The organism is Streptomyces sp. NPDC002623 (assembly GCF_053592635.1).
On the sequence record NZ_JBSFWB010000011.1, the window covers coordinates 225,278 to 279,816 of the forward strand.

The window sequence follows — 54,539 nt, forward strand, 5'->3', positions numbered from 1 at the left end:
CGATCTTCTTCTTGCGCAGGGCCTTGTTCCGCTCGCGGCTCCTGTGCCGACGCATCAGCAGCCGCCCTTCGGGCGCGCTGTAGTCGTCCAGTTCCTCTTCCTCATCTAGAGGGAGACCCTGGAGATCGCCCGTGGCGATGCCCTGCCGGATGAGCTGAGCCACTTCGGTCATCTCGGCCGGCTTGGCGAGGAAGTCGTTCAGCACCGCAACATCAAGGGCTCCGCCGTTGGTGGGCTTGCCTTGGTAGTCCGGGTGCCGCGTGGCGATGTCGAACGTCTTGCGGGCCACCCCGTTGGGGTTGCGGAACTTCTCGTTGCGGTCGGTCTCGGCGTGGATCGGCATCAGCTGCAGGAGGTCGGATAGCTCGATGACGCGCTGGTCGTTCGCGTCGAGTCCCTTCCAGCCGTTGGCCATCACGAGATGACAGGCCAGGATGATCTCGTCACGTGCCCAGTCAGGGTTCTTGACGGTCTTGACCTTGAAACCGGCGCGCTTGAGCCAGGCCGCTGCGTGGTCCTTGCCGCCGCTGAACTCTGCTGGCAGCAGTGCCCGGCCGTGGTCCCACTTGTGTGCGACGCCGGCGATGGCTTTGGAGTCGTACCAGCCGCCCTCGTGCACGAGGACGTAGGAGAGGGACTCGTTGAAGCCGTACTTCGCGAGGAACTCCGTCCGGCCCAGTTGGTCGTACTCGGCGATGGCTTTGAGTACGGCGTCCCGTGTGATCGCACCTATGCGCATGACGGAAGGTTACGGTCAGGCGCTGACAGCGGGACCTTCATTACGGTGCTCACGCGCGCCCCATGGACGACATGTGGACGGTCTGAGGTGGCCCATCCCCGCCCACCCGAGTTTCCGCAGGTCAACGGGGGCACAGGTGTGTGATCTTGAGGGGACTGTAAATCTGCCGGCTCAGCCTTCCCAGGTTCGAATCCTGGCGCCGCCACGCTGAGAGCGAAGGGCCCGTCACCTGCTTACGCAGTAGGTGACGGGCCCTTCGCCGTTCTCTTCACCTCCGCCTCCACGTCGTTGCGGGCCTTGCCCTCGTCCTTGGCGTATTCGGTCACCGCGGACTGGACGTCGCGGGCGAGGTCGCGCCAGGCGCGCCAGGCCGTCTCGTAGGTGTCGGTCTGGAGCTCCGACCAGGGGGCGGCCGTGGGTGCGCCGTACGCGTCCCGCAGCTCTTCGACCCTCGCGTGTGCCTCGTCGGCCGCGCGTTGCTTCTGCACGAGTTCCTCGAAGGTATGTGCCACGTGTACGGATGCTAAGGAGGCGGGGGCGCTTCCGCGCGGCGAGCGGGGCGCGTCCCGCCAGGGGGTACCCGCGTGGCCCACTGGGGCACACTGGCCACATGTCCAGCGTGTCCAGCCGTCGTAGAACCTGCCCTGAGTGCCGTCGCGAGATCGCCGTCGTGGCCGGACGGTTCGCCCGGCACGACCCGCCGGGGGCGCGGGGGAGCGGGGATCTCGTCTCCTGCCCGGGCTCGCGCAGGACGGCGCAACTGGGCGCGGTCCAGCCGTCGTTGGACGGGTATGCAGTCCCGGAGTTCCCGGGCCAGCTGCCCCTGTTCTAGCGCGCCCTGACGAGGGGCCTTCCGGCGGCCTCCCTCAGTTCCCCGCCACCGCCTTCACCGCCACCGACACCGGTGCCGAGCCGCTGATCAGCTCCAGGGTGAGGCCGGACGTCGCCGGGGTCTCCAGCAGTTCCGCCAGCGCGGCGGCCACGTCGTCGCGAGGGACGGGACCGCGGCCCGTACGGGCCTCCAGGCGGACCAGACCGGTGCCGGCGTCGTTCGTGAGCGCCCCGGGGCGCAGGATGGTCCAGTCGAGTGAGTCCAGGCCCTGCACATACGCGTCGGCCTCGCCCTTGGCGCGCAGGTAGACGTCGAAGATCTCGTCGCCCCGGTGGGCGGGGTTCGCGCCCATGGACGACACGACGACGAAGCGCCGTACGCCCGCGCGGACCGCCGCGTCGGCGAAGAGCACCGCCGCGCCCTTGTCCACGGTGTCCTTGCGGGTCACCCCGCTGTTCGGTCCCGCGCCCGCCGCGAACACCGCCGCGTCCGCGCCCCGCAGCCGCTCCGCGACCTCGTCGACGGACGCCGACTCCAGGTCGAGGACGACCGGTTCGGCGCCGGCCGCCCGCAGGTCGTCGCCCTGCTCGGCCTTGCGGATGATCCCCGCGACCTCGTACCCGCGCGCGGCGAGCAGGCGCTCCAGCCGCAGCGCGATCTGACCATGACCACCAGCGATGACAATGCGCATGCCTCCGACCGTACGCCCGGACAGCCGCATCCGCCGCACGACTGCGGCCGGCGCTCGATGCCCACTCCAGGCACCGCGGCAACCCGACCCGCCCCCCGTCGCACCGGCCCCAACTCGCCCCCGATCGGCGCGCTACGGGAGCTCCCCCCGCTCCCCTCGCTCCCACCGATCGCCCCGCTCCCCCCGTTTCCCCCGCTTCCCCTGTCTCGGCAGGCCCAGCTCAGTCGCGGTCGCGGTCGTGGTCGCGGTCGCCGAGTTGCAGTACTCGCGGACCGCGCTCGTGCGGGCCACCACGCGTCCCTGGTGGATCACGATCCGGCTGTACGCCAGCGACAGGGCGCCCGCCAGCCGGTCGCCGCGGACGGCCAGGAGGTCGGCCGGGAAGCCCGCCTCCACGCGGACCTCGGGCAGACCCAGGGCGGCACGCGCGTGCGTGCTCACCGCGTCGTAGGCGTCCTCGGGGCGCAGGCCGTGGCGGGAGGCGAGGAGGTAGGCGGCCTCCAGGGGGTCGCCGCGGCCGACCGGGTTGGAGACGTCCCGCAGCGCCCCGCTGCCCGCTGCCACCCGCACTCCGGCCGCGCGCAGCAGCCGTACGGGTGTCGTGCCCCGGTGCTCGACGGCGCCGCAGTCGCCCTGGGGGAGGCAGACCACCGTCACGCCGGCTGCGGCCAGTTGGTCGGCGGTGCGGCCGGCCGTCTCGGCGGGCAGACGGTCGAGGCCGCCGCAGGGGCCGAGGGTGACGCCGGGACGCAGACCGCCGACCACCGCGGCGAGGCGGGCGAGCCGGGCGGGGTCGGCGGCGTCGGTGTGCAGGTCGACCGGGCAGCCGTGCTCGGAGGCGACCTCGAGCACGGCCTCCACGTAGCCGGTGGGGTCGGGGTCCAGGTCCGGGCAGCCGCCCACCGCCGAGGCGCCCATCTTCAGCGCGTCCCGCAACATCGCGAGGCCGTCCGCCCCGGCCGCTCCGGTCAGCACCCGGGGCATCGCGACGGCTGTCAGCTCGGCGAGCCCGCGCAGCGAACGCCGGGCCCGCAGGACTGCGGTCAGCGCGCCGAGCCCCTGGACGTCGCCCACGCGCACGTGCGCGCGCAGCGCCGTCGCGCCGTGGCCCAGTTGCAGCAGGACGGCCTCGGTGGCACGGCGCTGGACGTCCTCGGGGGCGTACGAGACGGGCCCGTCGGCGTCGGCCGTGAGCGCGGTGTCGGCGTGTGCGTGGGGCTCCGCGGGGGCCGGGAGCAGGAGGTAGCCGCCGAGGTCCACGCGCGCGCCGCCGCGGACCGGCACGGCCGCCAGGCTGCCGGCCGTGCCGACCGCCTCGATGCGCCCGTGGCCCAGCCGTACGTCCACGGTCCGGCCGTCCGTGAGCCGGGCCCCGCACAACAGGAGGGCGGCCGGGTCCGGCGAGCCTCCCGGGGTGCCGGACGAGGACGACCACGAGGGGGGCGGCTGCGGCTGGCTGTCGGGCATCGCGCTCCCGGGGCTCGGCGACGGTCCACTGCGAGATCGGGCGGGCCACGTGGGGGGACGCAAGATCACGCAGAGTGAGTCGAGCCTAGGGCGGCGGTTCGGCGCGGGCGGGGAGGAGCGCAATAGTCGTACCGGTGTGGTCAGCCGTGCTGGAGGGGCTCGGGAGACCGCCGGGACCTTGGGGAATCGGGCCTGCGGGCGGTTCCGGAGGGCCTTGCCAAACGGATTTGGGTGAACGGCTGCGGACCGTGTAATGTCTTCATCGCTCGCCCCAATAGCTCAGTCGGCAGAGCGTCTCCATGGTAAGGAGAAGGTCTACGGTTCGATTCCGTATTGGGGCTCTGGTGGGTGAGGTTCCCGTCGCAAGGCGGGGCCCGATCCCATCAAAGCGGTGTAGCTCAGTCGGTAGAGCAAGCGGCTCATAATCGCTGTGTCACCGGTTCAAGTCCGGTCACCGCTACTGACAGTAGCCGATTGTGGGGTCGGTCCTTCGATCGGCTACTCTTTTATGCGTTAATCGTCCCATCCGTTCGTCAAGGAGCACTCCTGTGGCTGCCACCGACGTCCGCCCGAAGATCACGCTGGCCTGCGTGGAGTGCAAGGAGCGGAACTACATCACCAAGAAGAACCGGCGTAACAACCCGGATCGAATGGAGATGAAGAAGCACTGCCCGCGTTGCAACGCGCACACCGCGCACCGCGAAACGCGATAAATCAGGCTCGTATGCGAGGCCGTCCCCGAGTGATCGGGGGCGGCCTCGTGTCGTTGAGCGACCCGTACCGGTCAGTAGAGCGACGCCGACGCAGAGCGACGCACAGCAATCAGGAGGTGCCGAGGCCCATGGCACTCGACCAGTCCTTCGTCGGGCGGAGCTACCCGCCCACCGATCCCTATGAGGTCGGCCGGGAGAAGATCCGCGAGTTCGCCGAGGCCGTGGGGGACGCCAACCCGGTGTACACCGACCCGGAGGCCGCCAAGGCGCTCGGGTACGCCGATGTGATCGCGCCGCCGACCTTCGTGTTCTCGATCACCTTCAAGGCGGCGGGAGAGGTCGTCCGGGACCCGCAGCTCGGGCTCGACTACAGCCGGGTGGTGCACGGCGACCAGAAGTTCGCCTACAAGCGCCCGGTGCGCGCGGGTGACCGGCTCTCGGTCGTCTCGACCATCGAGGCCGTCAAGTCCATGGCGGGCAACGACATCCTGGACATCCGCGGCGAGGTCCACGACGAGACCGGCGAGCATGTCGTGACCGCCTGGACCAAGCTCGTCGCCCGTGCCGCGGAGCCGGCGGCAGTCGACGGAGAGGCGTGAGGAACCGATGACGGCGAAGATCGCTTACGACGACGTCGAGGTCGGCACCGAGCTGCCGGCCCAGTCCTTCCCTGTGAACCGCGCCACGCTCGTGCAGTACGCGGGCGCCTCCGGGGACTTCAATCCCATCCACTGGAACGAGAAGTTCGCCAAGGAGGTGGGTCTGCCGGACGTCATCGCGCACGGCATGTTCACCATGGCCGAGGCGATCCGCGTCGTCACCGACTGGAGCGGCGACCCGGGCGCGCTCGTGGACTACGGCGTCCGCTTCACCAAGCCCGTCGTCGTCCCGAACGACGACCAGGGCGCCGTGATCGAGGTCACCGGCAAGGTCGGCGCCAAGCTCGACGACAACACCGTGCGGGTCGACCTGACGGTGACCAGCGGCGGGCTGAAGGTGCTCGGGATGTCCCGGGCGGTCGTACGACTGGCCTGACGGCCGAGCGCGTGCCGAGCACATAGCGAGTACGAACGCAGCAGGCAGCAGGCAGCAGGCAGCAGGCAGCACGCAGCACGCGGTAAGGGGCGCTCTCCATTGCGAGGCGCCCCTTACGCGTGTGCGATGCGCCTCCTGCGCACAGGGGCCGGCAGCCACCCCTTGACCTAGTTAGTGATTGAGTACTAACTTAGTCACGTGGTCAGGATGAGTGCAGAAGAGCGACGCGAGAGCGTCATCCGCGCGGCGACGAGCGAGTTCGCCCGGGGCGGTTATCACGGCACGTCCACCGAGGCGATCGCCAAGCGGGTGGGCGTTTCGCAGCCGTATCTCTTCCGGCTCTTCCCGGGCAAGAAAGCGATCTTCCTCGCCGCCTCCGCGCGCTGCATGGACGACACGGTCCGTACGTTCGAGGAGGCGGGCAAGGGGCTGAGCGGCGAAGAGGCCCTGCACGCCATGGCGGACGCGTACACCCAGATGATCGCGGAACAGCCCGAGCGGCTGATGATGCAGATGCAGACGTACGTCGCGGTGGCCGCGGCGGAGGCGGAGGGTGACCACGCCTTCGGCGAGGCCGTGCGGGCCGGATGGATGCGGCTGTGGGACACCGCCCATCTGCCGCTCGGTGCCGACGTGAACGAGACGACGACCTTCATGGCATACGGCATGCTCATCAACTGCCTGGTGGCCATGGGGTTCGCGCCCGAACACCGGGTCTGGGAAGGGTTGTACCCGTCGGCTCGGCGGAAGGGCCGACTGGAGAAGTAGGCGGTCGGGGAGCGTGGGGTTTCGGCGCACTTCCATGACCATGAAAGTTAGTCATCAATTACTAACCGAAGATCGACCAACCGCTGGGGGAGCGATGTCACAGCAGAAGACACGACCGACCGAACGCCGCGGGGGAGCCGTCTGGGCCCTCGTCATCACGAGCGTCGCCGGGTTCATGGCGGCCCTCGACAACCTCGTCGTCACCACCGCCCTGCCGTCCATCCGCGAGGACCTCGGCGGTGGGCTGGGCGACCTCGAATGGACCGTGAGCGCCTACACGCTCACCTTCGCCGTGCTGCTCATGTTCGGTGCGGCGCTCGGTGACCGGTTCGGCCGCCGCCGGATGTTCCTCGCCGGGCTCACCGTCTTCACCGCGGCCTCCGCCGCCGCGGCCATGGCGCCCGGGATCGACTCCCTCATCGCCGCCCGCGCGGTCCAGGGCGTCGGTGCGGCCGTCATGATGCCGCTGACGCTCACCCTGCTCACGGCGGCCGTGCCCGCGGCGAAGCGCGGGATGGCGTACGGGATCTGGGGGGCCGTCAACGGGCTCGCGGTCGCCTCCGGACCGCTCATCGGCGGCAGCCTCACCGAACACGTGTCCTGGCACTGGATCTTCTGGCTGAACGTTCCGCTGGGCCTCGCCCTGCTGCCGCTCGCCCGGCTGCGCCTCGCCGAGTCGTACGGCGCCGGCTCCCCGCTCGACATCCCCGGCACGCTGCTCGCCAGCGGCGGTCTCTTCGGGCTCGTCTACGGCCTGGTGCGCGGGCCGGCCGACGGCTGGACGAGCCCGCTCGTGCTCACCGGTCTGGTCGCGGGCGGCGTCCTGCTCGTCGCCTTCGTCCTGCACGGGATGCGGGCCAAGAACCCCATGCTGCCGATGCGGCTGTTCCGCTCCCGCGCCTTCGCCGGGATCAACGCCGCGAGCCTGCTGATGTTCCTGGGGATGTTCGGCTCGATATTCCTGCTCAGCCAGTACATGCAGGGCGTGCTCGGCTACTCGCCCACCGAGGCGGGCCTCAGGATGCTGCCGTGGACCGGTATGCCCATGCTCGTCGCGCCGATCGCCGGCATCCTCTCCGACCGGATCGGCGGACGTCCGGTCGTCGCCGCCGGGCTCTTCCTCCAGGCCGCCGGACTCGGCTGGATGGCCGCCGTGGCCACCGTCGACGCCTCCTACGCCGTCCAACTGCCCGGTCTGATCGTCAGCGGCATCGGCATGGCGCTGTACTTCGCCCCGGCCGCCAACCTGGTGATGTCCAGCGTCCGTCCGCAGGAACAGGGGATCGCCTCCGGCGCCAACAACGCGCTGCGGGAGGTCGGCGGCGCCCTCGGCGTCGCGGTGATGGCGTCGATCTTCTCGGCGCAGGGCGGCTACGAGTCCGGCCAGGCCTTCGTCGACGGACTGCGGCCCGCGCTGGTCACCGGCTCGGCCGTGGTGGCCCTCGCCGGGATCGCGGCCCTGCTGATACCGGCCGGGCGGCGAGCGGCCCAGGTCGTGACCGACGCCGGGACCGAGACCGAGCAGCCGGCGCCCGTCCTGGAGACCGCCGCCCGCTGAGACACCCGGCACGCACGCGTACGGCCCCGTCCACCTCGGCGGGGCCGTACGCGCGCGTGCGGTGAGAGCGGGCGCGGCTGTCGGTCCGGGCGGACAGGGCTGTCGGTGCCGTCTCGTAGGCTGGGCGCGTGCAGGAACTCCAGGACGCCCCGCTCGCCCCGCTGACCACCTTCCGGCTGGGCGGTCCCGCCACCAGGCTGGTGACCGCGACGACCGACGCCGAGGTGATCGCCGCCGTGCGCGAGGCCGACGCGGACGGCACGCCGCTGCTGATCGTCGGCGGCGGATCGAATCTCGTCATCGGCGACAAGGGCTTCGAGGGCACCGCACTGCGCATCGCCACCCGTGGCTGCGAACTCGTCGGGACCCGGCTGGAACTGGCGGCCGGCGAGGTGTGGACCGACGCCGTCGCCCGCACCGTGGAGGCCGGGCTCGCCGGCATCGAGTGCCTGGCCGGCATCCCCGGATCGGCGGGCGCCACCCCGATCCAGAACGTCGGGGCGTACGGCCAGGAGGTCTCCTCGACGATCACCGAGGTCATCGCCTACGACCGCCGGGCGGGCGAGACGGTCGCGCTCACCGCCGACGAGTGCGCCTTCTCCTACCGCCACAGCCGCTTCAAGGCCGACCCCGAGCGGTACGTCGTCCTGCGCGTCCGGTTCGAACTGGAGGACGCGGACGGGCTGTCGGCGCCCCTGAAGTACGCAGAGACGGCACGCGCGCTGGGCGTCGAGCCCGGGGACCGGGTGCCGCTCGCCGAGGCCCGCGAGACCGTGCTCAAGCTGCGCGCCGGAAAGGGCATGGTCCTGGACCCCGAGGACCACGACACCTGGTCGGCGGGCTCGTTCTTCACCAACCCGATCCTCACCGACGCCGACTTCGCGGTGTTCCACGCGCGCGTGCGGGAGCGGCTGGGCGACGGCGTGGAGCCGCCCGCCTACCCGGCCGGCGCGGGGCGCACGAAGACGTCGGCGGCCTGGCTGATCGACAAGGCGGGCTTCACCAAGGGGTACGGCAGCGGGCCCGCCCGTATCTCCACCAAGCACACCCTCGCCCTCACCAACCGCGGCGCGGCCACCACGGAGGAACTGCTGGCGCTGGCCCGCGAGGTCGTCGCCGGGGTACGCGAGGCCTTCGGCGTCACGCTGGTCAACGAGCCGGTGATGGTGGGCGTCGGCCTCTAGGCCTGTCCGGCCCGCCCGACTGGTCGGCCTGTCCGCTAGTAGGCCAACCCCACCCCCTGCTTCACCGTCCCCGTGTCCGCCACCATGGCGAGCATCGCGTGTGCCACGTCGGCGCGTCCGATGAAGCGGCCCTTGAGGGGGAAGCCGCCCACCACCGTCCGGTACGACCCGGTGACCGGCTTGTTCTGGAGCCGCGGCGGGCGGACGACCGTCCAGTCCGTGGCGCTGCGCGTCAGCTCCGCCTCCATCTCGCGCAGGTCGGCGTACACGTCCTTCAGGGCTGCCGAGACGATGCCGCGCACCGTGCGGTCCAGGAATCCGTCGTCCGCCGGCTCGGGGCCGACCGGGCCCGCGCTCACCACGAGCAGCCGGCGCACGTGCTCGGCCTCCAGGGCGGACAGCACCGTACGGGTGAGCCGGGTGGCGACCCCGGCGGCCTTGCGGTCGCGTGCGCCGAGCCCGGACAGGACGGCGTCCCGGCCTGCGACGGCGGGGCGCAGCGCCTCCGGATCGGTCAGGTCCGCGCGGACCACCTCCAGGCGGGCGCCGGTGACGGCGAGCCCGGCCGGGTCCCGTACGACGGCGGTGACCTCGTGGCCCGCCTCCAGGGCCTGGCGGACGATCTCCCGGCCGATGCCTCCGGTGGCGCCGAAAACGGTGATCTTCATGACGAGCTCCCACTCCCCGTTGGGTGGGTGAGTATTCACTCACCCCTGCTTCACCTATAGTGGGTAAGCGTTCACTCACCCGTCAAGAGGGGAACCCGAATGGATCGACCGGCCCGCGTGCGCATCCTCGACGCCGCGCACGAGCTGATGCTCACCGTCGGACTGGCCCGCGCCACCACCAAGCAGATCGCGAAGGCGGCCGGCTGCTCCGAGGCGGCGCTCTACAAGTACTTCGCGAGCAAGGAGGAGCTGTTCATCCGCGTCCTCGCGGAACGGCTGCCCCGGCTGGGCCCGCTGCTGAGCAGCCTGGCCGCGGAGCCGGGCCGGGGCACGCTGGAAGGAAACCTCACGGAGATCGCCCGCCAGGCGGCCCACTTCTACGAGCAGAGCTTCCCGATCGCGGCCTCCCTGTACGCCGAGACCCAGCTCAAGCGGCGGCACGACGAGGCCATGCGGGACCTCGGCGTGGGCCCCCATGTGCCGATCGAACAGCTCGCGGCGTATCTGCGGGCCGAGCAGGGCGTGGGCCGGGTGCGGGCGGACGCGGACCCGTTCGCCGCTGCCTCGCTGCTGATGGGGGCCTGTGCGCAGCGCGCGTTCGCCTACGACGCGGCGGAAGGGCGACCGGAGGTGGACGAGTTCGCCGGACGGCTGGCCCGTACCCTGCTGGCCGGCATCGCCGGCCGATAGCTCAGGCCGCCAGCCAGTCGTCCACGCCCGCCAGCAGCTTCGCCCGTACCTCCTCCGGGGCCGCCGAAGCGCGTACCGACTGGCGGGCCAGTTCCGCCAACTCCTCGTCGGTGAAGGCGTGGTGGCGGCGGGCGATGTCGTACTGGGCCGCGAGGCGGGCGCCGAACAGCAACGGGTCGTCGGCGCCCAGGGCCATCGGCACCCCCGCGTCGAACAGGGTGCGCAGCGGGACGTCCTCCGGCTTCTCGTACACCCCCAGAGCCACGTTCGACGCCGGGCACACCTCGCAGGTCACGCCCCGGTCGGCGAGCTGCTTCAGCAGCCGGGGGTCCTCGGCCGCCCGCACCCCGTGGCCCAGCCGGTCGGCGTGCAGATCGTCCAGGCAGTCGCGGACGGAGAACGGGCCGGTCAACTCGCCGCCGTGCGGGGCGGACAGCAGCCCGCCCTCCCGCGCGATCGCGAACGCACGGTCGAAGTCCCGCGCCATGCCCCGCCGTTCGTCGTTCGACAGCCCGAACCCGACCACCCCGCGGTCGGCGTACCGGACGGCCAGCCGGGCCAGCGTGCGGGCGTCCAGCGGGTGCTTCATCCGGTTCGCCGCGACCAGCACCCGCATCCCGAGCCCGGTGTCGCGCGAGGCCGTCTCGACGGCGTCCAGGATGATCTCCAGCGCCGGGATCAGCCCGCCCAGCCGGGGCGCGTACGACGTCGGGTCCACCTGGATCTCCAGCCAGCCCGAGCCGTCCTTCAGGTCCTCCTCGGCGGCCTCCCGCACCAGCCGCTGGATGTCCTCGGGCTCCCGCACGCACGAGCGTGCCGCGTCGTAGAGGCGCTGGAAGCGGAACCAGCCCCGCTCGTCCGTGGCCCGCAGCTTCGGCGGTTCGCCGCTCGTCAGCGCCTCGATCAGCGCTTCGGGCAGGCGCACGCCGTACTTGTCGGCCAGTTCCAGCACGGTGGTGGCCCGCATCGACCCGGTGAAGTGCAGGTGCAGATGGGCTTTCGGCAGTTCAGAGACATCACGTACACGCTCCATCCAAGGATCCTGCCGCACGCGCGCGTGGTCTCGGTAGCGCTTTCCCCGATAGTGGTCTTGCTCGCACAAAGCAGCGGGCCGCCTCCCGAAGGAGACGGCCCGCGACCAGCACGCGTGAGCAGGTTCAGTCCCTGGCCTCCGCCAGCAGCTTCTGGATGCGGCTCACGCCCTCGACGAGGTCCTCGTCGCCCAGCGCGTACGACAGACGCAGATAGCCCGGGGTGCCGAAGGCCTCGCCCGGCACCACCGCGACCTCGGCCTCCTCCAGGATGAGCGCGGCCAGCTCGACCGAGTCCTGCGGGCGCTTGCCGCGGATCTCCTTGCCGAGCAGCCCCTTCACCGACGGGTACGCGTAGAAGGCGCCCTCGGGCTCCGGGCAGAACACGCCGTCGATCTCGTTGAGCATCCGGACCATGGTCTTGCGGCGGCGGTCGAAGGCCTCGCGCATCTGCTCGACGGCCGACAGATCACCGGAGACGGCGGCCAGCGCGGCGACCTGCGCCACGTTGGAGACGTTCGAGGTGGCGTGCGACTGGAGGTTCGTCGCGGCCTTGACGACGTCCTTCGGGCCGATGATCCAGCCCACCCGCCAGCCGGTCATCGCATACGTCTTGGCGACGCCGTTGACGACGATGCACTTGTCGCGCAGCTCGGGCAGGATCGCCGGCAGCGAGGTGAACGTGGCGTCGCCGTAGACGAGGTGCTCGTAGATCTCGTCCGTCATCACCCAGAGGCCGTGCTCGACGGCCCAGCGGCCGATCGCCTCGGTGTCCTCGGCGCTGTAGACCGCGCCGGTCGGGTTGGAGGGGGAGACGAAGAGCACGACCTTCGTGTTCTCGGTGCGCGCGGCCTCCAGCTGCTCGACGGAGACCCGGTAGCCGGTCGTCTCGTCGGCGACGACCTCCACCGGGACACCGCCGGCCAGCCGGATCGACTCCGGGTACGTGGTCCAGTACGGCGCCGGGACGATGACCTCGTCGCCCGGGTCGAGGATCGCGGCGAAGGCGTTGTAGATCGCCTGCTTGCCACCGTTGGTGATCAGGATCTGCGAGGTCTCGACCTCGTAGCCCGAGTCGCGCAGCGTCTTCGCGGCGACCGCGGCCTTCAGCTCGGGCAGGCCGCCGGCCGGCGTGTAGCGGTGGTACTTGGGGTCCTGACAGGCCGCGACGGCGGCTTCGACTACGTAGTCCGGGGTCGGGAAGTCGGGCTCTCCGGCGCCGAAGCCGATCACCGGACGCCCGGCGGCCTTCAGGGCCTTGGCCTTGGCGTCCACGGCGAGAGTGGCGGACTCGGAGATCGCGCCGACGCGGGCGGAGACCCGGCGCTCGGTGGGAGGGGTTGCAGCGCTCATGGGACCCATGGTTTCAGACCGGAAACCACCACGGCACACGGGTTTCATCTACTGAACATGTATGGGCAGCGCGCTGAACATCCGTCCGGATTCGCCTCCCCGTCCCCCTTCCCGCCGGACGATCTTTCATGGACGAAGCCCCCACGGGCACTTTCCGTTCGACGAGGCGCTCAAGACCACGTACACTCACACGTCGTTGGCCTTCAACAGCCGCGCCGTCACAGGTGCACACCGAGCACCCGGGCGGATGCGGTAAGTTGGGGAAGACACAAAGGGTCGTAGCTCAATTGGTAGAGCACTGGTCTCCAAAACCAGCGGTTGGGGGTTCAAGTCCCTCCGGCCCTGCTACACACACCTCGCCAGGATGTGTGCGCAGCGCATGTACGTACAGCAATGCACTCGCCGTGCGGCTCAGACCGGGCGCGGCACGGCCACGACCCGGGAACAGGTGAGGACGAATGGCGGACGCCGTGGGCTCCATCGATACGCCTGATGCCCAGGACGAAGTGCCTGAGGCGACGAAGAAGACCCGCAAGGGCGGCAAGCGTGCCAAGAAGGGCCCGCTGAAGCGACTCGCGCTGTTCTACCGCCAGATCGTCGCGGAGCTCCGCAAGGTCGTATGGCCGACACGCGGCCAGCTGACGACGTACACGACCGTGGTGATCGTGTTCGTGGTCATCATGATCGGCCTGGTGACCGTGATTGACTATGGACTCAGCCACGCCGCCAAGTACGTCTTCGGCTGAACCAAGAGCGAAGGGCGCCGAGGTATCCGGCGCCCCTTTCGCATGTTCCACCCCTATGTATCCAGGAAGAAGCAGCCACCGTGTCTGACCAGAACCTGAACGAGGACGTCGAGTCCGTGGACGACGAGCTCGACATCGTCGAGGGCGCGGACGATGACCTGGACGAGTTCGAGGCTGCCGAGGCCGAAGCGGGCGAGCCCGCCGAGGAAGCCGCGCTCCACGTCGAGGATGAGGACGAGGAAGCCGCGGACGAGGAAGCCGACGAGGACGTCGTCGAAGAGGCCGAGGAAGAAGAGCCGGCCGAGCCCGTCGACCCCGTCGTCGCCCTGCGCGAGGAACTGCGCACCCTCCCCGGCGAGTGGTACGTGATCCACACGTACGCCGGCTACGAGAACCGCGTGAAGACCAACCTGGAGCAGCGCGCCGTCTCGTTGAACGTCGAGGACTACATCTTCCAGGCCGAGGTGCCGCAGGAAGAGGTCGTCCAGATCAAGAACGGCGACCGCAAGACCATCCGTCAGAACAAGCTCCCCGGCTATGTGCTGGTGCGCATGGACCTGACGAACGAGTCCTGGGGCGTCGTCCGCAACACCCCCGGCGTCACCGGCTTCGTGGGCAACGCCTACGACCCGTACCCGCTGACCCTGGACGAGATCGTCAAGATGCTCGCCCCGGAGGCCGAGGAGAAGGCCGCCCGTGAGGCCGCCGAGGCCGAGGGCAAGCCGGTTCCGGCCCGCAAGGTCGAGGTCCAGGTGCTGGACTTCGAGGTGGGCGACTCGGTCACCGTCACCGACGGCCCGTTCGCCACACTGCAGGCCACGATCAACGAGATCAACGCCGACTCGAAGAAGGTCAAGGGCCTTGTCGAGATCTTCGGCCGCGAGACCCCGGTCGAGCTGAGCTTCGACCAGATCCAGAAGAACTAGCTCCTTCTGGAACACACGCCTCCGACCAGGTCAGGCGGGCTGTCACAGCTCGCCTGACCTGCTCGGTTTTTGGCCGCGCAGAGATACCCGTTATTGTTGTGCGGTATGCCTCCATCCGGATCATCCGGATGCGACGGCTGAAAAACTCTCACTAGGACCCGGAGAGAGCAATGCCTCCCAAGAAGAAGAAGGTCACGGGGCTCATCAAGCTCCAGATCAACGCCGGTGCGGCGAACCCCGCACCGCCGGTCGGCCCCGCGCTCGGCCAGCACGGCGTCAACATCATGGAGTTCTGCAAGGCCTACAACGCCGCGACCGAGTCGCAGCGTGGCTGGGTGATCCCGGTGGAGATCACGGTCTACGAGGACCGCTCCTTCACCTTCATCACCAAGACCCCGCCGGCCGCGAAGATGATCCTCAAGGCCGCTGGTGTCGAGAAGGGCTCGGGCGAGCCGCACAAGACCAAGGTCGCCAAGATCACCCAGGCGCAGGTCCGCGAGATCGCCACGACCAAGCTGCCCGACCTGAACGCCAACGACCTGGACGCCGCGTCGAAGATCATCGCCGGCACCGCCCGCTCCATGGGCATCACGGTCGAGGGCTGAACCTCAGCCCCGTAGCACCTTCGCAGAACCGTGGCAGGGCCTGCTCGGCCCGTACCACGACTCCTCAAGACACACTGGAGCAGTAGTGAGCAAGCGCAGCAAGTCCCTCCGCGCTGCGGACGCCAAGATCGACCGGGAGAAGCTCTACGCCCCGCTCGAGGCCGTCCGTCTCGCCAAGGAGACCTCCACGAGCAAGTTCGACGGCACCGTCGAGGTCGCCTTCCGCCTGGGTGTCGACCCGCGCAAGGCCGACCAGATGGTCCGTGGCACCGTGAACCTGCCGCACGGCACCGGCAAGACCGCCCGGGTCCTGGTCTTCGCGACCGGTGACCGTGCTGCGGCCGCAGAGGCCGCGGGCGCCGACATCGTCGGCTCCGACGAACTGATCGACGAGGTCGCGAAGGGCCGTCTGGACTTCGACGCCGTCGTCGCCACCCCGGACCTCATGGGCAAGGTCGGCCGCCTCGGCCGCGTGCTCGGTCCGCGTGGTCTGATGCCGAACCCGAAGACCGGAACGGTCACCCCCGACGTGGCCAAGGCCGTCACGGAGATCAAGGGCGGCAAGATCGAGTTCCGCGTCGACAAGCACTCGAACCTGCACTTCATCATCGGCAAGTCGTCCTTCGACGACACCAAGCTGGTGGAGAACTACGGCGCGGCCCTGGACGAGATCCTTCGTCTGAAGCCGTCCGCCGCCAAGGGTCGCTACATCAAGAAGGCCGCGATCAGCACCACGATCGGCCCCGGCATCCCGGTCGACCCCAACCGCACCCGGAACCTTCTCGTCGAGGAGGACCCGGCCGCGGTCTGAACCTGACGGTTCGCATCGGTCGGTGACGAGCCCCGCAACCTTTCGAGGTGCGGGGCTCGTCCCTTTTTGTCATACGGCTCTTTTTTCGTACAGCTGTCTTCGGCCGGTTGTCAGTGCTGTGCGTTAGCGTGCAGTCACGGGAAAACATTGGGGGTGGGGCGAATGAAGCGTGCGATCGTGCGCCGCGTGGGCCTGTCGATCGGTGCGATGACGCTGGTGGCGGGGGTGACCGCGTGCAGTGGTTCCGGCGGCTCCGGCGGGTCCGGCAGTTCCGACAAGGGCGGGGACGGCAGCCCACGGCTCAGCCCCGTCGCCGCCCTGCTCACCGCCGAGAAGTCCACCGACGGCGCCGACTCCGCGAAGGTCGAGTCGACGACGACCATGGGCACCTTGATGTCGATGACCGCCGACGGCGCCCTCGGTTGGGGCGACGGCCTCACCGGCACCCTCACCATCACGTACACCGGCGGCACCATGGCCGAGACGATGCGGCAGATCGGCACCACGTCGATGGAGGCCCGCTATCTGCCCGACGCCTACTACGCGAAGATGGGCGACGCCTTCGCGGAGCAGGCCGGCGGCAAGCACTGGATCAAGTACGCGTACGACGACCTGGAGAGCCTCGGCGGCAGCTCCGGCGCGTATCTGAAGGACCAGATGCAGAACACCACCCCGAACCAGTCGGTGAAGCTCCTGCTGGCCTCCGGGGATGTGCGGGAGGTCGGCGAGGAGCGGGTGCGGGGCCGGCAGACCACGCACTACTCGGGCACGGTCGAGGTGAGCGACCTCGCCGAGAAGAACTCCAACCTCAGCCAGAGCCAGCTCGACGACCTGAAGAAGACGCTGGAGCAGGCGGGCGTCACCACCGAGACCGTCGACATCTGGGTCGACGACCAGGACCTGCTGGTCAAGAAGGTCGAGAAGGGCGAGACGACGGCGGGCGCCTATGAGCAGACCGCCTACTACAGCGACTACGGCACCGAGGTCTTCGCGGATGTGCCTCCGGCGAGCGACACCGCGGACTTCACGGAGCTGATGAAGCAGCAGGGGGCGGGCGGCTCATAATTCGCGGGACCTCTCCCGCTTCCCTGGGATACCTTCACGGTCTTGCTGTGCATAGACCATGTGTTCGCCATGGACCCACCGGGTCGGTGGCGCTCTGGCCGGTTCTCCGGCTGGTTCTCTGGGGGAAATTGGATGAGGTCTTCCGTGGGTGTCCTCGGGCTGTCCGCGTTGCTCGTCGCCGGGTGCGCGGCGGTGGACGGTACGGAGAGCGGGGGTGACTCGGCCGCCGCGGCCGCCGTCGCCCGGGCCGCCGAGAAGGCGGAGCAGCCCGTGTCCCTGCGCTACCGCAGTACCGGCCGGACTCCGGAGGAGGGGCGGATCGAGGGCGAGGCCGCGATCGGCGTCAAGCCGCAGGTCATGAGTCTGAAGTCCACCGTGCTCAGCGGCCCCGACAAGGGGACCGGCGAGTTCCGGTTCGTCGACGGGGTGCTGTACATAGGCAGCGACGAGGCGGGGGAGGACGGCAAGCACTGGATCAAGTTCGGCAAGCACGGCGCCAACGCCGGGATGGCCGACAAGGTCCGTGACAACCCCTCCCACGAGACCGGCTTCCTCGGCGCGGCCGACGACCTCAAGAAGGCCGGCGCCGAGACTGTCGACGGCGTCCGCACCACCCACTACACGGGCACGGCCACCGTCGACGACATCCGCGCCTCCTACAAGGACGACGCGACGAAGGTCCGGCAGCGGACCGAGAAGAGCCTCGCCCAGTACGAGAAGCTGGGCGTGGACGAGCTGACCATGGACCTGTGGATCGACGCCGAGGACCGTACCCGTCGGCTGCGCATGCAGGGCTTCGGGCGGCACGGCGAGCTCGACCTCACCCTCACGTTCTTCGACTTCGGCAAGCCCGTGACGGTGAAGGCGCCGCCCGCCTCGGACACCACGGACTTGGCCGAGGCGCTGAAGACCACGGGAAGCTGAGAGCCCCCAGGGGTTCCCCGCGGGTGCCCGGGCGGGCGTTCCCGTACGGGCGGATTTGCTTGGCGGTGGGCCGTTCACGTACTCTCCTCGAGAAGCCAAAGACCGCTGGTCGTTGCCGTGCCCTCACAGGAGAGTGCGGTGGCCGAAGGATCCGCTGCAATGCGGACGACCCGCGCAGGTGACTGTGGAATTGCTCCCGGATGGAATCCGCCCACGGAATTCATTCGGTCGAGCTACGCCCCGTGCACCTGTGCCGGGGCGTTTCGTTTGTCACAGCCCCTTCTGAGCGGTCCTCATCACCCGGAAGGAGGCCGACGCTCTATGGCAAGGCCCGACAAGGCTGCCGCGGTAGCCGAGCTCACGGACGCGTTCCGCAGCTCGAACGCCGCTGTGCTGACCGAGTACCGGGGTCTCACCGTGGCGCAGCTCAAGACGCTGCGTCGTTCGCTCGGTGAGAACGCCCAGTACGCCGTGGTGAAGAACACGCTGACCAAGATTGCGGCCAACGAGGCCGGGATCTCTACGCTCGACGACCTGTTCAACGGTCCGACGGCGGTCGCCTTCATCACCGGTGACCCGGTGGAGTCGGCGAAGGGTCTTCGTGACTTCGCCAAGGACAACCCGAACCTCGTCATCAAGGGCGGTGTCCTTGACGGCAAGGCGCTGTCCGCCGACGAGATCAAGAAGCTTGCGGACCTCGAGTCCCGCGAGGTTCTGCTCAGCAAGCTGGCGGGTGCCTTCAAGGGCAAGCAGTCTCAGGCTGCTTCGCTGTTCCAGGCGCTTCCGTCGAAGTTCGTCCGCACTGCGGAGGCGCTTCGCGTCAAGCTCGAAGAGCAGGGCGGTGCCGAGTAATTCGGCTCCCGAAATGACCGCCGCCTGAGGCAGCGGTCGTCGCGGGCCGAACGTACGCCCGCCAGACATGTACACACCCGGCACCAGCCGAATTAGTGAAGGGAAGCCATCGTGGCTCTCACCCAGGACGAACTGCTCGCCGAGTTCGAGACGATGACCCTCATCCAGCTTTCCGAGTTCGTGAAGGCGTTCGAGGAGAAGTTCGACGTCACCGCCGCCGCCGCGGTTGCCGCCGCCCCCGCCGGCCCGGCCGCCGTCGTGGACGCCGTCGAGGAGCAGGACGAGTTCGACGTCGTCCTCACCGGCGCCGGCGAGAAGAAGATCCAGGTCATCAAGGTCGTGCGTGAGCTGACCTCCCTGGGCCTCAAGGAGGCCAAGGACCTCGTGGACGGCGCCCCGAAGCCCGTTCTCGAGAAGGTCGCCAAGGAGGCCGCGGAGAAGGCTGCCGAGTCCCTCAAGGCCGCCGGCGCCTCGGTCGAGGTCAAGTAACACTGCGCGGTCGGCGACGACCGCACGCGTTGGCTGAAACAGTCCCTCCGGGGCTGTAACGCCCACGCACCGAAGAGCGATCATCCATCTGGGTGGTCGCTCTTCGTCGTTCCTGGGAGCGCGGCCACGGTTGCCTCGCACCCCCCTGACCGGGGGGTATGGTGATCTTCGTCGTGTCTCCGAGCGCCCTGGTAAGCGCAGGGGGGCCTTGACGAACCGCACGCAGCGCGCAATTCTCAGGACGCGTCGTCACAAGGATCCGAATCCGAGGCATGGATCGACGGCGAAGTGGGCAGTATGACCGTGCGTTGAGGGCTACCGGACCGAGGGCGTTGAGAACCACGAGGGTCTCGAAGAACCCGCACTGGACATCAGTGTGCCAAGTGGCTACACTGACCCTTTGCGCTGCCTGTTAGCTGTCCCCTGCCCGTCACCAGGGGCATGCCCTCCCTTTAGCCCGGACGACCAGACCATGTCTCACCTGGCCTTTTGCCAGATTGGGAATGTCTGTCTCTGTGCGCGAGAGAGGGGCCGGTACGCGCGTAGTGAGTCCGAGCCCTCGGAAGGACCCCCTCTTGGCCGCCTCGCGCAACGCCTCGACCGCGAATACGAACAACGGCGCCAGCACCGCCCCGCTGCGCATCTCTTTTGCAAAGATCAAGGAGCCCCTCGAGGTTCCCAACCTGCTCGCGTTGCAGACCGAGAGCTTTGACTGGCTGCTCGGGAACACCGCCTGGCAGAGTCGGGTCGAGGCGGCTCTGGAGTCCGGTCAGGACGTCCCCACGAAGTCCGGTCTGGAGGAGATCTTCGAGGAGATCTCCCCGATCGAGGACTTCTCCGGGTCGATGTCGCTGACCTTCCGCGACCACCGTTTCGAGCCGCCGAAGAACAGCATCGACGAGTGCAAGGACCGCGACTTCACGTACGCGGCCCCGCTCTTCGTGACGGCCGAGTTCACCAACAACGAGACCGGCGAGATCAAGTCCCAGACGGTCTTCATGGGCGACTTCCCGCTCATGACCAACAAGGGCACCTTCGTCATCAACGGCACCGAGCGTGTCGTGGTGTCGCAGCTGGTCCGTTCGCCGGGTGTCTACTTCGACTCCTCCATCGACAAGACGTCCGACAAGGACATCTTCTCCGCCAAGATCATCCCCTCCCGGGGTGCCTGGCTGGAGATGGAGATCGACAAGCGCGACATGGTCGGTGTGCGCATCGACCGCAAGCGCAAGCAGTCCGTCACCGTTCTCCTGAAGGCTCTCGGTTGGACGACCGAGCAGATCCTGGAGGAGTTCGGCGAGTACGAGTCCATGCGCGCCACCCTGGAGAAGGACCACACCCAGGGCCAGGACGACGCGCTGCTCGACATCTACCGCAAGCTGCGTCCGGGCGAGCCGCCGACGCGTGAGGCCGCGCAGACGCTGCTCGAGAACCTCTACTTCAACCCCAAGCGCTACGACCTCGCGAAGGTCGGCCGCTACAAGGTGAACAAGAAGCTCGGCGCGGACGAGCCGCTGGACGCCGGCGTGCTCACCACCGACGACATCATCGCCACCATCAAGTACCTGGTGAAGCTGCACGCCGGCGAGACCGAGACGGTGGCCGAGTCCGGTCGCTCGATCATGGTCGAGACCGACGACATCGACCACTTCGGCAACCGTCGTATCCGCAGCGTCGGCGAGCTGATCCAGAACCAGGTCCGTACGGGTCTCGCCCGTATGGAGCGGGTCGTGCGTGAGCGCATGACCACCCAGGACGTCGAGGCGATCACGCCGCAGACCCTGATCAACATCCGGCCGGTCGTCGCCTCCATCAAGGAGTTCTTCGGCACCAGCCAGCTGTCCCAGTTCATGGACCAGAACAACCCGCTGTCGGGTCTGACGCACAAGCGTCGTCTCAACGCGCTCGGCCCGGGTGGTCTGTCCCGTGAGCGGGCCGGCTTCGAGGTCCGTGACGTTCACCCGTCGCACTACGGCCGCATGTGCCCGATCGAGACGCCGGAAGGCCCGAACATCGGTCTGATCGGCTCGCTGGCCTCCTACGGCCGGATCAACCCGTTCGGCTTCATCGAGACGCCGTACCGCAAGGTCGTCGAGGGCACGGTCACCGACGAGGTCGACTACCTGACCGCCGACGAGGAGGACCGCTTCGTCATCGCGCAGGCCAACGCGCCGCTCTCCGAGGAGTTCCGCTTCGAGGAGTCCCGCGTCCTGGTCCGCCGTCGTGGCGGAGAGATCGACTACGTCCCCGGCGACGACGTCGACTACATGGACGTCTCGCCGCGCCAGATGGTGTCGGTCGCGACCGCCATGATCCCGTTCCTGGAGCACGACGACGCCAACCGTGCCCTCATGGGCGCGAACATGATGCGTCAGGCCGTGCCCCTCATCAAGTCCGAGTCCCCGCTCGTCGGCACCGGCATGGAGTACCGCTCCGCAGCCGACGCCGGTGACGTGGTCAAGGCCGAGAAGGCGGGTGTGGTCCAGGAGGTCTCCGCGGACTACATCACCACGACGAACGACGACGGCACGTACATCACGTACCGCCTGGCCAAGTTCGCCCGGTCCAACCAGGGCACCTCGGTCAACCAGAAGGTCATCGTCAACGAGGGCGACCGGATCGTCGAGGGCCAGGTCCTGGCCGACGGCCCGGCCACCGAGAACGGCGAGATGGCGCTGGGCAAGAACCTGCTCGTGGCGTTCATGCCGTGGGAGGGTCACAACTACGAGGACGCGATCATCCTGTCGCAGCGCCTCGTGCAGGACGACGTCCTCTCCTCGATCCACATCGAGGAGCACGAGGTCGACGCCCGTGACACCAAGCTCGGCCCCGAGGAGATCACCCGGGACATCCCGAACGTCTCCGAGGAGGTCCTCGCCGACCTCGACGAGCGCGGCATCATCCGCATCGGCGCCGAGGTCGTCGCCGGCGACATCCTGGTCGGCAAGGTCACGCCCAAGGGCGAGACCGAGCTGACCCCGGAGGAGCGCCTGCTGCGCGCGATCTTCGGTGAGAAGGCCCGTGAGGTGCGTGACACCTCGCTGAAGGTCCCGCACGGCGAGATCGGCAAGGTCATCGGCGTCCGCGTCTTCGACCGTGAAGAGGGCGACGAGCTGCCGCCGGGCGTGAACCAGCTGGTTCGCGTCTACGTGGCGCAGAAGCGCAAGATCACGGACGGTGACAAGCTCGCCGGCCGACACGGCAACAAGGGTGTCATCTCCAAGATCCTGCCCATCGAGGACATGCCGTTCCTCGAGGACGGGACCCCGGTCGACATCATCCTCAACCCGCTCGGCGTGCCGTCCCGAATGAACCCGGGACAGGTCCTGGAGATCCACCTCGGCTGGCTCGCCAGCCGCGGCTGGGACGTCTCCGGTCTCGCCGAGGACTGGGCGCAGCGACTGCAGGTCATCGGCGCCGACGCGGTCGCCCCCGGCACCAACGTCGCGACCCCGGTCTTCGACGGTGCGCGTGAGGACGAGCTGGCGGGCCTGCTGCAGCACACCATCCCGAACCGCGACGGCGAGCGCATGGTGCAGCCGACCGGTAAGGCGAGGATGTTCGACGGCCGCTCCGGCGAACCGTTCCCGGACCCGATCTCCGTCGGGTACATGTACATCCTGAAGCTGCACCACCTGGTCGACGACAAGCTGCACGCCCGTTCGACCGGTCCGTACTCGATGATCACCCAGCAGCCGCTGGGTGGTAAGGCGCAGTTCGGCGGTCAGCGCTTCGGTGAGATGGAGGTGTGGGCGCTGGAGGCTTATGGCGCCGCGTACGCCCTCCAGGAGCTCCTGACCATCAAGTCCGACGACGTGACCGGCCGCGTGAAGGTCTACGAGGCCATCGTCAAGGGCGAGAACATCCCCGAGCCCGGCATCCCCGAGTCCTTCAAGGTGCTCATCAAGGAGATGCAGTCTCTCTGCCTGAACGTGGAGGTGCTGTCCAGCGACGGTATGTCCATCGAGATGCGTGACACCGACGAGGACGTCTTCCGCGCAGCGGAGGAGCTCGGCATCGACCTGTCCCGGCGCGAGCCGAGCAGCGTCGAAGAGGTCTGACGGGAGTTCGGTCCGGAGGTTCAGCGATGAAGATCCCTGATCCTCCGGCCGGCCCCGGGACCCCCGTATCAGACCCCAAGACTTACAACCCTGAGAGGGATTGACGCATAGTGCTCGACGTCAACTTCTTCGACGAGCTCCGGATCGGCCTGGCCACGGCGGACGACATCCGTCAGTGGAGCCACGGCGAGGTCAAGAAGCCCGAGACGATCAACTACCGCACGCTCAAGCCCGAGAAGGACGGACTCTTCTGCGAGAAGATCTTCGGTCCGACCCGGGACTGGGAGTGCTACTGCGGCAAGTACAAGCGTGTCCGGTTCAAGGGCATCATCTGCGAGCGCTGCGGCGTCGAGGTCACTCGCGCCAAGGTGCGTCGTGAGCGGATGGGCCACATCGAGCTGGCCGCCCCCGTCACGCACATCTGGTACTTCAAGGGCGTTCCGTCGCGCCTCGGATACCTGCTCGACCTCGCCCCGAAGGACCTCGAGAAGGTCATCTACTTCGCGGCGTACATGATCACGTTCGTCGACGACGAGCGTCGTACGCGTGACCTGCCCTCGCTGGAGGCGCACGTCTCCGTCGAGCGTCAGCAGATCGAGAACCGGCGCGACGCCGACCTCGAGGCCCGCGCCAAGAAGCTCGAGACCGACCTGGCCGAGCTCGAGGCCGAGGGCGCCAAGGCCGATGTGCGCCGCAAGGTGCGCGAAGGCGCCGAGCGTGAGATGAAGCAGCTGCGCGACCGTGCGCAGCGCGAGATCGACCGTCTCGACGAGGTGTGGACGCGCTTCAAGAACCTCAAGGTCCAGGACCTCGAGGGCGACGAGCTCCTCTACCGCGAGCTGCGTGACCGCTTCGGCACGTACTTCGACGGCTCGATGGGCGCCGCGGCGCTGCAGAAGCGCCTGGAGTCCTTCGACCTCGACGAGGAGGCCGAGAAGCTCCGCGAGATCATCCGGACCGGCAAGGGCCAGAAGAAGACCCGTGCGCTCAAGCGCCTCAAGGTCGTCTCCGCGTTCCTGCAGACCAGCAACAGCCCCAAGGGCATGGTGCTGGACTGCGTGCCGGTCATCCCGCCGGACCTTCGCCCGATGGTGCAGCTGGACGGTGGCCGCTTCGCGACCTCCGACCTGAACGACCTGTACCGCCGTGTGATCAACCGGAACAACCGCCTGAAGCGCCTTCTCGACCTCGGTGCGCCCGAGATCATCGTGAACAACGAGAAGCGCATGCTCCAGGAGGCCGTGGACGCGCTGTTCGACAACGGCCGTCGTGGTCGTCCGGTCACCGGTCCCGGTAACCGCCCGCTGAAGTCCCTCAGCGACATGCTGAAGGGCAAGCAGGGTCGATTCCGTCAGAACCTGCTCGGCAAGCGTGTGGACTACTCCGCGCGTTCCGTGATCGTCGTCGGTCCGCAGCTGAAGCTGCACCAGTGCGGTCTGCCGAAGGCGATGGCGCTGGAGCTCTTCAAGCCGTTCGTGATGAAGCGGCTCGTGGACCTCAACCACGCGCAGAACATCAAGAGCGCCAAGCGCATGGTGGAGCGCGGCCGCACCGTCGTGTACGACGTCCTCGAAGAGGTCATCGCCGAGCACCCGGTGCTGCTGAACCGTGCCCCCACCCTGCACCGCCTGGGCATCCAGGCCTTCGAGCCGCAGCTGGTCGAGGGCAAGGCCATCCAGATCCACCCGCTCGTCTGCACCGCGTTCAACGCGGACTTCGACGGTGACCAGATGGCCGTCCACCTGCCGCTCTCCGCGGAGGCGCAGGCCGAGGCGCGCATCCTGATGCTGTCCTCGAACAACATCCTCAAGCCCGCCGACGGCCGTCCGGTGACGATGCCGACCCAGGACATGGTCCTCGGTCTGTTCTTCCTCACCACCGACGGTGAGCTGCGTGACGTCAAGGGCGAGGGCCGGTCCTTCGGCTCCACGGCCGAGGCGATCATGGCGTTCGACGCCGGTGAGCTCGCGCTGCAGTCGGCGATCGACATCCGCTTCCCGGTGGGCACCATCCCGCCGCGTGGCTGGACGCCGCCGGCACGCGAGGAGGGCGAGCCGGAGTGGCAGCAGGGTGACACCTTCCGCCTGCGGACGACCCTGGGCCGTGCGCTCTTCAACGAGCTGCTGCCCGAGGACTACCCGTTCGTCGACTACTCGGTGGGCAAGAAGCAGCTCTCCGAGATCGTCAACGACCTGGCCGAGCGCTACCCCAAGGTCATCGTGGCGGCGACGCTCGACAACCTGAAGGCGTCCGGCTTCTACTGGGCGACCCGTTCCGGCGTCACCGTGGCCATCTCCGACGTCGTCGTTCCCGAGGCGAAGAAGGAGATCGTCAAGGGCTACGAGGCGCAGGACGAGAAGGTCCAGAAGCAGTACGAGCGCGGTCTGATCACCAAGGAAGAGCGCACGCAGGAGCTCATCGCGATCTGGACCAAGGCGACCAACGAGGTCGCCGAGGCGATGAACGCGAACTTCCCCAAGACGAACCCCATCTTCATGATGGTTGACTCGGGTGCCCGAGGAAACATGATGCAGATGCGGCAGATCGCCGGTATGCGTGGTCTGGTGTCGAACGCGAAGAACGAGACCATCCCGCGTCCGATCAAGGCGTCCTTCCGTGAGGGCCTGTCCGTGCTGGAGTACTTCATCTCCACGCACGGTGCCCGTAAGGGTCTGGCGGACACCGCCCTGCGTACCGCCGACTCGGGTTACCTGACCCGTCGTCTGGTGGACGTCTCGCAGGACGTCATCATCCGCGAGGAGGACTGCGGCACCGAGCGCGGTCTGAAGCTGAAGATCGCGATCCGCGGCGAGGACGGCGCTCTCCGCAAGACGGACGACGTCGAGACCAGCGTCTACGCCCGCATGCTCGCCGAGGACGTCGTCATCGACGGCAAGGTGATCGCGCCGGCCAACGTGGACCTGGGCGATGTGCTCATCGACCAGCTGGTCCGACACGGTGTCGAGGAGGTCAAGACCCGCTCGATCCTGACCTGTGAGTCCCAGGTCGGCACCTGCGCCATGTGCTACGGCCGCTCGCTGGCCACCGGCAAGCTGGTCGACATCGGTGAGGCGGTCGGCATCATCGCCGCCCAGTCCATCGGTGAGCCCGGCACCCAGCTGACGATGCGTACCTTCCACACCGGTGGTGTGGCCGGTGACGACATCACCCAGGGTCTGCCGCGTGTCGTCGAGCTCTTCGAGGCCCGTACCCCGAAGGGTGTCGCCCCGATCTCCGAGGCCCAGGGCCGCGTGCGGATCGAGGAGACCGAGAAGACCAAGAAGATCGTCATCACGCCGGACGACGGCAGCGACGAGACGGCGTTCCCGATCTCGAAGCGCGCCCGTCTCCTGGTCAGCGAGGGCGAGCACGTCGAGGTGGGCCAGAAGCTCACCGTGGGTGCCACCAACCCGCACGACGTGCTGCGCATCCTGGGTCAGCGTGCCGTCCAGGTCCACCTGGTCGGCGAGGTCCAGAAGGTGTACAACTCGCAGGGTGTGTCGATCCACGACAAGCACATCGAGATCATCATCCGGCAGATGCTGCGCCGGGTGACGATCATCGAGTCCGGCGACGCCGAGCTGCTGCCCGGCGAGCTCGTCGAGCGCTCGAAGTTCGAGGTCGAGAACCGTCGTGTGGTGCAGGAGGGCGGTCACCCGGCCTCCGGTCGTCCGCAGCTCATGGGTATCACCAAGGCCTCGCTGGCCACGGAGTCCTGGCTGTCGGCGGCGTCCTTCCAGGAGACGACCAGGGTGCTGACGGACGCGGCGATCAACGCCAAGTCCGACTCCCTGATCGGCCTCAAGGAGAACGTCATCATCGGTAAGCTCATCCCGGCCGGTACGGGTCTCGCCCGCTACCGCAACATCCGGGTCGAGCCGACCGAAGAGGCCAAGGCCGCGATGTACTCGGCCGTCGGCTACGACGACATCGACTACTCGCCGTTCGGCACGGGCTCCGGCCAGGCCGTTCCGCTGGAGGACTACGACTACGGTCCGTACAACCAGTAGTAGTCGGTTCTGGTAGTTGGTTCCGAAGGGCGGTCACCCCGGTTCGTACGGGGTGACCGCCCTTCGGCGTTTCAGCGTGCCGTCAGTTCCCAGGCGGCGACGGCCACCGTCGCCAGGGCGGCCAGGGCGCCGATGCTGGCGAGCGGCCAGCGGGAGCGTTCCAGGGCGTCGAGGCGGTGCTCGTGGTCGGCGAGCTGCTTGTCGGTCTGGTCGCTGCGCTGGACCAGCAGGGCGAGCGAGCCGTCGACCCGGGCGAACCCGGCCTCGACGGTGCCGCGCAGCCGCTCCAGTTCCAGGGCGACGGCGGCCGGGTCGGAGAGGGGTTCGTTCATGCGTCGCCCCGCTCGTCGGTCGTCCGGGCCAGCGACAGCAGTTCGGTGTCCTCGTTCGGCCGGGCGTCCGTGCGCAGCCACGAGGGCAGCAGGGTCTGGACGGCGGGCAGGACCATGATCCTGGTCATGCCCGCGGCGGCGGTGAGCGCGCCGGCGACCCAGGGCAGGGTCTCGGGGATGCCGGCGGCGTCGACGACCGTCGGCAGCAGGACGCACAGGCCGACAGCGGTCTGGAGAACGGTGCGGAGGGTGCGCTTGGCGGCCTCTGACATCGGGTTCCTCGATTCTCAGGAGCTGTGGGGGACTTTGAGGGCCGCCCAGGACGTGGCGCCCGGCCAGCCGTCGGCGGCGGTGCCGGTGTAGCCGAGCTTGCGCTGCCATCGGGCGTAGGAGCGGCGGTCGGCGTCGGTCCACTGCGGGCCGGGGCCGGAGGCGTACTCGGAGCAGCCGACGGCGACCAGGCGCTTGCCCATCGCGGTGACGATCGCCGACTTCGGGTTCTTCCTGAACCAGGCGTCGCCGGGGAACGGCTGGTAAGTCGGCTTGGCCGTACCGGAGTTGCCGGAACCGGTCGAGCCCGTGGAGCCCGTGGAGCCCGTGGAGCCGCTGGGCTTGGCGCCGAGGCGGCTCGCGACCCTGATCCGGAAGTCCGACATCGAGAAGCCGCGCGGGTCGATCTTCTTGTTCGTCCACTCCTTGTGGCCGATCACCGAGCCGGCCGACCAGCCGTGCGCCCGGCACAGCGCGGCGGACGCCCGGACCATGGCCTCCAGCTGGACGGCGGGCCAGGGGTCCTTGCCGTCGCCGAGGTTGACGCACTCGAAGCCGTAGAAGTGGACGTTGCCGTCCGTGTCGTTCTCGTTCGGCGCGGGCAGCGCCTTCTCGGCGACGACGGCTTTGAGGACGTCGCCGTCGCCGCTGCCGGCGTGGTTGGCGCGGCCGTTGCCGACGAGGTGGACCGTGCCGTCCTTGGCGATCACGCCGTGGCAGAGGGGGCCGGGCAGGGTGGAGTGGCCGTTGTAGCAGAGGCTCACGCTGTTGCTGGTGCCAGAGGTGACGGTGTGGTGGATGATCACGCCGTTGACCGGGCCCCAGCTTCCCTTGTGGTTGCGGTTGTGGGTGCGCCAGCCGGAGTACTCGACGACGGTGACGCCCTCGGCCCGCAGTGCGGACACGAGGGCGTCGGCGGAGAGGGGGTTGGCCATGGTGGTGCCTCCCTGGGTGGTTCCGGGCATGAGAAAACCCCGGCCGGCGGGGGAGCGGCTCGGGGCGGGGTGGGGTGTCGGTGTCGGGTCGGTGCTGTCGGCGGGCAGGACCTCAGACGACGATGTCCGTGTCCGTGTCGGTGTCCGCGTCGGTCTCGGTGTCGGTCTCGGTGTCGGGCTCGGGGTCCGTGGCGGTGTCGTCCCCGTCGTCCGGTTGCCACTGGGCGCACAGGGCGGCGTACGCGGCCGTGTTGGTGCCGAAGTCGGCCAGGGCCGCGGCGACCGCGCGCTGGATCGCCGTCCGGTCGGGGACGACCGGGGCCGTGCCGACGGGCATCACGGTGATCCGGCCGTAGCCGCGCAGGACGGCGCCGCCCGCGCCGCTCCGGGTGAACTGGGCGGTGATGTTGACGGCCGAGTAGGTGCCGGTGATCGAGTCGGGCCCGATGGTCGAGCTGAGGCTGGTGTCGGAGACGTTGACGTGGATCGTGTGGCCGCCCTCGGTGAGGGTGGCCCGGCCCGCGTAGTCGATCGCGAGGCCCCAGGGCTGGGTGGGGTCGATGTCCATGGAGGTGCTGCCTTCCTCGGTCGCGCCGTGGGTCAGGTCTGGCGGCCGTGCATGAGGGTCGGGGTCGCGTAGACGGTGCCGGACGTGGTGACGATGGCCTGGATCTCCACCGTGACCGTGCCGGTGAACGCCGTGGAGAAGGTGGTGGCGACCACGTCGGTGTAGTCGAACTCGACGCCGGCGGTGACCGTGGGACCCCACTGGACGCTGTTGACGAGCACCCGGACCTGGCCGGCCCCGCCGGAACTGACGCTGGTGCTCACCCGGAGCCGCATCTTCGGCTGCCAGACCGGGTTGTACGACCTCGCGATCGTCGTCCAGGCCGTCGACGTGGACTGCGGCCAGCGTGCCGGCGTGGTGTCCTGCGGCGGCAGCATGGTCAGCCAGGGCCGGGCCAGGCCGCCGGTGTTGACGTCGTCGGAGATGATCTCCCGGTTGCCGTTGTCGTAGATCCGCAGCGGCTGGAGCGAGCCGGCGCTGCTGTCGCCGTTGAACAGGGTCATGGCGAGGCTGCCGGTCTGGCGGTGGATCTCCAGGCCGTACTCCTCGCCCTTCCAGGAGCCGACCCGGAACATCGGCTCCTCGGTGTTGGGCCGCTGGACCACGAAGGTGCCGCCGTCGGTCACCTTCAGGGCGCCGTCCTTGATCTCCACCTCGCCGCCGGTGATCGTGTTGAGCGCGGGCCGGGTGTTCACGGCGGTGGACAGCTGCTGGATGCGGCGTTCCATCTGGGTGAGCCGGTCGATGATGTCTTCGGGGAGCTGGGGCATCAGACCTCCTCCAGGTAGAGCTCGGCGGTGTCCGGGCGGCCGCGCTGGGCCGGGCTGACCTTGACGCCGACGATCCGGTAGCGGGCGTCCAGGCCCTCGGTCCACCACTCGTCGGTGATCCGCAGCCGGACGGTGCGGCCCAGCAGCGCGGACGGCACCAGGTCGTCGAGGCGGACGCTGATCTCGGGGATCACCACCGCGCCGACGCCCTCGGCGAGTTCGGCGTTGGCCAGCGAGCGCAGGACCGGGATGCTGGCGATGTCGTTGTGGTCCGAGGCGAGGTCGATGCGCGGGTAGCCGACCTTGATCAGGTTCGTGCCGACGGGGATGTCGGCGTCGGCGAACAGCGGGCGGGACTCCACGGCCTGGTTGGTGTTGTCGGTGGCGCCGCGGGCCCGGGCGGTGGTGCCGCCGCGGGTGGCGTCGCGCGGGAAGGTGTACGACAGGATCGTGCCGGGCCGGTCCATCACCAGGTCGGTGGTGCCGGTGGTGATCTTCGGGCTGCCCAGCCGCAGCCGGCGGACGCGGGTGCCGGTGACCGGGTCGCGGTAGACGGCGATGTAGTGCTCGAAGCCGTTCTCCAGGGCGGCGAGTGCGTCGATCGCCTCCAGGTAGACGGTCTCGTCGCCGTCGCGGTACGACACCGCGCGCTTGGCCGGGGAGGACTCGGTGCCGAAGGTGACGCCGATGTCGCCGCCGACGACGGTGGTGACGTCGCCCTCTTCACCCCGGCCCTCGGGCGCCCCGTCGCCGTCGTCGTCGTCGGCCACCTCGACGAGCTCGCCGGTCTGGAGGTGCCGCCACAGCCGTCGCGCGACCTCCAGTTGGTCGTCGGTCCCGGTGAACGTGAGGTCCTGGCGGATGCGGCGGCGGCCCGCGTAGGACTCGAAGGTGGCCGCCTGGATGCCGAGGGTGAGCACACCGCGGTCGTCGCTCTGCAGGGTGGACGTCCAGATGATGCCGCCCCACCACAGGTCGTTGCCGCGCTGGAGGTAGACCGCGGTGCGGCCCTCCTCGATGCGGCGGACCCGGGCGGCCACCTCCGCGTTGGGGACCGGGACGGTGCCGGAGAGGGATCCCGGCTTGCCGATGTAGTCGTCGACGGTGACGTCCCGCAGGGGCAGGATGTCGATGGTGTCGTCGGTGCGCAGATCGCAGAAGATCGCCCGGTACGGCGTGGTGGTGGTCGTCATGACGCGGCCTCGTAGGTGGCGGTGCCCCGGACGGCCTGGCCGCTGGCCCAGGTCCACGGCGTCAGGGAGTCCACGGTGCCCCAGGTGGGCGTGACGATGGCGGTGGCGTCGGGCCGGCCCGAGGCGATGCCCAGCTCGAAGGTGTCGGTCGTGGCGAGGTAGATCCGGCACATGGCACGCGCGCCGTTGGAGGCGCCCACCTCGGCCCAGCCGGCCATCTGGTGGACGGCCGACGCGGACGCCGGCAGCCCGAACCGCCAGTTGTCCGAGGTGAGGGGGCTGGTGCCGAAGTTGGTCGTGGTGCCGAACTGGATCGAGAAGCTGAGGTGCACGGTGGTGCCGAACTTGACGTACCGGCAGTTGAGGACGGAGTTGCCGTACGACGGGGTGGCCAGGCCGGAACCGGTCGTCCAGCCCGGCGTCCAGCTCTGCCAGGTCGGCAGCACCGGGTAGTCGGTCCAGGCGGTGCCGCTCCAGCGCTGGAGCTGGCCGCCCAGGTCCCGGTACTGGCCGGGGTAGGCGCCGCCCGTGGTGTCGGTGACCACCGGGAGGATGCCGCCGACGCCGACCGTGGCCGTCCGGCGGTCGGTCGTCGAACTCCAGGCGATGCCGCCGGTGCCGGCGCTCGCCTTGGCCGCCACGGGGACCTGGTACAGCGGCAGGCACAGACCGGGCAGGGGGGGTAGGACCGGGGCGGCGGCCGGGGTGCCCGGGACGATCTCGACGACGGCCTCGGTGCGGCTGCCGGTGGTCGAGGCGTCGTAGACGTCGTCGTAGATCCGCAGGACGACGACGTCGATGCGGCTGTACAGGGGATCGCCGTCGGCGAACGTCAGAGGCACGTACTCGGTGAGGGCGACCGGGTAGGCGCCCCGGACGTCGGTGCTCTGAAGCACGGCACGGCCGGGGCTGACCGTGGCGGACATGCTGTTCGACGTGCCCGTGAGGGTGAAGCCGGCGATGCGGTAGAGGCCTTCGGAGGAGCCCGGCAGCACACCGGAGCGGGTGGCGACCGGCGAGGTGGGCGTCAGGGCGCCGAGCGAGACGAGGCGGGTGTCCTCGCGTGACTGGCTGTCGGGGGACAGCCATCCGGAGCGCACGGGCATGATCGACTCCTTTTCGGGAAGCGGAGAGAGGGTCAGGCGATCGGGTCGACGCGGATGAACAGGTTGTCGAACCAGGCGTTGACGGTGGCGCTGGACGACCGGTGCATCGCGGTGATCGTGTAGGTCGAGCCGACGGTGAGGGAGCCCAGGCGCAGTTGGGTCGAGACCGACTTGTAGAGCGCGCCCGAGCCCGACGCGGCCCGCTCGTCGTCCGCCGCCCAGATCACCGTCGTACCGAGCGTGACCTGCGGGGACATATGCGCGGACACGGACTCGCTGCTCGTGGTGGCCATCCGGGCGCCCAGACTGATGATCACGGCGCCGGACGGCGGGGCGACGAAGGTGAGCGTGAGCGCGGCGACGCTCGTGTCGACCAGGGCGGCCGTGTAGGTCGTCGAGGCCGTGTAGCCGGCGTCGAGCGAGGACGCGAAGGCCGGCCCCGGCACGGCGGGCAGCCAGGCGGCACCGTTCCAGCGCTGGAGCTGTCCGGCGGCGGAGTCCCGGTACTGGCCGGGGTAGCCGCCGGTGGTGAGCACGCCGGCCGGGACGAGCCCGCCGATGCCCTTCGGATACGCCACCCAGGCGGTGGCGTCCCAGCGCTGGAGCGTGCTGTTGACGTCGCGGTAGTGCCCGGGGTAGCCGCCGGGGGCGGTGTCGTCGGAGCGGGTCGGCAGGATGCCGCCCACCGGGACGGTGGTGGGACGCAGGTCGACGCGGGCGCTGTCCCAGTCGATGCCGCCGGAGCCGGCGGCCGCGTTCTTGGCGACGGCGACGGTGAACAGGACGAGGGAGGCGTCCGGGGCGGCGGGTGCGACCGGGGTGGCGGCCGGGGCGCCCTTGACGATCTCCAGGACGGCCTCGGTGCGGCCGGAGCCGTCGTAGTCGTCGTCGTAGATCCGCAGGACGACGAGGTCGATCCGGCCGAACTGGGGGTCGCCGGACTCGAAGGTGAGCGGGACCGGTTCGGTGACGGCGACCGGGTACGCGCCCCGGGCGACGGACGTCTGGATGATCGCCCGGCCGACGCCGACGGTGGCCGTCATACCGCCCGTGGTGCCGTTCAGCCAGAGGCCGGTGACCCGGTACTGGCCGTTCTCGGAGCCGGGCAGGACGCCGGAGCGTCCCTTGATGTCGGTGACCGGGGTGACCGCCCCGATCTGGGTGACCCGGGTGTCCTCCCGGGTCTGGCTGGTGGGCGATAACCAGGCGGAGCGAACGCTCATGGCGTTTCCTTCCAGGTCGGGGCGGGGCGGGTCAGGTCAGGGCGGGCCAGGTCAGGGGTCGGGGCGGGGGTCGGGGCGGGTCGGGAGCGGTTTCGGAGAGGGGATCAGGAGGCCGACTCGTAGGAGCCCCAGATCGACAGGACGTCGCCGGCCTGCCAGGTGTAGGGCACCGACTTCGTCCAGCCCGTGCTCGCCGCGGTCGTGCCCGAGGCGACGGTGAACCTGATGGCCGTGCCGCCGTTGTTCGCCGACAGCTGGGCGGTGCCCTGGAAGAACCGGAAGCCGTTGCTGCTGTAGCCGACGACGTTCAGCAGGATGTCGGTCATCCAGCCGGTGGCCGGTGGGGACGGCAGCGAGATGGACCAGGCGCCGGCCGCGTCCAGTGCGGAGAGGTTGGTCGTCGTGCCGATCGCCAGCCGCACCCGGAGATGGACGAGCGTGCCCAGCTTCACGTACCTGCCGTTGAGAGCGCCGTTGCCGACCACGGGCGCGGCGCCCGTGGACGAGTACCAGACGGGCGTGTAGTTGGCCCAGGTGGGAACGCGTTGGTACGACACCCACGACGAACCGTTCCAGCGCTGCAGGGTGCCGTCGGAACTGTCCCGGTACTGGCCGGTGTAACTGGCCGTGGTGGCCGCGCCGTTCGGGGCGATGCCGCCCAGGGCGCTCGGGTAGCCGACCCAGGCGGAACCGTCCCAGCGCTGCAGCGCGCCGCCGGAGTCGCGGTACTGGCCGGGGTAGGCGCCGTTGCCGGTCTCGCCGACCACGGGCAGGATGCCGCCGACCGCGACGGTGGGCGTGCGGAGGTCGGTGACCTCGTCGTTCCAGTTGACGCCCCCGTTTCCGGCGCTGCTGCCGGCCCGGACCCGGACCTGGTAGACCGGCAGCACGATGCCCAGGAGCTGGGGCACCTCCGGGGCGGCCGCCGGAATGCCCTTGACGATCTCCACCGCGGCCTTGGTGAAGCCGGAGGCGTCGTACTGGTTGTCGTAGATCCGCAGGACGACCACGTCGATCCTGGCGTACGAGGCGTCGCCGTCCGCGAAGGTGAGGGCGATCGGCTCGGCCAGCGTGACCGGGTAGGCGCCCTGGTTGCTGTCGGCCTGGACGACGGCCCGACCCTCGTGGACGGTGGCGGTCATGGTGCCCGCGCCGCCCTCCATCCAGAAGCCCGCGAGCCGGTACAGACCGTCGTAGGAACCGGGCAGGATGCCGGAGCGGACGTCGAGCGGGTTGGCCGGGGTGGTCGCGCCCAACTGGGTCAGGCGGGTGTCCTCGCGGGTCTGGCCGGTCTCGGCCACCCATGAGCTGCGCAGGTTCATCTCCTGGTCTCCTGTGATCTAGGGCCTGTCGTTCGGATCACGCCGCTGACGCTGACGCTGACGCGGGTGCGGCCGGGGCGCGGGTGTGGCCGGGGGCGCCGGTCACCATTCCGCTTCTCGCCAGCGCACGCTCATCTGCGCGCCGGCGCCGTGGGCGTCGGGCCGGAAGGCCAGCTGGGCGCGGCCGGGAGCGAAGGCGAACAGCTCCTCGGGGCTGCTGTCGGCGGCCGCGGTGTGCCGCCGCGACGCGGTGTTGTTGAGAGTGACGGTGCCGGCGGCGGTGTCGACGACGAGCTCGTCCCCGCCGGCCAGCGCGATCTCGTAGCGCAGCCGCTGCGCCGAGGTCCGGTCGGTCACCGTCGGGTTGGCGCACGGGCCGGTGAAGGTGATCACCGGGTGGGTCGGCGCGGAGCCGCCGTTGTCCGCGTTGACGTCTCCGGTGGAGGTCGCCTGTCCCCAGTACAGCGGCCAGGTCAGCGGCCAGGTCAGCCCGCTCTCCGGCTGCGGGGCGCCGGTGACCGCGGTCTGCTCGGTGACCGAGTAGCGGCGCGGGTCGGTGGCGTACCACTGCACGGACGCCCGGGACACGCCCTGCGTGGTGTAGGTCCGGTCGGCGGCCAGCAGCCGCTGGCTGACCCGGGCACGCACGGCCAGCGTCTCGCCGTGCAGCCGCACCGCCAGCCAGCGCTCCGCGTCGCCGAGCAGCAGCGCCTGGCGCAGGATCCGGATCGCGCCGAGCGAGGCGGCGGAGTCGTCCTGCGCCGGGACGGTCCACACCGTGCCGCCGACCCGGCGCGGCTTGGCGTAGCGGGCGCCGGGCCAGGCGCCGTGCGCGGTGGGGTGGTCGGCGTCGGAGGAGTCGTACTCCGGCAGGTCCTCCCAGCCGCTGAGGCCCCCGCGGTCGATCTCGTACAGGGTGCCGGGGCCCATCAGCAGTCCGGCCCACTGCATCTGCCCGTCGCGGGTGATGAGTGAGCCGGGGGCCACATCGTCGGTGTATGCGGTTGTCGTGGTCTCGGCCATCTCGGCCGTCACCTCACTCTCGGGTTCAGGTGCATGCGTGTGCTGCGGCCAGGAAGAGCAGGTCTTCCGCGGTGCCCCGGGCGCCCGTGCCCGCGCTCTCGTGGAACTCCCGGATGCGGTGCGGCTGTCCGGAGCCCCGGGTGCCGCGCCGCCGGGCGAGGGCCCGCTGCCGGTCCAGGGCCGTCAGCGACAGCACCCGGCCCGCGCCCCGGGAGGCGCCGGGGACGGCGATGCCGCCCTCCGCGAGCATCGGGATCTTGTCCAGGTGGACGCCGAACTTCTTGCCGAGGATCGAGAAGCTCAGCGAGTTGAGCTTGTCGATGACCCAGTTGGCGAAGGCGATGAGCCCCTGGATCGGTCCCTTGACCACGCCGGCGACGGTCTGCGTGCCGGTGGTGACGAACTGCCCCATCGCGCCGAGGGTGTTGGAGGTGGCCTCCTTGATCCGGGTGAACATCCGGGGGACGTCCTCGGTGATCCAGTCCAGCGCCGGCTTCACCACGTCCTTGAACCCGCGCCAGACCGACGACACCTTGCCGCTGAGCGCCCGGGTGTCCCCGGTGGTCAGCGCCTTCAGGACGGCGAAACCGGTGCCGATGAGGGTGCCCACGACCGTGAGCGCGGTGGTGATGACGCCGAGGTAGACGGTGACGTACGTGTTCACCGCGCTCGCGACGGCCTTGAGCAGCGGCGTCATGACCGTCAGATAGCCCTCGACGTACTTCAGCACGAGGGTGGCGAGCTGCTCCATCAGCCGCTGACCGGTCTCCGAGTTCATCGCGAGATCGAGCAGCCAACCGGCGACGGGCAGCAGCAGCCCGGTGACGAACCCGATGGGGTTGGCCCGGGTGAGCGCGTTGATGATCAGCATGACGCCGGCGCCGATGGTCATGGCGGTGCCGAAGACGCCCATGAGGTCGCCGACGATGCCGGCGATGTCGATGAAACCGGCGGCGAGGGCGAGCACGCCCAGGCCCGACTTGAGGGCGTCGAGGCCCCGCCGTCCGCCCTTGGCCCGGGCGCCGGCCGAGGTGACGCCGGAGGCGGCGGCGGTGGCGGTCTGCCCGGTCTTCACGACGGAGCGGGAGGCGGCCTCGGCGCCCGTCTTGACCTGACGTACGGAGGCGGCGCCCTGGGACGCGGCGGAACCGATGCCGGCGACGCCGCCGAGCGCGCCCTTGATCCGGCCGACGAGAGACCGCGCCGCGGTGTGGCTCGGCCCCAGTCGGGACCGCAAGGCGTTCATGGCCGGCGCCACTCCGGCGAACAGGTCGGCCGCCCCGGCTCCAGGGGACAGCGCGGCGGCAGTCATCCGCGTGCCTTCGCCAGGAACATCAGCGCGTCGGCGGTGCGCTGCGGGGTGCTGGTCTCGGCCGCGTAGTAGTGCTCGATGTGCAGCGCGCCGCCCGCCCCGGCGGCTCCGGCGTACGCCGGGCCCTGGGCGGCGGCCCGTCGCAGCAGCCGGTCCAGCTTGCTGAGCGGCAGGACGGCCTCCGCCTCACCGGCCTCGGCGAGGATCGCCGGGACACCGCCGGAGCGGGGCATGACGACACCGCCGGTGGCCAGCATGGGGATCCTGGGCAGGCTGACGCCGAAGGTCTTGCCGCCGACGCCGGGCACCCAGCCGGGGATCGACACCTTGATGCCGTTGAGGGCGCCGATCGCGCGGTTGATGATGCCGATGACCGCGTTGATCGGGCCTTTCACCGCGCTCTTGATGCCGTCGAAGGCGCGGCTCGCGATGCCCTTGAGGCCGCCCCAGATGCTGGACAGCTTGTCCTTGACGGCCTTGAAGGCGTTCGGGATCGCGGACTTGACCCAGTTGACGACCGGTGAAATGACGGCCTTGATGCCCTTCCAGACGCCGGAGACGACCGTCTTGATCGCGTTCAGCGCGGTGCTGATGACCTTCTTCCAGATGTTGACGTAGGTCTTGATGACCGTGGCGATGGCCTTGACGACGGCCGAGATCGCCGTCTTGATGCCCGTCCAGATCGACTTGATGAGTTTGGCGGCGTTCTTCATGATCGGCCCGATGGCCTTCATGACGGTGCCGATCACGGTCTTGATGACGCCGAAGGCCGTGCCCAGGACCTTCTGCATGGTCTTCGACTTGGTCGCCATCTCGACGACCTTCTGGATGAGCGGTGCGAGCAGGTCCATGAGCATGCCGAAGAAGTTGCCCTTCATCGACTTGTTCATCTTGTCCTGGCCCTTGGCCGCCTTACCGGCCCCCGACTCGTACTTGCCGAGATTCGTGCCGGCGGTGGAACCGGTCTTCCCGGCCTTGCCGAGCGACTTCTCGGCCTGATCGGAGGCGGTTTTGAGGTCCTTCAGCTCTTTTTCCGCGCCCTGGGCGGCGGTCTTGAACTGCTTGAGCTGTCCTTCCCCGGACTTCGCCTTGTCGCCGACGCTCTTCGCGGCGCTGCCGGCCGAACTCGCCTGGCTCTGGAAGTTCTTGAGTCCGGAGGCTGATCTGTCGAGTGCTCGAACGAGAGACATCCGTTTTCTGGTCCTTTCCCTGTCGCGGTGGCGCTCAGATGCCTGCGAGGGCTTCGCTCAGATCCTTGACGGAGACCCTGAGGTCAGTGACGTCCTTCTTCGCCCCTTTCGGGATCGATGTGTTCTGAGTTCCCGCCGTTCCAGCGGCTTTGATCTTCTGACGAAGGACGTCGACGGCCTGGTTGGCCTTGTCCGCCTCCGCCCGTGCGGCATGGATGTCCCGGTAGATGGGCTGTTCCTTGGACTTCTGGAGGTAGACGGTGTCGAAATGGGAGCGCAGGGTGCTCGGTTTGACCGCCCTCTCGACGCCGTCCAGCCGCTGCTCGACTCCGCGGACCTTGTTCGCGACGTCCTCGACCTCGTCCGGAAGCTTCCGGATCTTCTCCTGAAGCTTTTTCTCGACGTCCTCGGCGTCGTCCTTCAGCTTCTTCTGGTCGATTTCGTTCTGCTTCCGGATGCGGGCTGCCTCTTTGTTGGAGAGGTCGCGGACGAATCCACCGAACCGCTTGGCCCAATTGACGAAGTTATCCCTCTCCAGTTTCTTCCAGAGAGTGACGTCGATCTTCAGGACCTGCATGTCGATCTTGACGAACTGCAGGGAGGCCACCGCTCCCAGGATCATCCATCGCGTCCACTTGATCTTGTCTTGGAGGGTCACGATGTCGGCGGCCGCCGTGGCGGCGCCCTTGCTGAGCTGGGTCTGCTGAGTCTGCAGGTTGGCGATGGGGGCTGTGGCGGTCTCCAGCAGGGTGAGTCGCGTCAGTACGCTGTTCTTGTTGCCCGACGGATAGCTTCCCAGTTCTTTACCGATTTTCCCGATGGTTGTCTCGGCGGTGCCGAGATCCCGGTCGACCTCGGCGGGACTTCGTGTCGCCATTTTCCCTCCCAGAGAACGAGAAAGGTCCGGCTGTGACAGCCGGACCTTTCTCGGGTCTATTTGAGTTCTGTGGTTTCGGTCGCCTCAGAGGATATCGGCGAGGATCACGTAGGTGATGAATCCGGTGCAGGCGGACATGGCGGCCAGGGCGAGGATCTCTGGTGTGCCGAGCTTGTTCGGTTCCAGTGAGGGGAGCGAAATGCTGGTGGGGGACGCCGGATCGTAGACGACCTCGGTGCGGTCGCCCGTCCTCGCGCCCTGCGGCGGGGCCGGCGCCCCTTCCCCCGACTCCGCCTCCAGTTCCGTGCCGTCCGGCAGGGTGAAGGACACCACGGGGTAGTACCGCGGGTGGCCGTCCTCGCTCACGGAGGTCCGGAACCTGATCAACTCGGCTGTCGTCCTGACGCCGCGCATCCGCAGCCGGTACCGGCGCAGCGTCTCGAACGCGAGTACCACACTCATGAGCCCGGTGATCGCGGCGAAGGCGGAGCCCGCCCACTGCTCGGTGGTCATATCCGGACGGTACCGGTCGGCGACAGGTCGAGACGGCCGTTCCGCGGCGATGGATTCCGCGACGCCCGGAGGCGGCGGTTACGGGCGGCGGCCGCGACGGGTCCGTCGCGCCTCGGTCAGGGCGTCCGTCCATCCTGCCGCGTAGGCGCGGGACTCCCGGGCGAGCAGTTCTTCGTACACCCGGTCGAGCACGGCCTCCCGGTCGGGAGGTGTGGTGTGCAGGAGGTGGGCGAGGCGGGTGTAGGTGTCGATCGGCTGCTTCGGGGAGTTGCTCGTGCCAGTCGCCATGTCGGCCTGCTTTCCGGTCTGTCCGCTGGACTGTGGTTCAGGTGGCGCCTAGGGGGCGTTCGAAACGGTTGTTCGAACTAGTGTACGAGTAATCCCGTGGGGTCGTTTGTGTTTGGCGAGGACTGTCCGTCGTTCGGTGGTGCGGACCTGCGGTGATGCAGGATGCGCCCAGAGTGGTGCCAGGTTCGTGGAGTAGGATCCGGCCGAACTTCCTCCGGGTAAGGAGAGGGTGAACAGCCGGGCCCAGCAAGGGAACTGAGGGTCCGCCAAAAACGTTGGACGGTGACGGGCATCCGTCCTCGCGCGGGGGGCGCGATGGGGCCAGGGGACGAGAGCAAGGCCTACGGGGTGGACGGGGACGCGAGCAACGTGCGGCACCAGCATGCGATCGACTGGCTCGAACAAGCCTCCGATCTGCCGCATCTCATCGCGCGGGTCTCGGAGCTGGTCCTGCGTCTCGGCTACGAACCGGACGACCTGGTGGTCCTTCCCCGGAGCGAACTCGACCGGCGCGAACTGGCCGCGTACAGCGCCGGCTGGGCCGACATGGTCGACGAACAGCTGCCCGCCATACGACGCGCGTACGAGGAGCGGATCACCGCCGCCTACCTCCAGGGCCAGGAGGACGCCCGCACCGGCCGCCGTCCGCGCCGGGCCACCCGGCGGGCCGAGGGCGAACGCGAGCAGCATGAGCGCGCGGGCGGGGGTGAGCGGGGCGGCGACGTCATTCCGCTTCCCTATGTCGAGCTGCTGCGCCCCCCGTCCGAACTGACGCGAGTCGAACAGCGCGGGGAACGGGAACGCTCGGTGGCGGACGGAACCCCGCTGCCGACACCGACACCGACACCGACACCGGTGCCGGTGCCTCCGGCGGGGGAGGTCGATGAGGTCCATGAGGGCCAGGACGACGATGTGGTCGGCGGTGGGGGTGAGGCGGAGGCCGGTTCCGGCGCCGAGAGGGAGATCCTGCTCTCCGCCCGCGAGGTGCGGGAGAAGCGCGTGCCGCCCTCGGACCGGCGGCCGGTCGTCCGGCGCAACGGCCGGCCGAGCGTGCCCCCGCTGGCCCTGCCCGGCGACATGGGAGCCGCCGGGCGGGAGCGGGGACGCCGCCAGACCGAGGAGCCCTCGCCGCCCGATGCGCCGGTCGTCCGTGACGACGTCCGGCCCCGGCTCTCCGACAAGGCCCGGGCCCTCGCGGACGAACTGGAGGGCCGGGCGGGCGGCCGGCCCCGGGACGAGGAGAACGGCCCACCGGGCCCCGGCTCCGCTTGAGCGGAACCGGCTGGCCGAGGACCGGCTGGCTGAGGACCGGCTGGCCGAGGCACGGCAGGCGGAGGGCTGACCGGCTGAGGGCCGGCTGGCTGAGGCATGGTCGGCCGAGGATCGGCCGACCGAGGCACGGCAGGCGGAGGGCTGACCGGCTGAGGGCTGACCGGCTGAGGGCTGACCGGCTGAGGGCCGGCTGGCTGAGGCATGGTCGGCCGAGGATCGGCCAGCCGAGGCACGGCAGGCTGAGGGCCGACCGGCTGAGGGCCGACCAGCCGAGGATCGGCCGACCGAGGCACGGCAGGCGGAAGGCCGACCGGCTGAGGGCTGACCGGCCGAGGATCGGCCGACCGAGGCACGGCAGGCGGAAGGCCGACCGGCTGAGGGCCGGTCGGCCGAGGTGCCGCAGGTTGAGGCACGGTCGGCTGGAGAGGGATCAGCCGAGGAACGGTCGGCCGGAGCGTGGTCGGGCGATGGGATGTCAGCCGAAGAAGCGGACCAGTTGGACTGCCGACGGTGTTCCGTCCGGTGCGGTCGCGTTCTGCTCCCGGCCGGTTCCGGTGTCCTCGGCAGGGGCGAGGCGCTCCCCATGGGGGACGTCCTCCTCGTCCTGGGCCGGGCCCGTCGGACGGGGCACCGGGGCCGGTGGCTCCGGCTGGTCTCCCTCCTCCGAGTTGACGCAGGCGAACATCCAGTTCGCGGCCGCCAGATGGTCCACGGCGGCGGCCAGCAGGTGGTCCGTCACCGACCATTCGGCCGCCTCGCCGTGCAGCTCCCGGTTCAGGGCGCTGTCGCGCGGCAACTGCTTGATCAGCACCGTGAGCCGTCGCGCGGTCAGGCGCTCGCGGTGCCAGTCGAGCAGGTCGATCCCGTAATAGCGGAGCAGGTCCGCTTCGAGGGCCTCGGCGTGTTCGTCGACGAACCCGACGAGGCTCAGCCTTCCCCCAGGCCGAGCCCGGTCTCCTTGCCGTAGGCCTCCAGGATCGCGGCGATGTCCTGCATGGTGATCTCGTGCCGCTCGAAGCGGGCGAACTGCTGCTCGCCCATGAGCAGCCCGAGCAGCCCGTCCACGTCGTTGTCGTCGAGCTCCCGCAGCGCCTTCGCGGTGGCGCGGGTCAGCTCCGTGGGCAGGGTGTAGCTCTCGCCGTCGAGCTCGAACGACCAGGTACGGCCGAGGGCTTCGAGGCGCTGGGCGCGGGCGGCGTTGACGTCGAAACGGGCCATGGTGATGAGCGCTCCTTGGGTGAGGGAGAAGAGAGGTGGGGCCCGGGGCGGGACGGGCGGCCGGGGTCGGCGCCCGCCCCGCCCCGGTGGGTCAGGACGCGGCGTACGCGGCGTCCTTCATCACGAAGCTGGCCAGCGCCGAACCGTCGGCGGAGGCCATCGCCGTGTAGGTGATGCCGAGCTGGGCCGCCGACTTGCGGGCCAGCTTGATGTCGTCCGCCGCCGTGACCTGGCCGCGCGGGATGCCGAAGCGGTAGGTCACGGTGGCCCCGTCGTCGGCGCGGACGTCCGTGAACTCCAGGCCGAGGGCGCGGACGTCGGAGTAGGGGCGGTCGGTGATGTCGTACTTGTAGACGCCGGTCGAGCCGGTGACCGCCGTGACCGCGCCGCCGCCCATGAAGAACGGCAGCGTGTCCTCGTTGAACTGCATCAGCGAGAACTTCAGGGTCAGGTCGCGGTCCGAGTACACGAAGTGCACCGGGCTGACGGCCTGCCACACGTCGACCGGCTCCAGCTTGTCCTTCTTGCTGAACGTGACGCCCTCACCGGAGGTGAAGCCGAGGTTCTTCCAGCCGGTCGCCCAGTCGGTGGACGGGTCGGTGGAGAAGGTCGTCGGAACCTTGGTGTCGGCGGCGGCGACGTAGAGCCGGCCGACGCCTGCGATGCGGATCTCGGAGGAGTTGGTGCCTGCCATGGATGGTTCTCCTTATAGAGAGGGTGGGGTGGTGCAGTGGTTGTGCAGTGGTGCTGCCGCCCGGGGTGGAGCAGTCCGGGTACGGCGAAGGCCCCGCCGTGGACGGCGGGGCCTTCGGTCTGAGGGGTGTGGGTGTGGGGTGCGGGTGCGGGTGCCTCGGAGAGGTCAGTAGACGTCCAGGAACACCTTGAGCACGCTCACGTACCGGTTGGCCGCGGAGTAGAGGTAGTCGGGCAGCCAGCGCGGGCCGTCCTGTTCCTCCACCTCGGTGATGAGGTTCGTGCCGTACCGGTTGCCGGCCGCGGCCAGCAGCGCCCGGCGGGCGGAGTTGGCCAGGACGTGTGCGGCGTGCTTGGTCGGGCCGTACACCTCCAGCTCGATCAGCGGCTGGTCGACGTGCAGCTCGCCGACCCACGCGCCGCCCCGCCGGTTGACGAGGACGGCGGCGGTCGTGCCGTCGAAGTTCTCGGGCGGATCGACGGCGACGTGCGCCGTGGAGAGCGCCGAGTCGGCCTCCAGGATGTCGACGACCAAGGCCTCGACGTCCGGGAAGGCACTCGGTGGGGTGGGTGTGGTCATGCCGGGTCACCTCGCCGGGAAGAAGGGGAAGTCGCCGGGCGGGCGCCGCGCGGGGGCGGGGAAGGGGAGGCGCACGGCGCCTCGGCCCGGCGTACGGCGACGGGTGCGGCCCGCTCGGGGCTCGCGGGCACAGCTCCGCCGCTGCACCAACTGTGACAGAGGAGCGTGCGCGCACGCAACTAAATCGGCGAGGAAGTTGTGAGGGGAGGTGCGAGAGGGGCGAGAGCGCAGGTTGGGAGGGGTGTGCGCGCGGGGGGAGTGGGGGTGTGTGGGGGCGTGTGGGGGTGTGTGGGGGCGTGGGGATGTGGGGCGGGTGGGGTACCGAACAGAGCTCCCGTCGGCCCACGGGCGCTCGTCGATCGTCGGCCTGCGGATCAGTCGATGGAGGCGGGCACGCCCACCGCCGTCTCCAGCAGGGCCCGCCGGTCCTCATGCACCGGTGTCATATGTGCCACGCGCGCCCCCTGCGTCGTCGACGGACCCTGTGCGGCCTCCGCCTCGCTCGGCAGGAACTGCTCCACCACCCTGACGAACATCTCCCGTCGGTCGGCGGGCACGCCCAGCAGGTCGGCGACCTCCTCCAGCGTGGGACGGCGGCCGAACTCCGCGCTGGGTGCGGGGGCGGCCAAGTGGTCGTGGGGATCGGCCAGTTCCTCCGCGGTCAGCCGGCCGGAGCGGATGAGCATGTCGCGGACCGGCACGCCGAGCACGCGGGCGAGTCGGCGGGTGGTCTCGAGGTCCGGCATGCTCTGCCGCTGCAGCAGGCGGGTGACCGCGGCGCGGTGCACGCCGGCCTCGTCCGCGATTCTCGACTTGCCGCCGCCGCGTGGACTGTCGATGTCGTAGCCGCGTTCGCGCATGAGGTCTTCGACCCACGCGGCGAACGCGTCCAAGCCCTGGTTGGTCATCGTCCTTCTCTCTTCCTTCGGGGGTGGGCAAGAGTTTAGCTTGCTTGCGCGCACGGAATTACGTGCTCTCGTGCAAGCAATGAGGAAAATTCGCGCCGTTCGTGGAGATTCGGTGGATGTGCCGGAGGTGGGCCATCCGAATTTCGTTGCGGGCGCGCACGCAATCTGTAAGTCTTGGGGACGTTCACTCAGCACGGCTCGTTCACGAACCCAGGGGGGTCCCATGTCCATGCCCGAAATGAGTTCCTGCCCAGCTGCCTCGACCGATCGCTGGCAGTCCGCGGCCGCCTGCGTCGGGCTCCCCCCGCGGGTCGTCTTCTCCAAGAAGGCCAAGGACGCCGCCCCCGCGCTCCGGGCCTGCGCCGACTGCCCCGTGCGCCGGGCCTGCGAGGAGGCCGTGGCACCGGCCGAGAGCGGGTTCGACGGCGTCTGCGGCGGCCGTCTCTGGCGCTCGGGCCGCCCGGTCCCCGTACCCGCGCATCTCCTCCCGGCGGCCCAGGGAGGCCCCCGTGCCTGAAGCGCACGAAGCCCGCACCGCGCACGAAGCCCGCACCGCGCACGAAGCCCGCACCGCGCACGAAGCCCGCACCGCCCGCGAGCACCACGCCGTTCACGAGCACCACGCCTCCCACGAAGACCGCCCCACCGCCCAGGCCGCCCTCTGGATCAGCACCCTCCTCCAGCAGTTCCCCGAGCTGTCCACGGAACTGGTCCCGGGCCGCACCACCCCCGCCCCCCGCCCCTCCGCACCGCGGCCCCCGGCCGACCTCGGCGCCCGGCTCCGTGCGGAACGCGAGGAGCAGCTGCTGCTCCAGCAGCGTCACGGCCTCGTGGCCCCCGGTCACGGCGCGGCCCCGCTCCGGCTGCATGTCTCCGACGCCATCCGGGACATCACCGACGGCGTGCTCGAACTGGAGGAGGCCGTACGCGACCGGCTCGAGCTGCCCCGCCCGCGCCGCGCCTCCGTGCCCGAGCGGCTGCGCAGGATCGCGTCCCTCCTCGACCGGATCGCCGCCGACCCCGTCCTGGCCGCGCACGTGCGCGACGAGACCCGTCGGATGGCCCGGCGCTGCGCCCGCGCGCTGGGCGACACCGAGACCGTCGTACGGGTCGCCGGCCGCTGCCCCTGGTGCGACTCCGTCTCCCTGCGGGCCTTCCCCGACCGCGCGGCCGTCCTGTGCGTCAACCCGGCCTGCCGCTGCCCCGAACCGGACTGCGGCTGCCACGACGACCCGGCCTACCGCCACACCTGGGACGAGGGGGAGTGGGCGCGCGCATGACCGGCCCCGACCGTCCCACCCTCATCCCCGGCCCCCTGGCCGCCCAGGAGGTCGGCGTGGCCCCCGCCACCATTCGCAAGTGGGTCCAGCTGGGTCACCTCAGGCCGGCCGGCAAGGCGGGCCGCGCCCAGCTCTTCCGGCTGGAGGACGTCTTCGCCGCCGAACGCGCGGCCCGCGGGAAGAACTGACCGCCACGGAGTCGCGGTCCGGCACGGAATCCGGGTCCGCCACGAATTCCGGTCCGCCACGAATCCCGGTCCGGCTACGGAATCCCCAACTCGAAGATCACATAGTGCGCGTACCACCCCGAAGCCAGCGCCGCCGTCGCGAAGAACACCGCCAGACTCGGCCACTTCAGCCGGCTCATCGCTGCCGCCGGGGCCAGCAGCAGCGGGAAGACGGGCAGCAGGTACCGCCCGGTGTTGCCGAACATCTGCTGGGTGCCGAGCACGGTGATCACGCTCGCCAGCGTGTACGCGACCAGCACCAGCGGCGGTTTCTTGCGCAGCATCAGCGCGATCAGGAAGGGCAGCGCCAGCACGATCTGCACGCCGAGGAGGTCCGGGACGGAGAAGGCGAACAGGTAGTCGTGGCGACCGACCGCCGTGTTGCCGAGCACGTCCAGCGTGTACGTGCCGAAGTCGAAGTAGTGCGCCCAGCCCTCGCGCTGGAGCGTGAAGTACGCGGTGAGGTCGTTCGAGCTGAGACCGACCCAGGTGATGTAGGTGAGCAGGCCGAGCGGCGCGGCGAACATCGCGTACAGGGGTCCCGACACCCCGTGCTCGCGCCTGCTCTCCCGCCGGGCGAGGGCCACGATCGCGGCCAGCCCGACCGCGCCGATGAGCGCGGCGGAGGTCGGCCGGTTGAGGCCGGCCACGAAGGCGAGCAGTCCGGCCGCCACCCAGCGGCGCTTCATCACGCAGTAGCAGCACCAGGTGGCTATCGCGACGAAGACCGACTCCGAGTACACCGCCCACTCGACGCCCGCGCCGGGCACCACCGCCCACAGCCCGGCCGCGATCGTGCCCGCCCGCACCCCGGCGAGCGTCGAGATCACGGCGTAGACGCCGGCGGCGGCGACGAAGGAGGCCAGGACGGACACCAGGATCCCGGAGCCGTACAGACCCAGTCCGGTGATCTCGGACGTGCCCCGGATCAGGCCCGGATAGAGGGGGAAGAAGGCGACCGAGTTCTGCTGGACGGTGAACAGTCCGCCGGGTTTGAGCGGTTCCAGCGGGCCCGGGTCGTACCCCTTCTCGGCGACCTGGAGGTACCACCAGCCGTCCCAGGTGGCGAGGACGTCCCACCAGTGGGCGCCGCCGCCGAAGCGCGGGTTCTTCTTCTGGTAGTCGTCGGCCCACTCCAGGAGCCAGGCGAAGACGGTCAGCCCCACGAGCTTGGTGACGCCGTAGAGAAGCAGCGGAGCGAGGTACGGTCGTACACCGTCCGGCAGGGTGAGGCGGCGCAGTCTTGGCGATCGCTCCTCCGGCCCGTCGGGCACGGCGGAGCCCGTCGCCGTCTCGCTGGAAGCCGTGCTCATGGCTGGGGTCCCCCTCGGCCGATCGCCGGACACCCAGGGCGGCACCGCGGTCCGGATGATCGTGATGATCGTGAAGCTTGGTCAAAAAAGAGTGGTCAAGAGTGTGGTCATAAGATCGCAACAGCCTCGCACATGTGCGTCACAGCTTGGGGGAGGACGGGTGGCCGAAGCGCCCCGGACCACGGCCGCGGAGAACGTCCCGTCGGCCGTCCTGTCGGTCGTCATACCCATGTACAACGAGGAAGAGGTCCTTCCCGCGCTGGTCAGCCGGTTGCGCCCGGTCCTCGCGGGCCTCGGCGTCGACTACGAGGTGGTCGCCGTGGACGACGGGAGCACCGACCGCACCGCCGAGCTGCTGGCCGCCTTCCGGCTCGGCTGGCCGGAACTGCGCGTCATCGGCCTGCGCCGCAACTCGGGCCACCAGGCCGCCCTCACCGCGGGCCTGGACCGGGCGGTCGGCGCCTATGTCGTCAGCATCGACGCCGACCTCCAGGACCCGCCCGAGAAGATCGTCGACATGCTCGTGCTGGCCCGCGCCGAGCACCTCGACATCGTGTACGGCATCCGGGCCGACCGGGCCAGCGACAGCGGGTTCAAGCGGTGGACGGCCGGCCTCTACTACCGGCTGGTGCGCCGTCTCGCCGGACCGTCCGTGCCCGCCCAGGCCGGTGACTTCCGGCTGCTGAGCCGGGCCGCCGTGGACGCCCTGAAGGCCCTGCCGGACCAGCAGCGCGTCTACCGCCTCCTGGTGCCCTGGCTGGGCTTCCCCAGCGGCGAGGTCACCTATGAGCGGGCCCCGCGGCCGGCCGGCCAGAGCAAGTACCCGCTCGGCCGGATGATCCGGCTGGCCGTCGACAGCGTCACGGGCTTCTCGGCGGCGCCCCTGCGCATAGCGACCTGGCTGGGCGGCTTCGCCTTCCTGGTCTGCCTGGGGCTGATGGCCTACACCCTGAGCGCCCACGCCTTCCAGCACACCGTCCCCGGCTGGACGTCCCTCTTCATCGGCGTGCTGTTCATCGGCGCGGTCCAGCTGATCTGCGTGGGCCTGCTCGGCGAGTACGTCGGCCGCATCTACACGGCCGTACAGAACCGTCCGACGTATTTCATCGGCCACGACACCGCGACAGAACCCGTGGAACCGACTGAACCGGCCGAACCGGCCGAATCGGCGCAACCGGCCGAACGGGAGGGCTCCGCGGGGTCCTCGGCTCTGGTAGCACAAAGGCCGAGGCAGCGCTCGTGAACCTGCTCGTAAACCTCCGGCGTGTCGACGGCGGAGCTTTTGTTTTGACCGGAGTCAGTGCGCTAGGTACGCTCAGACCTTGTGCCTGGGGTGTGCCCTGGCCCTCGTGCGTGTCTTCAACCGCACATGGGGCCTAAGGAGCGGCCACCGCAATCTGCGCCTCATTCTGCCTCGCGGCGGAAGTCCGCCGGATTCGACACACCCGACCGCGTGGGTCGGAGATGTTCCAGGTTAGCTGTACAAATCGGCACACAGAAACCGGAGAAGTAGTGCCTACGATCCAGCAGCTGGTCCGTAAGGGCCGGCAGGACAAGGTCGAGAAGAACAAGACGCCCGCACTCGAGGGTTCCCCTCAGCGCCGCGGCGTCTGCACGCGTGTGTTCACGACCACCCCGAAGAAGCCGAACTCGGCCCTGCGTAAGGTCGCGCGTGTGCGTCTGACCAGCGGGATCGAGGTCACCGCTTACATTCCGGGTGAGGGACACAACCTGCAGGAGCACTCCATCGTGCTCGTGCGTGGTGGCCGTGTGAAGGACCTGCCGGGTGTTCGCTACAAGATCATCCGCGGCTCCCTCGACACCCAGGGTGTCAAGAACCGCAAGCAGGCCCGCAGCCGCTACGGCGCCAAGAAGGAGAAGTAAAAAATGCCTCGTAAGGGCCCTGCCCCGAAGCGCCCGGTCATCATCGACCCGGTCTACGGTTCTCCTCTTGTCACGTCGCTCATCAACAAGGTGCTGCTGAACGGCAAGCGCTCCACCGCCGAGCGCATCGTCTACGGCGCCATGGAGGGCCTGAAGGAGAAGACCGGCAACGACCCGGTCATCACCCTCAAGCGCGCTCTCGAGAACATCAAGCCGACCATCGAGGTCAAGTCCCGCCGTGTCGGTGGCGCGACCTACCAGGTTCCGGTCGAGGTCAAGCCGGGCCGCGCGAGCACCCTGGCGCTGCGCTGGCTCGTGGGCTACTCCCGCGCCCGTCGCGAGAAGACCATGACCGAGCGCCTGCTCAACGAGCTTCTCGACGCGTCCAACGGCCTCGGCGCCGCTGTGAAGAAGCGCGAGGACACCCACAAGATGGCCGAGTCCAACAAGGCCTTCGCGCACTACCGCTGGTAGTCGCTACCCACGACGAGACCGAGAGAAGACGAAAGCCTTATGGCTACCACTTCACTTGACCTGGCCAAGGTCCGCAACATCGGGATCATGGCCCACATCGACGCGGGCAAGACGACCACCACTGAGCGGATCCTGTTCTACACCGGCGTTTCCTACAAGATCGGTGAGGTCCACGACGGCGCCGCCACCATGGACTGGATGGAGCAGGAGCAGGAGCGTGGCATCACGATCACCTCTGCTGCCACCACCTGTCACTGGCCGCTCGCCGATGTCGACCACACCATCAACATCATCGACACCCCGGGTCACGTCGACTTCACCGTCGAGGTGGAGCGTTCCCTGCGTGTGCTCGACGGCGCTGTGACGGTGTTCGACGGCGTCGCGGGTGTGGAGCCCCAGTCCGAGACCGTGTGGCGTCAGGCGGACCGCTACGGCGTCCCGCGCATCTGCTTCGTCAACAAGCTCGACCGGACCGGTGCGGAGTTCCACCGCTGCGTCGACATGATCAGCAACCGCCTCGGCGCGCAGCCGATCGTGATGCAGCTCCCGATCGGTGCCGAGGCCGACTTCAAGGGCGTCGTCGACCTGGTCACGATGAAGGCCTTCGTGTGGTCCGCCGAGGCGGAGAAGGGCGAGATGTACGACGTCGTCGACATCCCGGCCACCCACACCGAGGCTGCCGAGGAGTACCGCGGCAAGCTCGTCGAGACCGTCGCCGAGAACGACGACGAGATCATGGAGCTGTACCTGGAGGGCCAGGAGCCTTCCGTGGAGCAGCTGTACGCCGCGATCCGTCGTATCACCATCGCGTCCGGCAAGTCCGCCGACACCACCGTCACCCCGGTGTTCTGCGGTACCGCGTTCAAGAACAAGGGCGTTCAGCCCCTGCTCGACGCGGTCGTTCGCTACCTCCCCTCGCCGCTCGACGTCGAGGCCATCGAGGGCCACGCCGTGAACGACGCGGAGGAGATCGTCAAGCGCAAGCCGTCCGACGACGAGCCGCTGTCGGCGCTGGCGTTCAAGATCATGAGCGACCCGCACCTCGGCAAGCTCACCTTCGTCCGGGTCTACTCGGGCCGCCTGGAGTCCGGCACTGCCGTGCTGAACTCCGTCAAGGGCAAGAAGGAGCGCATCGGCAAGATCTACCGCATGCACGCGAACAAGCGTGAGGAGATCGCGTCGGTCGGCGCCGGCGACATCGTCGCCGTCATGGGTCTGAAGCAGACCACGACCGGCGAGACGCTGTGCGACGACAAGCAGCCCGTGATCCTGGAGTCCATGGACTTCCCGGCTCCGGTCATCCAGGTCGCCATCGAGCCCAAGTCGAAGGGCGACCAGGAGAAGCTGGGCATCGCGATCCAGCGCCTGGCCGAGGAGGACCCGTCGTTCCAGGTCCACTCGGACGAGGAGACCGGCCAGACCATCATCGGTGGCATGGGCGAGCTGCACCTCGAGGTGCTGGTCGACCGGATGCGCCGTGAGTTCCGCGTCGAGGCCAACGTCGGCAAGCCGCAGGTCGCCTACCGCGAGACCATCCGCAAGGCGGTCGACCGGGTCGACTACACGCACAAGAAGCAGACCGGTGGTACCGGCCAGTTCGCGAAGGTGCAGATCGCGATCGAGCCCATCGAGGGCGGCGACGCGTCGTACGAGTTCGTGAACAAGGTGACCGGTGGTCGTATCCCGAAGGAGTACATCCCTTCGGTCGACGCCGGTGCGCAGGAGGCCATGCAGTTCGGCATCCTCGCCGGTTACGAGATGACCGGCGTGCGCGTCACCCTGCTCGACGGTGGCTACCACGAGGTGGACTCCTCCGAGCTCGCCTTCAAGATCGCCGGTTCGCAGGCCTTCAAGGAGGCCGCGCGCAAGGCCAGCCCCGTGCTGCTCGAGCCGATGATGGCCGTCGAGGTCACCACGCCCGAGGACTACATGGGCGAGGTCATCGGCGACATCAACTCCCGCCGTGGTCAGATCCAGGCCATGGAGGAGCGCATGGGCGCCCGGATCGTCAAGGGCCTGGTGCCCCTGTCGGAGATGTTCGGGTACGTCGGCGACCTCCGCAGCAAGACCTCGGGTCGCGCAAGCTACTCGATGCAGTTCGACTCCTACGCCGAGGTTCCCCGGAACGTCGCCGAGGAGATCATCGCGAAGGCCAAGGGCGAGTAACGCACTCCGTTCACACGCTTTAGGCTTGACTCCGGAGCCTTCGGGGCATCCACCCAGGTTCGTCACCGTTCATGGGTGTGTGCCCCGGGCCCGGGCTTTGACAGCAAAGATCACCTGGCGCCGATGAAGTAAGGCGTACCAGAACCACTCCCAGGAGGACCCCAGTGGCGAAGGCGAAGTTCGAGCGGACTAAGCCGCACGTCAACATCGGCACCATCGGTCACATCGACCACGGTAAGACGACCCTCACGGCCGCCATTACCAAGGTGCTGCACGACAAGTACCCGGACCTGAACGAGGCCTCGGCCTTCGACCAGATCGACAAGGCTCCCGAAGAGCGCCAGCGCGGTATCACCATCTCCATCGCGCACGTCGAGTACCAGACGGAGACGCGTCACTACGCGCACGTCGACTGCCCGGGTCACGCGGACTACATCAAGAACATGATCACCGGTGCGGCCCAGATGGACGGCGCCATCCTCGTGGTCGCCGCCACCGACGGCCCGATGCCGCAGACCAAGGAGCACGTGCTCCTGGCCCGCCAGGTCGGCGTTCCGTACATCGTCGTCGCCCTGAACAAGGCCGACATGGTGGACGACGAGGAGATCCTGGAGCTCGTCGAGCTCGAGGTCCGTGAGCTCCTCTCCGAGTACGAGTTCCCGGGCGACGACCTGCCGGTCGTCAAGGTCTCCGCGCTCAAGGCGCTCGAGGGCGACCCGGAGTGGGCGAACACCGTCCTCGAGCTCATGGCCGCCGTCGACGAGTCGATCCCGCAGCCGGAGCGCGACGTCGACAAGGCGTTCCTCATGCCGATCGAGGACGTCTTCACGATCACCGGTCGCGGTACGGTCGTCACCGGCCGTATCGAGCGTGGTGTCCTGAAGGTCAACGAGACCGTCGACATCATCGGCATCAAGACCGAGAAGACCACCACCACGGTCACCGGCATCGAGATGTTCCGCAAGCTGCTCGACGAGGGCCAGGCCGGTGAGAACGTCGGTCTGCTGCTCCGCGGCATCAAGCGCGAGGACGTCGAGCGCGGCCAGGTCATCATCAAGCCGGGCTCGGTCACCCCGCACACCGAGTTCGAGGCGCAGGCCTACATCCTGTCCAAGGACGAGGGTGGCCGCCACACGCCGTTCTTCAACAACTACCGTCCGCAGTTCTACTTCCGTACGACGGACGTGACGGGCGTTGTGACCCTCCCCGAGGGCACCGAGATGGTCATGCCGGGTGACAACACCGAGATGTCGGTGCAGCTCATCCAGCCCATCGCGATGGAAGAGGGCCTGAAGTTCGCCATCCGTGAGGGTGGCCGCACGGTCGGCGCCGGCCAGGTCATCAAGATCACCAAGTAAGTCCGGTGATCGACCTGGTGGCTCCAGCCTGAGCTGAGCACCTGAGAGGGCCCGTACGACTCCGGTCGTACGGGCCCTTTCGCGTGCGCACACGGCCCGCTCAGGCGTGTTCGGCCGCTGCGGGCTGCGCGCGATGAGGCCGCCCGGCACCGGGTTCCGGTGCCGACGGCAGACGAATCTCCGCCCAGACCGTCTTGCGCGGACGCCGTCCCTCGGTCACTCCCCAGCGGTCGGCGAGCGCGTCCACGAGGACCAGTCCCCGGCCTGATTCGCCGTCGCCGGCGGCCTGCCGGAGGCACGGCATCCGGTCACCGCACGTGTCCGTGACCTCGATGCGGAGGGCGTCGCCGATGACGTACATGAGGAGCTGGAAGTCGCGTCCGGCGACACGGCCGTGGGTGACCGCGTTGGCCGCCAGCTCGGCCACGATGTGGTCCGCCGGCTCCAAGGGGAGGCCCCAGGAGCGGAGTTGCTCGACGGCCAGCAGACGGGCGAGACGGGCGCCGCGGGGTGTGGGGGACAGACGCACCTCGAAGTTGCGGACGGGGGAGGCGGGTCGGTGGGTTTCCTGGATCACGTCACTCAGGGTGGCGTCGCATGCTTACCGTTAACAGTGACAGCGCGGTTGCGTAGAGTCACTGTCCAGCTCTTGTCCGGCCGTGTCGAGGCTTGTCGAGGGCGGGTGCGACGGAGGGGTGCGGGATGTCGGTCGACGAGCAGGCGGTACGGCTCAAGAGCGAGGCGGACGAGCCGGGTTGGGAGGTGGACCCGGACGACGAGTGGGGCGTCGCGGTGGTCGCCACGGTGGGGCGGCAGCTGAGGCTGCGGCGCGAGGCGGTGGGAATGCGCGTCGCCGACTTCGCGGTGGCGGTGGGGTACGGCGAGGACATGGTCTACAAGATCGAGAGCGGGAAGAGGATCCCGCGGCCCGAGTATCTGGAGAGGGCGGACGAGATCCTGGGGGCGGGGGGCTTGCTCTCGGCCATGGGGGAGGACGTGGACAAGGTCCGGTACCCCAAGAAGGTG

At 69.3% G+C, this 54,539-nt stretch carries 56 protein-coding genes, 3 tRNA genes and 1 pseudogene (2 of these 60 running past the window's edge); 31 read left to right on the forward strand and 29 right to left on the reverse strand.

Annotation, left to right across the window (positions count from 1 at the left end):
• Together ACWD4O_RS21985 and ACWD4O_RS21990 are read right to left on the reverse strand one after the other, a co-directional pair.
• Window positions 1–739: the 5' portion of an HNH endonuclease gene (locus ACWD4O_RS21985; protein ID WP_451282061.1), read on the reverse strand. It extends 320 nt beyond the left edge of the window; 739 of the gene's 1,059 nt are visible here — the first part of the coding sequence; the start codon lies at window positions 737–739; the stop codon falls past the left edge of the window.
• 233 nt (window positions 740–972) lie between these two features.
• Window positions 973–1,251, reverse strand: a complete 279-nt coding sequence (locus tag ACWD4O_RS21990) for a hypothetical protein (protein ID WP_358800749.1) — start codon at window positions 1,249–1,251, stop codon at window positions 973–975.
• A gap of 107 nt (window positions 1,252–1,358) precedes the next feature.
• Here ACWD4O_RS21990 and ACWD4O_RS21995 point away from each other — a divergent pair, with 107 nt between their 5' ends.
• On the forward strand, window positions 1,359–1,571 hold the full coding sequence (locus ACWD4O_RS21995) for a hypothetical protein (RefSeq protein ID WP_351904307.1): 213 nt from the start codon (window positions 1,359–1,361) through the stop codon (window positions 1,569–1,571).
• A gap of 34 nt (window positions 1,572–1,605) precedes the next feature.
• On the opposite strand, the gene ACWD4O_RS22000 is transcribed toward ACWD4O_RS21995, so the two are convergent.
• Both ACWD4O_RS22000 and ACWD4O_RS22005 read right to left on the reverse strand, forming a co-directional pair.
• Entirely contained in the window at window positions 1,606–2,262 is a 657-nt protein-coding gene (locus ACWD4O_RS22000; protein WP_451282064.1) for an SDR family oxidoreductase, read from the reverse strand.
• Between the two features lie 132 nt (window positions 2,263–2,394).
• A complete protein-coding gene (locus ACWD4O_RS22005) occupies window positions 2,395–3,729 on the reverse strand; it encodes an amidohydrolase family protein (RefSeq protein WP_451282066.1) in 1,335 nt (444 codons plus the stop codon).
• Window positions 3,730–3,997: 268 nt separating this feature from the next.
• Between ACWD4O_RS22005 and ACWD4O_RS22010 the strand changes: the two genes are divergently transcribed.
• The 8 genes from ACWD4O_RS22010 to ACWD4O_RS22045 all read left to right on the forward strand — a co-directional run bounded on the left by ACWD4O_RS22010 (window position 3,998) and on the right by ACWD4O_RS22045 (window position 8,987).
• A tRNA-Thr gene (locus ACWD4O_RS22010) sits at window positions 3,998–4,070 on the forward strand.
• Window positions 4,071–4,116: 46 nt separating this feature from the next.
• Window positions 4,117–4,189 (forward strand) — tRNA-Met (locus ACWD4O_RS22015).
• Window positions 4,190–4,277: 88 nt separating this feature from the next.
• Window positions 4,278–4,442 (forward strand): 50S ribosomal protein L33, encoded by a 165-nt coding sequence (gene rpmG / locus ACWD4O_RS22020; RefSeq protein WP_018834916.1) that lies wholly within the window; start codon window positions 4,278–4,280, stop codon window positions 4,440–4,442.
• Between the two features lie 128 nt (window positions 4,443–4,570).
• Window positions 4,571–5,041, forward strand: coding sequence for an FAS1-like dehydratase domain-containing protein (locus ACWD4O_RS22025; protein WP_451282068.1), 471 nt, complete (start codon window positions 4,571–4,573; stop codon window positions 5,039–5,041).
• Window positions 5,042–5,048: 7 nt separating this feature from the next.
• Complete coding sequence (locus tag ACWD4O_RS22030; protein ID WP_351903936.1) at window positions 5,049–5,477, forward strand: MaoC family dehydratase; 429 nt, start codon at window positions 5,049–5,051, stop codon at window positions 5,475–5,477.
• Between the two features lie 207 nt (window positions 5,478–5,684).
• Entirely contained in the window at window positions 5,685–6,245 is a 561-nt protein-coding gene (locus ACWD4O_RS22035; RefSeq protein WP_451282070.1) for a TetR/AcrR family transcriptional regulator, read from the forward strand.
• Window positions 6,246–6,339: 94 nt separating this feature from the next.
• Complete coding sequence (locus tag ACWD4O_RS22040; protein WP_451282072.1) at window positions 6,340–7,803, forward strand: DHA2 family efflux MFS transporter permease subunit; 1,464 nt, start codon at window positions 6,340–6,342, stop codon at window positions 7,801–7,803.
• A 128-nt stretch (window positions 7,804–7,931) separates the two neighbouring features.
• Complete coding sequence (locus tag ACWD4O_RS22045; RefSeq protein WP_451282074.1) at window positions 7,932–8,987, forward strand: UDP-N-acetylmuramate dehydrogenase; 1,056 nt, start codon at window positions 7,932–7,934, stop codon at window positions 8,985–8,987.
• A gap of 35 nt (window positions 8,988–9,022) precedes the next feature.
• On the opposite strand, the gene ACWD4O_RS22050 is transcribed toward ACWD4O_RS22045, so the two are convergent.
• Complete coding sequence (locus tag ACWD4O_RS22050; protein ID WP_451282076.1) at window positions 9,023–9,655, reverse strand: NAD(P)-dependent oxidoreductase; 633 nt, start codon at window positions 9,653–9,655, stop codon at window positions 9,023–9,025.
• Window positions 9,656–9,754: 99 nt separating this feature from the next.
• Between ACWD4O_RS22050 and ACWD4O_RS22055 the strand changes: the two genes are divergently transcribed.
• Window positions 9,755–10,345, forward strand: coding sequence for a TetR/AcrR family transcriptional regulator (locus tag ACWD4O_RS22055; protein WP_451282078.1), 591 nt, complete (start codon window positions 9,755–9,757; stop codon window positions 10,343–10,345).
• 1 nt (window position 10,346) lies between these two features.
• Here the strand turns inward: ACWD4O_RS22055 and ACWD4O_RS22060 are convergent, their stop codons facing one another.
• Complete coding sequence (locus ACWD4O_RS22060) at window positions 10,347–11,378, reverse strand: adenosine deaminase (RefSeq protein ID WP_451282080.1); 1,032 nt, start codon at window positions 11,376–11,378, stop codon at window positions 10,347–10,349.
• Window positions 11,379–11,502: 124 nt separating this feature from the next.
• On the reverse strand, window positions 11,503–12,729 hold the full coding sequence (locus ACWD4O_RS22065) for a pyridoxal phosphate-dependent aminotransferase (protein WP_451282082.1): 1,227 nt from the start codon (window positions 12,727–12,729) through the stop codon (window positions 11,503–11,505).
• Between the two features lie 272 nt (window positions 12,730–13,001).
• Here ACWD4O_RS22065 and ACWD4O_RS22070 point away from each other — a divergent pair.
• The 11 genes from ACWD4O_RS22070 (at window position 13,002) to ACWD4O_RS22120 (ending at window position 27,218) form a co-directional block, all read left to right on the forward strand.
• Window positions 13,002–13,074 (forward strand) — tRNA-Trp (locus ACWD4O_RS22070).
• A gap of 113 nt (window positions 13,075–13,187) precedes the next feature.
• A complete protein-coding gene (gene secE / locus ACWD4O_RS22075; RefSeq protein WP_351903911.1) occupies window positions 13,188–13,475 on the forward strand; it encodes a preprotein translocase subunit SecE in 288 nt (95 codons plus the stop codon).
• Window positions 13,476–13,555: 80 nt separating this feature from the next.
• Window positions 13,556–14,401: a transcription termination/antitermination protein NusG gene (gene nusG / locus ACWD4O_RS22080; RefSeq protein ID WP_451282084.1), complete on the forward strand. Its 846-nt coding sequence runs from the start codon at window positions 13,556–13,558 to the stop codon at window positions 14,399–14,401.
• 170 nt (window positions 14,402–14,571) lie between these two features.
• Window positions 14,572–15,006, forward strand: coding sequence for a 50S ribosomal protein L11 (gene rplK / locus ACWD4O_RS22085; RefSeq protein WP_006383482.1), 435 nt, complete (start codon window positions 14,572–14,574; stop codon window positions 15,004–15,006).
• A gap of 85 nt (window positions 15,007–15,091) precedes the next feature.
• A complete protein-coding gene (gene rplA / locus ACWD4O_RS22090; protein WP_351903903.1) occupies window positions 15,092–15,817 on the forward strand; it encodes a 50S ribosomal protein L1 in 726 nt (241 codons plus the stop codon).
• Window positions 15,818–15,979: 162 nt separating this feature from the next.
• A complete protein-coding gene (locus tag ACWD4O_RS22095; protein ID WP_451282087.1) occupies window positions 15,980–16,882 on the forward strand; it encodes a hypothetical protein in 903 nt (300 codons plus the stop codon).
• Between the two features lie 132 nt (window positions 16,883–17,014).
• Entirely contained in the window at window positions 17,015–17,806 is a 792-nt protein-coding gene (locus ACWD4O_RS22100) for an LppX_LprAFG lipoprotein (RefSeq protein ID WP_451282089.1), read from the forward strand.
• A 321-nt stretch (window positions 17,807–18,127) separates the two neighbouring features.
• Window positions 18,128–18,658: a 50S ribosomal protein L10 gene (gene rplJ, locus ACWD4O_RS22105; RefSeq protein ID WP_450946110.1), complete on the forward strand. Its 531-nt coding sequence runs from the start codon at window positions 18,128–18,130 to the stop codon at window positions 18,656–18,658.
• 108 nt (window positions 18,659–18,766) lie between these two features.
• On the forward strand, window positions 18,767–19,147 hold the full coding sequence (rplL, locus tag ACWD4O_RS22110) for a 50S ribosomal protein L7/L12 (protein ID WP_451282164.1): 381 nt from the start codon (window positions 18,767–18,769) through the stop codon (window positions 19,145–19,147).
• 575 nt (window positions 19,148–19,722) lie between these two features.
• On the forward strand, window positions 19,723–23,208 hold the full coding sequence (rpoB, locus tag ACWD4O_RS22115; protein ID WP_451282091.1) for a DNA-directed RNA polymerase subunit beta: 3,486 nt from the start codon (window positions 19,723–19,725) through the stop codon (window positions 23,206–23,208).
• A gap of 110 nt (window positions 23,209–23,318) precedes the next feature.
• Window positions 23,319–27,218 (forward strand): DNA-directed RNA polymerase subunit beta', encoded by a 3,900-nt coding sequence (locus tag ACWD4O_RS22120; protein WP_451282093.1) that lies wholly within the window; start codon window positions 23,319–23,321, stop codon window positions 27,216–27,218.
• 71 nt (window positions 27,219–27,289) lie between these two features.
• On the opposite strand, the gene ACWD4O_RS22125 is transcribed toward ACWD4O_RS22120, so the two are convergent.
• The 15 genes from ACWD4O_RS22125 to ACWD4O_RS22195 form a co-directional block, all read right to left on the reverse strand.
• Window positions 27,290–27,550 carry a hypothetical protein gene (locus tag ACWD4O_RS22125; protein ID WP_351903882.1) on the reverse strand — a complete coding sequence of 87 codons (261 nt, stop codon included), beginning with the start codon at window positions 27,548–27,550 and terminating at the stop codon, window positions 27,290–27,292.
• Window positions 27,547–27,822, reverse strand: a complete 276-nt coding sequence (locus ACWD4O_RS22130; RefSeq protein ID WP_451282095.1) for a hypothetical protein — start codon at window positions 27,820–27,822, stop codon at window positions 27,547–27,549. The genes ACWD4O_RS22125 and ACWD4O_RS22130 overlap by 4 nt, the downstream gene beginning before the upstream one ends.
• 15 nt (window positions 27,823–27,837) lie before the next feature.
• A complete protein-coding gene (locus tag ACWD4O_RS22135; RefSeq protein WP_451282097.1) occupies window positions 27,838–28,755 on the reverse strand; it encodes a peptidoglycan-binding protein in 918 nt (305 codons plus the stop codon).
• 112 nt (window positions 28,756–28,867) lie between these two features.
• The gene (locus ACWD4O_RS22140) at window positions 28,868–29,323 is read right to left on the reverse strand and encodes an ATP-binding protein (protein ID WP_451282099.1); all 456 of its coding nucleotides are present in this window, start codon (window positions 29,321–29,323) and stop codon (window positions 28,868–28,870) included.
• Window positions 29,324–29,355: 32 nt separating this feature from the next.
• On the reverse strand, window positions 29,356–30,093 hold the full coding sequence (locus ACWD4O_RS22145) for a hypothetical protein (protein WP_451282101.1): 738 nt from the start codon (window positions 30,091–30,093) through the stop codon (window positions 29,356–29,358).
• Complete coding sequence (locus ACWD4O_RS22150; RefSeq protein ID WP_451282103.1) at window positions 30,093–31,286, reverse strand: hypothetical protein; 1,194 nt, start codon at window positions 31,284–31,286, stop codon at window positions 30,093–30,095. The genes ACWD4O_RS22145 and ACWD4O_RS22150 overlap by 1 nt, the downstream gene beginning before the upstream one ends.
• Window positions 31,283–32,392, reverse strand: a complete 1,110-nt coding sequence (locus ACWD4O_RS22155) for a hypothetical protein (RefSeq protein WP_451282105.1) — start codon at window positions 32,390–32,392, stop codon at window positions 31,283–31,285. Before ACWD4O_RS22155 ends, ACWD4O_RS22150 begins: the two co-directional genes overlap by 4 nt.
• Window positions 32,393–32,424: 32 nt before the next feature.
• Window positions 32,425–33,615: a hypothetical protein gene (locus ACWD4O_RS22160; RefSeq protein WP_451282107.1), complete on the reverse strand. Its 1,191-nt coding sequence runs from the start codon at window positions 33,613–33,615 to the stop codon at window positions 32,425–32,427.
• A gap of 104 nt (window positions 33,616–33,719) precedes the next feature.
• On the reverse strand, window positions 33,720–34,937 hold the full coding sequence (locus tag ACWD4O_RS22165; RefSeq protein WP_451282109.1) for a hypothetical protein: 1,218 nt from the start codon (window positions 34,935–34,937) through the stop codon (window positions 33,720–33,722).
• Between the two features lie 102 nt (window positions 34,938–35,039).
• On the reverse strand, window positions 35,040–35,960 hold the full coding sequence (locus tag ACWD4O_RS22170) for a phage distal tail protein (protein WP_451282111.1): 921 nt from the start codon (window positions 35,958–35,960) through the stop codon (window positions 35,040–35,042).
• Between the two features lie 25 nt (window positions 35,961–35,985).
• Window positions 35,986–37,272 (reverse strand): tape-measure protein, encoded by a 1,287-nt coding sequence (locus tag ACWD4O_RS22175; RefSeq protein WP_451282113.1) that lies wholly within the window; start codon window positions 37,270–37,272, stop codon window positions 35,986–35,988.
• Complete coding sequence (locus tag ACWD4O_RS22180) at window positions 37,269–38,462, reverse strand: phage tail protein (RefSeq protein WP_451282115.1); 1,194 nt, start codon at window positions 38,460–38,462, stop codon at window positions 37,269–37,271. The genes ACWD4O_RS22175 and ACWD4O_RS22180 overlap by 4 nt, the downstream gene beginning before the upstream one ends.
• A 34-nt stretch (window positions 38,463–38,496) precedes the next feature.
• The gene (locus ACWD4O_RS22185; protein WP_451282117.1) at window positions 38,497–39,339 is read right to left on the reverse strand and encodes a hypothetical protein; all 843 of its coding nucleotides are present in this window, start codon (window positions 39,337–39,339) and stop codon (window positions 38,497–38,499) included.
• Between the two features lie 84 nt (window positions 39,340–39,423).
• The gene (locus ACWD4O_RS22190; protein ID WP_451282119.1) at window positions 39,424–39,852 is read right to left on the reverse strand and encodes a DUF3592 domain-containing protein; all 429 of its coding nucleotides are present in this window, start codon (window positions 39,850–39,852) and stop codon (window positions 39,424–39,426) included.
• A 78-nt stretch (window positions 39,853–39,930) separates the two neighbouring features.
• Window positions 39,931–40,140, reverse strand: a complete 210-nt coding sequence (locus ACWD4O_RS22195; protein ID WP_451282121.1) for a hypothetical protein — start codon at window positions 40,138–40,140, stop codon at window positions 39,931–39,933.
• Between the two features lie 315 nt (window positions 40,141–40,455).
• Between ACWD4O_RS22195 and ACWD4O_RS22200 the strand changes: the two genes are divergently transcribed.
• The gene (locus ACWD4O_RS22200) at window positions 40,456–41,412 is read left to right on the forward strand and encodes a hypothetical protein (protein ID WP_451282122.1); all 957 of its coding nucleotides are present in this window, start codon (window positions 40,456–40,458) and stop codon (window positions 41,410–41,412) included.
• A 475-nt stretch (window positions 41,413–41,887) separates the two neighbouring features.
• On the opposite strand, the gene ACWD4O_RS22205 is transcribed toward ACWD4O_RS22200, so the two are convergent.
• The 5 genes and pseudogenes from ACWD4O_RS22205 to ACWD4O_RS22225 all read right to left on the reverse strand — a co-directional run.
• The gene (locus ACWD4O_RS22205; protein ID WP_451282166.1) at window positions 41,888–42,274 is read right to left on the reverse strand and encodes a hypothetical protein; all 387 of its coding nucleotides are present in this window, start codon (window positions 42,272–42,274) and stop codon (window positions 41,888–41,890) included.
• Between the two features lie 65 nt (window positions 42,275–42,339).
• Window positions 42,340–42,630 carry a hypothetical protein gene (locus ACWD4O_RS22210; RefSeq protein ID WP_351903841.1) on the reverse strand — a complete coding sequence of 97 codons (291 nt, stop codon included), beginning with the start codon at window positions 42,628–42,630 and terminating at the stop codon, window positions 42,340–42,342.
• 91 nt (window positions 42,631–42,721) lie between these two features.
• On the reverse strand, window positions 42,722–43,324 hold the full coding sequence (locus tag ACWD4O_RS22215) for a phage tail tube protein (protein ID WP_451282124.1): 603 nt from the start codon (window positions 43,322–43,324) through the stop codon (window positions 42,722–42,724).
• Window positions 43,325–43,489: 165 nt separating this feature from the next.
• Window positions 43,490–43,903 (reverse strand): hypothetical protein, encoded by a 414-nt coding sequence (locus ACWD4O_RS22220; RefSeq protein WP_451282126.1) that lies wholly within the window; start codon window positions 43,901–43,903, stop codon window positions 43,490–43,492.
• A 473-nt stretch (window positions 43,904–44,376) separates the two neighbouring features.
• Window positions 44,377–44,811: pseudogene (locus tag ACWD4O_RS22225) on the reverse strand (helix-turn-helix domain-containing protein); the annotation flags it as partial.
• Between the two features lie 223 nt (window positions 44,812–45,034).
• Here ACWD4O_RS22225 and ACWD4O_RS22230 point away from each other — a divergent pair.
• The 3 genes from ACWD4O_RS22230 to ACWD4O_RS22240 all read left to right on the forward strand — a co-directional run bounded on the left by ACWD4O_RS22230 (window position 45,035) and on the right by ACWD4O_RS22240 (window position 46,279).
• A complete protein-coding gene (locus ACWD4O_RS22230; protein ID WP_451282128.1) occupies window positions 45,035–45,328 on the forward strand; it encodes a WhiB family transcriptional regulator in 294 nt (97 codons plus the stop codon).
• Window positions 45,329–45,476: 148 nt separating this feature from the next.
• The gene (locus tag ACWD4O_RS22235; RefSeq protein ID WP_451282168.1) at window positions 45,477–46,091 is read left to right on the forward strand and encodes a hypothetical protein; all 615 of its coding nucleotides are present in this window, start codon (window positions 45,477–45,479) and stop codon (window positions 46,089–46,091) included.
• Entirely contained in the window at window positions 46,088–46,279 is a 192-nt protein-coding gene (locus ACWD4O_RS22240) for a hypothetical protein (protein WP_358800778.1), read from the forward strand. Before ACWD4O_RS22235 ends, ACWD4O_RS22240 begins: the two co-directional genes overlap by 4 nt.
• Window positions 46,280–46,353: 74 nt before the next feature.
• On the opposite strand, the gene ACWD4O_RS22245 is transcribed toward ACWD4O_RS22240, so the two are convergent.
• Window positions 46,354–47,631, reverse strand: a complete 1,278-nt coding sequence (locus ACWD4O_RS22245; protein ID WP_451282130.1) for a hypothetical protein — start codon at window positions 47,629–47,631, stop codon at window positions 46,354–46,356.
• Between the two features lie 229 nt (window positions 47,632–47,860).
• On the opposite strand from ACWD4O_RS22245, the gene ACWD4O_RS22250 reads away from it, so the two are divergent.
• The 5 genes from ACWD4O_RS22250 to tuf all read left to right on the forward strand — a co-directional run bounded on the left by ACWD4O_RS22250 (window position 47,861) and on the right by tuf (window position 53,513).
• Window positions 47,861–48,874 (forward strand): glycosyltransferase family 2 protein, encoded by a 1,014-nt coding sequence (locus ACWD4O_RS22250; protein WP_451282170.1) that lies wholly within the window; start codon window positions 47,861–47,863, stop codon window positions 48,872–48,874.
• A gap of 269 nt (window positions 48,875–49,143) precedes the next feature.
• Window positions 49,144–49,515: a 30S ribosomal protein S12 gene (gene rpsL, locus ACWD4O_RS22255; protein WP_003948652.1), complete on the forward strand. Its 372-nt coding sequence runs from the start codon at window positions 49,144–49,146 to the stop codon at window positions 49,513–49,515.
• 3 nt (window positions 49,516–49,518) lie between these two features.
• Window positions 49,519–49,989, forward strand: coding sequence for a 30S ribosomal protein S7 (gene rpsG, locus ACWD4O_RS22260; RefSeq protein ID WP_189712345.1), 471 nt, complete (start codon window positions 49,519–49,521; stop codon window positions 49,987–49,989).
• 39 nt (window positions 49,990–50,028) lie between these two features.
• Window positions 50,029–52,155 carry an elongation factor G gene (gene fusA / locus ACWD4O_RS22265; protein WP_450946134.1) on the forward strand — a complete coding sequence of 709 codons (2,127 nt, stop codon included), beginning with the start codon at window positions 50,029–50,031 and terminating at the stop codon, window positions 52,153–52,155.
• 164 nt (window positions 52,156–52,319) lie between these two features.
• On the forward strand, window positions 52,320–53,513 hold the full coding sequence (tuf, locus tag ACWD4O_RS22270) for an elongation factor Tu (protein WP_351903814.1): 1,194 nt from the start codon (window positions 52,320–52,322) through the stop codon (window positions 53,511–53,513).
• A 100-nt stretch (window positions 53,514–53,613) separates the two neighbouring features.
• Here tuf and ACWD4O_RS22275 read toward each other — a convergent pair whose 3' ends face one another.
• Window positions 53,614–54,090 (reverse strand): ATP-binding protein, encoded by a 477-nt coding sequence (locus tag ACWD4O_RS22275; RefSeq protein ID WP_451282132.1) that lies wholly within the window; start codon window positions 54,088–54,090, stop codon window positions 53,614–53,616.
• 125 nt (window positions 54,091–54,215) lie between these two features.
• Between ACWD4O_RS22275 and ACWD4O_RS22280 the strand changes: the two genes are divergently transcribed.
• Window positions 54,216–54,539, forward strand: partial view of a helix-turn-helix domain-containing protein gene (locus ACWD4O_RS22280; RefSeq protein WP_451282133.1) — the 5' end (the start) only. It continues 552 nt past the right edge of the window; the window shows 324 of its 876 coding nt (coding positions 1–324); it begins with the start codon at window positions 54,216–54,218; its stop codon lies off the right edge, out of view.

Excerpts from the sequence above, each read along its gene's own strand:
- ACWD4O_RS22180 (WP_451282115.1), bottom strand. The coding sequence starts at position 38,462 with ATGTCTCTCGTTCGAGCACTCGACAGATCAGCCTCCGGACTCAAGAAC.
- ACWD4O_RS22055 (WP_451282078.1), top strand. The coding sequence starts at position 9,755 with ATGGATCGACCGGCCCGCGTGCGCATCCTCGACGCCGCGCACGAGCTG.
- ACWD4O_RS22210 (WP_351903841.1), bottom strand. The coding sequence starts at position 42,630 with ATGGCCCGTTTCGACGTCAACGCCGCCCGCGCCCAGCGCCTCGAAGCC.
- ACWD4O_RS22175 (WP_451282113.1), bottom strand. The coding sequence starts at position 37,272 with ATGACTGCCGCCGCGCTGTCCCCTGGAGCCGGGGCGGCCGACCTGTTC.
- secE (WP_351903911.1), top strand. The coding sequence starts at position 13,188 with ATGGCGGACGCCGTGGGCTCCATCGATACGCCTGATGCCCAGGACGAA.
- ACWD4O_RS22000 (WP_451282064.1), bottom strand. The coding sequence starts at position 2,262 with ATGCGCATTGTCATCGCTGGTGGTCATGGTCAGATCGCGCTGCGGCTG.
- ACWD4O_RS22230 (WP_451282128.1), top strand. The coding sequence starts at position 45,035 with ATGTCCATGCCCGAAATGAGTTCCTGCCCAGCTGCCTCGACCGATCGC.
- rpsG (WP_189712345.1), top strand. The coding sequence starts at position 49,519 with ATGCCTCGTAAGGGCCCTGCCCCGAAGCGCCCGGTCATCATCGACCCG.
- ACWD4O_RS22140 (WP_451282099.1), bottom strand. The coding sequence starts at position 29,323 with ATGGACATCGACCCCACCCAGCCCTGGGGCCTCGCGATCGACTACGCG.
- rplK (WP_006383482.1), top strand. The coding sequence starts at position 14,572 with ATGCCTCCCAAGAAGAAGAAGGTCACGGGGCTCATCAAGCTCCAGATC.
- ACWD4O_RS22135 (WP_451282097.1), bottom strand. The coding sequence starts at position 28,755 with ATGGCCAACCCCCTCTCCGCCGACGCCCTCGTGTCCGCACTGCGGGCC.
- ACWD4O_RS22195 (WP_451282121.1), bottom strand. The coding sequence starts at position 40,140 with ATGGCGACTGGCACGAGCAACTCCCCGAAGCAGCCGATCGACACCTAC.
- ACWD4O_RS22200 (WP_451282122.1), top strand. The coding sequence starts at position 40,456 with ATGGGGCCAGGGGACGAGAGCAAGGCCTACGGGGTGGACGGGGACGCG.
- ACWD4O_RS22030 (WP_351903936.1), top strand. The coding sequence starts at position 5,049 with ATGACGGCGAAGATCGCTTACGACGACGTCGAGGTCGGCACCGAGCTG.
- ACWD4O_RS22220 (WP_451282126.1), bottom strand. The coding sequence starts at position 43,903 with ATGACCACACCCACCCCACCGAGTGCCTTCCCGGACGTCGAGGCCTTG.
- ACWD4O_RS22245 (WP_451282130.1), bottom strand. The coding sequence starts at position 47,631 with ATGAGCACGGCTTCCAGCGAGACGGCGACGGGCTCCGCCGTGCCCGAC.
- ACWD4O_RS22240 (WP_358800778.1), top strand. The coding sequence starts at position 46,088 with ATGACCGGCCCCGACCGTCCCACCCTCATCCCCGGCCCCCTGGCCGCC.
- ACWD4O_RS22095 (WP_451282087.1), top strand. The coding sequence starts at position 15,980 with ATGAAGCGTGCGATCGTGCGCCGCGTGGGCCTGTCGATCGGTGCGATG.
- ACWD4O_RS22165 (WP_451282109.1), bottom strand. The coding sequence starts at position 34,937 with ATGAACCTGCGCAGCTCATGGGTGGCCGAGACCGGCCAGACCCGCGAG.
- ACWD4O_RS22100 (WP_451282089.1), top strand. The coding sequence starts at position 17,015 with ATGAGGTCTTCCGTGGGTGTCCTCGGGCTGTCCGCGTTGCTCGTCGCC.
- ACWD4O_RS22005 (WP_451282066.1), bottom strand. The coding sequence starts at position 3,729 with ATGCCCGACAGCCAGCCGCAGCCGCCCCCCTCGTGGTCGTCCTCGTCC.
- fusA (WP_450946134.1), top strand. The coding sequence starts at position 50,029 with ATGGCTACCACTTCACTTGACCTGGCCAAGGTCCGCAACATCGGGATC.
- ACWD4O_RS22145 (WP_451282101.1), bottom strand. The coding sequence starts at position 30,093 with ATGCCCCAGCTCCCCGAAGACATCATCGACCGGCTCACCCAGATGGAA.
- ACWD4O_RS22040 (WP_451282072.1), top strand. The coding sequence starts at position 6,340 with ATGTCACAGCAGAAGACACGACCGACCGAACGCCGCGGGGGAGCCGTC.
- ACWD4O_RS22065 (WP_451282082.1), bottom strand. The coding sequence starts at position 12,729 with ATGAGCGCTGCAACCCCTCCCACCGAGCGCCGGGTCTCCGCCCGCGTC.
- ACWD4O_RS22035 (WP_451282070.1), top strand. The coding sequence starts at position 5,685 with ATGAGTGCAGAAGAGCGACGCGAGAGCGTCATCCGCGCGGCGACGAGC.
- ACWD4O_RS22190 (WP_451282119.1), bottom strand. The coding sequence starts at position 39,852 with ATGACCACCGAGCAGTGGGCGGGCTCCGCCTTCGCCGCGATCACCGGG.
- ACWD4O_RS22215 (WP_451282124.1), bottom strand. The coding sequence starts at position 43,324 with ATGGCAGGCACCAACTCCTCCGAGATCCGCATCGCAGGCGTCGGCCGG.
- ACWD4O_RS22050 (WP_451282076.1), bottom strand. The coding sequence starts at position 9,655 with ATGAAGATCACCGTTTTCGGCGCCACCGGAGGCATCGGCCGGGAGATC.
- ACWD4O_RS22125 (WP_351903882.1), bottom strand. The coding sequence starts at position 27,550 with ATGAACGAACCCCTCTCCGACCCGGCCGCCGTCGCCCTGGAACTGGAG.
- ACWD4O_RS22160 (WP_451282107.1), bottom strand. The coding sequence starts at position 33,615 with ATGAGCGTTCGCTCCGCCTGGTTATCGCCCACCAGCCAGACCCGGGAG.
- ACWD4O_RS22250 (WP_451282170.1), top strand. The coding sequence starts at position 47,861 with ATGTACAACGAGGAAGAGGTCCTTCCCGCGCTGGTCAGCCGGTTGCGC.
- ACWD4O_RS22155 (WP_451282105.1), bottom strand. The coding sequence starts at position 32,392 with ATGCCCGTGCGCTCCGGATGGCTGTCCCCCGACAGCCAGTCACGCGAG.
- ACWD4O_RS22130 (WP_451282095.1), bottom strand. The coding sequence starts at position 27,822 with ATGTCAGAGGCCGCCAAGCGCACCCTCCGCACCGTTCTCCAGACCGCT.
- ACWD4O_RS22025 (WP_451282068.1), top strand. The coding sequence starts at position 4,571 with ATGGCACTCGACCAGTCCTTCGTCGGGCGGAGCTACCCGCCCACCGAT.
- ACWD4O_RS22060 (WP_451282080.1), bottom strand. The coding sequence starts at position 11,378 with ATGGAGCGTGTACGTGATGTCTCTGAACTGCCGAAAGCCCATCTGCAC.
- ACWD4O_RS22150 (WP_451282103.1), bottom strand. The coding sequence starts at position 31,286 with ATGACGACCACCACCACGCCGTACCGGGCGATCTTCTGCGATCTGCGC.
- ACWD4O_RS22185 (WP_451282117.1), bottom strand. The coding sequence starts at position 39,339 with ATGGCGACACGAAGTCCCGCCGAGGTCGACCGGGATCTCGGCACCGCC.
- rplJ (WP_450946110.1), top strand. The coding sequence starts at position 18,128 with ATGGCAAGGCCCGACAAGGCTGCCGCGGTAGCCGAGCTCACGGACGCG.
- ACWD4O_RS22170 (WP_451282111.1), bottom strand. The coding sequence starts at position 35,960 with ATGGCCGAGACCACGACAACCGCATACACCGACGATGTGGCCCCCGGC.